The organism is Micromonospora sp. NPDC051543 (assembly GCF_044454415.1).
Classification (GTDB): Bacteria; Actinomycetota; Actinomycetes; order Mycobacteriales; family Micromonosporaceae; genus Micromonospora.
This window is the reverse complement of sequence record NZ_JBITDT010000023.1, coordinates 1-57,031: the sequence shown is the minus strand read 5'-3', so window position 1 is coordinate 57,031 and position 57,031 is coordinate 1. Positions and strand designations below refer to the sequence as shown.

Below are 57,031 nucleotides of genomic sequence, written 5' to 3'. Positions count from 1 at the left end.
CTTCTTGCCGCGCAGGCCGCTCACGTCGCTGACCCCGGAACCCTTGCGGGCGACAAGTGCCTCGTTGTCGCCGGCGACATCGAGCACGAAGGCGACCTGGTACGGGATGTTCAGGGGTGCGGACAGCCCGCGAGCGACCGGGCTGGATCCGATCGCCGCGATGTCGACGCTACCGGCCACGAACGCGGTGTTGATGCTGGCGCCGGAGTCGAACTTGGTCCAGGTGATCTGATAGTCGGGCAGGGCCTTCTCCAGCAGACCCTGGTTCTTGACGATGAGGTCGCCGCTCGGGAATGCCTGGTAGGCGATCCGGATGCTCTTGCGGTCCGGGTCGCCGCCGCCGCTGGCGGCACCGTTTCCGCAGGCGGTGGGCAGCAGTAGGGTGGCGGCGGCCATGAGGCTTAGCACCTTGCGCATGGGTTGTTCTCCTATATCTGGCCGCGCCACGGGATCAGCCGGCTCTCGGCGGTCCGCAGCAGGGCGTCGATGAGCAGGCCCGACAGGCCGATGGCGAAGAGACCGAGGACGACGACGTCGGTCTGTGAGTAGCGTTGGGCGTCACGGATCATGCCGCCGATGCCGGGTACGCCGTTGATCGTCTCCGCGGCGACCACCGAGGAGTACGCGACCCCGACGGCGATCCGAATCCCGGTGAAGATCTCCGGTAGCGCGTTGGGCAGCACCACGTCGCGGATCACCCGTGCGCGGCTGGCGCCCAGCGCCTGCGCGGCCTCCACCAGACCGGTCGGCGCGGAGTAGACGGCTGCCGCGGTGGCGACCGCGACCGGAGGCAGCGCGGCGATCGAGAGCAGCCAGAGCTTGGGTGTCTCGTCGATGCCGAACCAGATGATGAAGAGGCTGAAGTAGGCCAGGGGTGGGAGCGCCCGGATGAAGGTGACCACCGGTTCGACGACCACCCGGATCCAGCCGATGGTTCCCATGACGACACCGAGGAACACTCCGCCGGCGACACCGATGACGGATCCGATCAGGATGCGGCGCAGGCTCACCCCGAGGTGCTCGATGAGCAGGTGCCCGCTGTAACCACGGATGCCGTCGTGGGTGGTCGAGGTCTGGACGAGTTGGTGCCACACCGCACCGGGCGAGGGGATGAAGGTGGGGTTGCTGGTGGCGCGGGCGGCGATCTCCCACAGCGCGTAGAGCACGACGAGGGCGAGCAGCCGGAACAGGATCCGGCGGCGGCGTCCGCCGTGCGATGTCGGTACGGCAGGGGTCACCGTTGGCGCGCCGATCGAGGTTTGCGCGGCAGGTGGCGCGGGGACCGTGGTAGTCACCTACTTTTCCTATCGTGTAGATAGGAAATGAGCAAGAGGGAGATCGAAGGGTGGGAGTGTGGAGGCATGCCCAGCGGGGACTGAGTGCGTCGGCGTCGTCGCGGCTCAACCGATATCCCAGGACGCGAGGTGGATTCCGCAGTGCAGGCACTGGAACAGGTACGCGGTGGGCTCACCATCGAAGCATGTTCAGGGCGTCCGGATGAGGTTCGCCCTGACGACAGCCGGCCGGGCGGAGAAAGGCCACGCCATCGTTGCAGTGGTAGAGCCATGATCCCTGCTGCCAACCGGCGAAGCCGGGGGTACGACGAGTAGTTTCCTCGACGACGTGAGGCGACACGCCGTCGTCATCCTCTTCGTGGCAGCCGTCGGGTGGCGTTCGAGCCGGTCAATTCCCTACGTAGCCGATGATGCCGGGCACCCCAACCGGTCATTCACTCGGTCCCGCCTTCGAGCGGAGCTGGAGTACGTCCATGGCGTGGGGCAGCAGGATCGGGGGATCTGCTTCCCGCATCGCGATTAGACCGGCCATCGCTCCACGAGCGATGGCGTCGTCGATCGCTCGCCGCGCCTCTGGCGAAAGTGAATCCCAGGTGACCTCGGCGGCGCAGCGGGAGCAGCGCTTGTCGGCATGTTCCGGCAGATAGGACGCATAGCGCTGGCCGCAGCCCGAGCAACGAATATCGATCACGGCGCGATTATCGTCCTACGTCGCTGCCGCCAGTCTTGTCCACCTCGCGCCTGCCGAGGAGTTCCCCAGGCACGGCGGGTTCTCGCCGCTGCTCCTCGGCTGTCCACCGATCGGTGGACAGCCGCTGACGGTCGAGCGGTCGTTCCGCGGGAAGGGCCGTGACCGGCACCGTCGACGGTATGACAGCCATTGAGGCCATCGGCCTCCGCAAGGCCTATCAGGGCCATGAGGTGGTGCGCGGCATCGATCTCACAGTCGCTCGGGGCGAGGCCTTCGCGCTGCTCGGCCCCAACGGCGCGGGCAAGACCACCACTGTGGAGATACTTGAGGGACACCGCCGTCGCGACGCCGGTGATGTCCGTGTCCTCGGCGAGGACCCGGGCACCGCGGGGCGGGCCTGGCGGGCGCGGATCGGGATCGTCCTGCAGAACGCCGACGACGCGGCCGACCTCACGGTCCGCGAATTGGTACGGCACGTCGCCGGACTGTATTCCGACCCGAGACCGGCCGACGAGGTGATTGAGCTGGTCGGTCTCGCCCGGAAGCGCGACAGCAGGATCCGTACGCTCTCCGGCGGGCAGCGTCGCCGCGTCGACGTGGCGCTCGGCATCGTGGGACGCCCGGATCTGCTCTTTCTCGACGAGCCCACGACCGGCTTCGACCCGCAGGCGCGCCGGCAGGTCTGGGAGCTGATGCGCTCGCTCGTCGTAGAGGGCACCACGATCCTGCTCACCACCCACAATCTCGAGGAGGCCGAGGCACTGGCCGACCGGCTCGCGGTGCTCGCGGGCGGTCGCATCGTCGCCGAGGGCACTCCCGCCACGCTCGGCGGTCGCGGCACGGTCGGCGCCGCGACGGTGAGCTGGCGGGAGAACGGCGAGCGGCGCGTGGAGAAGGTGACCGATCCGACCCAGCTGGTCCGCAGGCTGGTCGCCGAGGACGCCGACCTGCGCAGCCTCACGGTCACCCGTCCGACCCTCGAAGACGTCTACCTGACCCTGATCGGAGCGGTGGAATGACCGCCGTACTGCCGTCGGCCACCCTTCCGTCCGCCCTGGCAGGTGGTCTGAGTCGGGGCCGTGTCGAGCTGCTCATGTTCTTGCGCGACCGCACCGCCGTGGTGTTCACATTCGCGTTTCCGGCCATGATTCTGCTGCTGTTCGGGACCATCTTCGACGGCGGCGACGACCGGAGCGGCGTCAGCGCGAGTCAGGTCTATTCCGCCAGCATGATCGCGTACGGCGCGTTGTCGACCGCGTTCGTGACGATGGGTTCGGGGCTGGCGATGGACCGCGAGGACGGCACGCTCAAGCGCCTGCGCGGCACGCCGCTCCCGGCGGCCGCCTATCTGATCGGCAAGCTTGTGCTGGTCCTGGTGCTCAGCATCGCCGAGGTGGTCGTGTTGGTCGGCGTAGGTGCGCTCGTCTTCGGCATACCGCTGCCCGACGCGTCGCACTGGCTCACGTTCGGCTGGCTCTTCCTGCTGTCGACCGCGTCGTGCGGGCTGCTCGGCGTGGCGGTCAGCGCGATGGTCACGCACGCGCGTACGGCGGGCACGATCCTCAACGTGCCGGTGGTCGCGCTGCAATTCATCTCCGGCGTCTTCATCCACCCCATCACGCAGTTGCCGCACTGGCTGATCGTGGTGGCCTCGATCTTTCCCGTGAAATGGATGAGTCAAGGCTTCCGCTACGTCTTTCTGCCCGACAGCATGAGGGCACTGGAGGCCAACGGCCAGTGGGAGCTTGGCCGCACGGCGTTGGTGCTCGGCGCGTGGACCATGATCGGATTGGTGCTATGCCTGGTGACCTTCCGGTGGAACCAGAAAGATCGCTGAGGCAGGGGGAGTCGCACGCCGGATACCTGTTCTGGTGGGACGCCTACTTCGGCCTGGTCGCGGCGGCGGTGGCCGCCGCGACCGTCGTGATCGACGATCATCTGCTGTGGCGTCGCTGGCTGGCGGTGGGCGCCATCGCCGCCATGGCGATGCTGCACGTGGCGGTCGGTCGGCGGCAGATCCGGCGCAGCGCCGCAGACGGCGCGGCCCGGGCAGTCCTGCTGACGTACCTCATGTTCTACGTCGTCGCGGTGGCGGCCGCACCCTTCGCGACCTGGCTGTTGTTCGCGGTCATCCCGCTCATCTTCCAGCTCACCGACGTGCGCGCCGGGATCGTCCTGGCGATCCTCGCGAACCTGGTCACCCCGGCGGTCAACCTCGTCGAGGAGCCGCAAGCGGTGCCCACCGACCTGCTGATCGCGGTCATCACGGGGACGGCGAGCATCTGGGTCAGCTTCTGGATCATGCGCGTGATCCGGCAGAACGTGGAACGCGGCATCCTCATCGGCGAGCTCGAGGCGAGCCGCGCCGAAGTGGCCCGCCTCTCGCACGACGCGGGGATCTCCGCCGAACGGTCCCGTCTCGCCAGCGAGATCCACGACACGCTCGCGCAGGGCTTCACGAGCATCGTCACGCTGCTCCAGGCGTACGACCCGGAGCTGCGCGACGAGCGTCTGGCGTTGGCGGTGCGTACCGCGAAGGAGAACCTGGCCGAGGCGAGGGCCCTGGTGGCGGCACTCTCGCCCGCCGCGCTCGCGTCGGGGTCGCTGCCCGACGCAGTACGCCGTCGAGCCGCCTACTTCAGCGAAGAAACCGGGGTGACCGCCACCGTCCGGGTGATCGGGGCGCCACGGGAACTGCCCACACCGGTCGAGGTGGTACTGCTGCGGGCCGCGCAGGAAGCACTGACCAACGTACGCCGGCACGCGCACGCCACCGAGGCGCAGGTCGTGCTGGCGTACGGCGATCGGGGCGTACGCCTGGTCGTGCGGGATGACGGACGCGGGTTCGCGCCCGACGGCCTCGATGGGTTCGGGCTCGCCGGCATGCGCTCGCGCGCCGAGCAGGTCGACGGCATCCTCACCGTCCATGGTGGACCTACGGGCGGCACCGTCGTCGAGCTGGAGGTGCCCGCGTGATCCGCATCGTGCTCGTCGACGATCACCCGGTCGTACGGATGGGGTTGCGCGGCATGCTCGACGCCGAGGATGACCTGACGGTGGTGGGCGAGGCGTCGTCGGGGCCGGAGGGCGTGCGGCTCACCGCCGAACAGCACCCCGATATCGTGCTCATGGACCTGCGCATGCCGGGCGGTGATGGAGTCGAGGCGACCGGGCGGATCCGCACGCACGTTCCGGGCGTCCGCGTGGTGGTGCTCACGACGTACGAGTCGGACCGGGACATCCTGCGGGCGATCGAGGCCGGCGCCAGCGGTTATCTCCTCAAGGACGCCACACCGGCGGAGCTGGCGGAGGCGGTCCGGGCCGCCGCCCGGGGCGAGACCGTGCTCGCGCCGAGCGTCGCCTCCACGCTCGTGCGGCAGGTGCGGCACCCCGCGCCGCCGGCCCTCTCGGCCCGCGAGACCGAGGTTCTGCGCCTGGTCGCGCGCGGGCTCACGAACGCCGACATCGGACGGGAGCTCTACATCAGCGAGGCCACCGTGAAGACCTACCTGCTACGCGTCTTCGGCAAGCTGGACGTCGCCGACCGCACGGCCGCCGTCACCAGAGCGCTGCGTCATGGCCTGATCTGACCCCACAGGTACGCCTCGGCGACGCCGCGGGGCGGCGGGCAATGGTGTTGTAGGGCGAGTCAGCTTCTTCGTACCGTGGTCCCGGCGCGAATCGCGCGCGGTATCTCGGCGACATCGTCGACACGATCCAACAGCATGGCAAGTTCGTCGCCGGACGCGGGTGAGCTCAACTCGACCCGGTAGGTGATGCCGCTCGATATCCACGTCTGCGTGTCGAAACCTCCCTCGGCCGAGACACGTACCCCGTCGATCCGGATGCCGAGTCCGCCTGCCTCCCGATATACGTCGTTCAGGACGCAGCCAGCCGCAGCGAGGTGAAACAGGTGCGCCCCGGTGAAGTCCGCCTCGACCGTCACGCCCTCGGATGTCCAGCGATGGGGGAACCGGATCGCATCGCCGTCATCTGATCTGAACGAGCCGGCACCGACCACGACCGCGAAGTGCTCCACCGGTTGCTCCTGTTCGCTGTGCCTGAACCGATCGGGTCATTGTTGCCCGCTACCAGCAGCACCACCAGACGCCACGACATCCGCCTCTGCCGCTGACGGTCGGCTACCCGTCAGCACCGTCAGGGGGACGACGAGGCAACTCGCTCTCGCATCACCTGCACGGACAGCGACGGGTTCGCCGCCGCCGACTCGGCTAGCTCGTCGTGGTCGAGCAGCTCGATGATCCGCTCTGCCGGAAGTCGGAGACATGCCGCCATCGGGTGGCGCACCGTGGCGTCGGGGTCGTGAGCGAGCCGGTCGATGAGCGTCGGATCTGCCTGTGGGTCGCGGGCGACGAGCCGTCGGACCGCAGGATCCTGGTCGTCGGCGAACCGGGCCAACGCTGCCGTCGGGAAGTTTGGCAAAGCCAGCAGTCGACCACGGTCGCATCGGCGGTGCTCGTGCTCGCGGTACACCCGCAACAGCAGGTCGGGTGGTGCGGCCGGATGGTGGTGGGCGAGGAGGGCGCGTACGCCGGAATCGGAGTCCTCTGCGAGCGCGGCGACGACGTCGGTGGGCAGTCGCGGATCGACCGCGGCCCGCCGGCGCAGCAGCGGGTTGACCGACGCGGCGAGGCGCACCGACTCCGCCAGTGGTGGCAGTGGCGGAGACGGCAGCGCCGCCCGGTTGTGCCAGGGCAGGTCGGTCCGGCGGTCGTACGGTGCGGTGGTCACGTCGATGTCGATCGCCGCCCGGTCCATCTCGCTGAGCGCCCGATGGAGGGAGACGGCGGTACGTACGGACACGTCCGGATCGGCGGCGAGCCGATCCAGCTGCGAGCGGGTCAGGTCGTCGCGCTGGGCGAGGCCGCACCGGACGTCTGCCGACGGGTGGTCGAACAACGTCTCGACCACCTCCGGTGGCAGGTTCGGGTTGGTCGCCATCGACTCGGCGCCGTGCCGGCCGTCCCGGTCGGCGAGCACGTACTCGACCAGCGCGGGCGAGAGCCGCAGGTCGCTCAGCAGGCTTCGGTACGCGTACCCGTTGCCGGGCAGGTCCGCAGGCTCCTGCACCCGTTCCCGCTCGGCGTAGAAGTGGGCGATCGCCGCCTGGATCTCCGGCACGTCGTCGTGCCGCAGGGTTTCGCGCAACTGCTCCCGGGACGTCTCGGGCACGTTGCCGAGCAGGTCGACCGCGGCGGCACGGACAAGGGGTTCCGGGTGGGTGGCGACGACAGGCACCGCACGCCGGTCGCGAATCCCGAACTCGAATGCCTCGCCGCGCAGGTCGTCTGACGTCATGAGGCCCCGCCGGAAGTACTCGACGAATCGGTCAAGGGACCGCAGGAAGGCGCGATCCGGCAACGCGAGGTCCGGATCCTCACGGACGAGTTCGAAGACGCGACGCTCGGGGTCGTCCAGGAGTCGGAGCCGGAGCTCTGGGTCGACGTGGGGGTTGGCCGCGATCGCGCCGCGTACTCGGGCTAAGGGGTGCCGGATGGCCGCTGCGACGACCGCGGGCGGTAGGTCGGCCCGTCGCCGGAATGCTGCCGGCACGGCCTCGGCGTGGTTGTCGAGCAGCCGCAGGAGCACGTCGACCGGTGCCGCCGGATTACCCGCCAGGCCCCGCGCGACCGGGTCTCCAGCCGGCCCGTCCAACCAGAGGTCGCCACGGACGTAGACAACCCTGGGGGTACGAAGGTGGTCGTCGCCCGTGGAGGAGTCGGTGGCCGTCCGGACTGTCGTCCAACAGCTGTCGTTGATCACGACGAGTGAGGGTATAGCCGCGAAACCACAGCTCAACAGGCCTTTTCGCCCGACTGACAACAGTCCGGGCCCGATATATGCTGGGCATGGCATCACTCCTTGCAGGACGCTGTCCAGCGCCGCGGTCCACTCCTGCGGCTGGCCGAGATCCGTGCCACGCGTGCTCCCGCTGACTACGAGGGGACGGCGGCGAGTTCCGCGGCGCCGAACGAGACAGCGAATCGCTTGCACCAGATGCTGACGCTGCGGAAGGCCGCCGGGTCGACTCCCGCAGCCAGTCGGTACACCTGATCACCGTGATTACCTTTGAGCTTGCCCAGTTCCGCGTACCGGCCGTCGTCGAACACCCGCCAGCCGGCGGTGCCGGTGCGAACCCGTTGGTCGGACAACCACACCCGTAGGTCGGGGCCGTCGCTGGTGTCCAGCCCGTCGATCTCCAGCTGGTGACTGCCGTCCGGGTTGCGGACCATCCGGACCGTGCCGCTGGTGTCGTGCTCGTGTGTGACGAAGGTGCCCTCTGCGAGGACGATCGGCGAGGCCGGAACATCCGCAACTTCGGATGAGGATTGAGACGGCTGCGGGATGGTGGTGGAAAGGGGCTCCGCCACGACCGTGTCGGTGAACAACCGCCAAGGCTGGAACCAGTAGAGCGCTCCTGCGACACCGATGCCGAACATGGCAACGACGATCCAGGTGACAGGAGTGCGAAGAAGACGGCGGGTCACGGTTCGAGTCAAGCCGCCGGGCGTCATTGTGGCCAGACCGGGCCGGATTACCGATTGCTTACGACGCCTGACGGGCGATCCGGCCGAAGGCGTGGGCCGTTGCGAGGCTACGGAGACAGCCGGGGGCCGGCTCCACCGGAAGCCGGCCCCGCGTCGGACGTACGCCCTTTGAGCCGGCCGTCCATTTCGGACGGCCCGCCGCTGGCAGAGTCACGCAAAGAGGTTGCCGGCGAGGTCGGCGTAGAAGAGGGCGGGGTCGCGGGAGAGGGAGGCCTTGACGTTGGCGGTGGGCTTGTCGGCGATGACTTCGATCTTGCCCGCCTCCAGCCCGTCGAGGGCCTGGCTGACCACCTCGTGGGGCGCGAGCTTGGGGATGTCGACGCCGGCCATCATGTCCGTGTCGGCGATCGCCAGCGCCAGGGCGGTGACCAGAGTCTTCTGGTCGGCCAACTCGAGCCGGATGCCGTTCGTCAGGGACCATTCCGCGGCCTTCGAGGCGGCGTATCCGTTGCTGCCGGGGGAGAAGGTGTACCAGCTCAACGCCGAGATGACGTTGAGGATGGCGCCACCGGCCAGCCTGGGCGCGAACGCGCGGGTGACATTGAGGGTCCCCCAGAAGTTGGTGTCGAAGTCTTTGCGGATGTTGTCCGTGGAGGGGCCGAGCAGCGGGGCGTTCGTGGAGGTGCCGGCGTTGTTGATGAGGATGTTGAGATCACCCACCTGGGCCGCCGCGGCCTCGATGGACGCGGGATCCGTGATGTCCATCTGGAGGGCGACGGCACCGGGGATGTCGATGCTTTCCACGCGTCGGGCGGTCGCATAGACGGTGGCGCCGCGGGCGAGGAGCGCCTCGGCGAAGGCCTTGCCGAGGCCCCGGTTGGCACCGGTCACGAGAGCTGTTGAGCCGTTGATTCGCATACCAACACGCTAGAACCTCACGTTGACGTCAGAGGCAAATGTTGCGAGGTTAATCACGGCCGCCCGGTTGGGCCGGCTGCTCGTCGGGGGTGCCTCCGTGGGTTGTCAAGAGGCCGCTGATGCGGGTGCCGGAGGCCGCCTGACATGCGAATCGGCGGCGACCCCCGGGTGAGGGGTCACCGCCGATTGCGTGGTCGAACCGGTCAGGCGGCGGAGCAGACGGTGTCCAACTCCTTGGTGGCTGCTTCCAGTGCCTTCTTGCTGGGCTTGGCGTCGGCGGACTTGTTGTACGCGTCGCTCAGGCTCATCATCTCGTCCTGGATCTTCTCGGAGGCGGTGGTGACCGCGTCGTTGGCGCCTATCGTGTGCGCCAGGATCGCCACCGAGCCGGCGGCCCACTGTGCACTGACCGCGAAGTGCCCGGCTGGCGGGCCGATCTTCTCGGCCTTGGCGATCTTAGTGGCGTTGTCCTTGATGTCCTTCTTGATGTCGGCGCAGGCCTTCACCGTGGCCGCGTCGTTGGCCGGAGTGCTGGCTGCGGTGGTCGCCGGACTGCCGGTCGGGGCGGCACTTGAGGCCGCCGGGGATGGCGCGGTCGCGGTGCTCTCCGATTCGGGCTGCGGATCGCAGCCCGACATCGCGATCGCCGCCACGACGGCCAGGCCAGTCAGGACGAGTCGAGTTCGGTTCATCGATGGTTCCCCCGTGATCTTCATGTTCGGCGCACGCTACCAGTCGCAATCGATCCGGTGGGACCAGTTATCGGGCCAACGGCGGCTGTGGCCGGTGCTTCGTCGATCGGCAGCAGGACCGGCTCGTCAACCCTCGGTGGGCGTTCGACGGGCACCGACGGGCCAGAGGATCGTGGTCGGGACGCCGTGGCGCCGCGCCCAGTCGATGGTCCGGTCCGTCGACGCGGGGTGCAGGCCAGGTTTGCCGTCCCACACCGCCACGAGTCGCTGCGCCCGTCGGACCAGCTCCCGGTTGGCGACCACGTACGCATCGGTGTCCGAGCGGTCGTATCCGGTGTGGACGACCGCCACCGCCCGGTCGAGCAGCTCATCGAAGGTCAGCCGGTTCTCCGGCCTGATGACCGCGATCCGGTAGTCCAGGGCCGGCAGGATCACCTCGTAGGTGCCGCCCAGGTCGAGGATCGTTCGCGCGAAGACCTGGTCCGCGCCGGCCGCCAGGCAGGTCACCCCGTGTACGGGCCGGTCGCTGATCCGGCCCAGTTCGACGCGGAGCGCGTCGGCGACGAGCAGTTCGGTGTCCCGGGTCAGGTTGATGTGCCCGGTCACGCCGACGCGGACCGGGTCGAGGTCAGGCGGCATCCGGCGGGCCTGTCCGCTGCGTGGGCACCGGGGGTGCCAGCCGGATCAGCTCGAACCCGCTGTCGGACAGCACGTCGGGCAGTGCCCGGACCCCCTCGCGATTCTGCTCCCGCACGTCGGACGGCAGTTCCTCCCACGGCCGCAGGGCGGGGTGCCGCCGCTGGGCGTCATCGCGCGGGTCGCCGTACGTCCAGCCGTCCCCGCGCCGTTCCCGGCACCACCGCTCGTGCTCCAGGCGCGCGAGTTCCTCGATCCCGTCGTCGATGGCCTGCCCGGCGGCCGAGGCGTCAACGGTGTCACCGTGCCGGGGCGCCACGACGCACCCGAGATCCAACAGCTTGGCGGCGATGTCCTGGACGTGGGCCCGGTTGGCCCGCCGCAACGACTCGGGTAGTCGTGACCAGTCCACCATCGCCGGGGCGTCGCCGAGTCGTACGCCGGCGCGCTGCTGGGCCTGGACGTACCGTTCGTGGATCAGCCGGGCCAGCCGCTCGGTGAGATCTTCGGCGATCAGTCGGGCGTCGCAAGCGTGGGCGAGCACCGGATAGAGACGGAGCTTGCCGTGCACCTCGTCGAGCAGGTCGTGCCGGGAGTCGCCGTGAAAGGCCGCGGCGAGCGCCGCCTGCCGGTAGACCGGCACGAACACGGCACTTTCGGCGCCCTGCCACAGCGCGGGCGTGTCCAGCACGAACTGCACGCCGTTCGTCTCGTCCGGCGCGCACACGTAGATGCGGTCGTAGCGGTCGCGGCCGAGACCGACGACGCCGTCGAGATCCAGGTCGTACGCGGTCAACTGGCAGACGGTCGCCAGGAACGGGTAACGCGAGGAGGCCAGCGCGATCTCGGTACCGGCATCCGGTGCCACGACGTCCACCCGCAGGGGCGGCACGGCGTGGCCCCCGGGGGTGTCGGCGCGGAACGCGCGCCAGTGCCGGGCGGTCTCCACCAGGAGAGCCCGGCGGAAGGTGCCGGTGCCCGCGATGAGGATCCTCGTCGGTCGGACTCCCGCGCTGGGCAGCGGGTGGTGCCGGTGCAGCGCGCGTGCGGCGACGTCGTCGACGTGGAAGTAGTCCAGCCGCAGCCGGCTGGACCCGGCGGCGCCGAGCCGTCGGGCCTGCAGGGACAGACACATCTCCGAGTCGTGGACCAGGATGTAGACCCGCGGTGGTTGCCGTCGGTCCTGGATGAGCCGGTTGGCGGTGTTGGCGATCGCGTGGTTGCGGTCGTCGTCCTCGCTACAGGCGTAGATGGTGTGGGCTCGGGGCAGTCCGGCGCCACGCAGCACCTCGGGGCTGGTCGGGTCGCCGACCACGCCGAGGTACCGGCGCCGCCGGTACTCCAGCGGCCCGAACGGTTCGGAGCGCACCACCACCACACGTTCACCGTCGGCGAAGAGCCGGTCGGCGAGCATGTGGGCGAACTGGGAGTCGCCGCAGACCAGGACGTGACCACGTGCCCGTCGGGCGCGCAGGCGGCGACTCTCGGCGGCCAACAGCAGCCGGCTGGCCTCGGCCACGGCGAGGAGCGTGAACAGCGGGGCGGCGAACCGGGCGACCTGCAGCTGCCACGGGTAGGGGCCGGCGTTCTGGAAGGGTTCGGCGCCGAAGACGAAGAGTTGCAGGTCGTAGTAGAGCACGTCGTACGGATCGTGGGCGACGTCCGGGCGGGCTTGGAGCAGGCGCTCGAAGCCGACGTAGCCGAGGACGAGGGCAGCCAGCCCGATCAAGCCGAAGAGGACTCGCAGACTCCAGCCGGTCGGGCGGGACGAGCCGGCGACCGGATCCGTCATGGGCTCATGGTATTTGACGAGGTCGATCGGGCTGTCGCTCGACGCGCACGCGGTATGTGCCGACGGCTCCGGTTCGGTTACGGAAAGTCGTCGGGTCGGGTGTCGGGCAGCGTGGCCAGCAGCTGCCCGGCCAGCCGCCGCACCGCGCCGTCATCCTCCTGATGCGCGAGCCGCACGAGCACCTCGCGGGTCCGGGTGTCCCCGTCGTAGTGACGGGTCAACGCGAGCAGCGCGGTCCGGCGGATCTCCCAGTCATCGTCGTCGGCCAGCCGCAGCAGCAGGTCCCGTACCCCCGTGCGACCGGCGAGGCTGGCACCCAACTGCTCCACGGCGCGGCGGCGAACCTCCAGGGCCGGATCGTCGCGGACCAGCCCGACCAGCAGCACCTGGACCTCCGGGTCGGTGCCGAAGTGCTCGCCGAGGGCGGCGGCGATGCGGGCGCGGATCGCGGGGTCCTGGTCCGACAGGCGGCGCATGAGCCGCAGCGTCACCGCCATGGATGCCGTGCCCTGCTGGGTCAGACAGCGTACGGCCGCGTCGAACACGGTGGGGTCGGTGTCGGACTCGACGCATTCCAGGAGCACGTCGGTCACCAGTTCCGGGCTTCCATGCGCACAGAGGGTTTGTACGGCGGCCAACCGGATGCCGACGTAGCTGTCTCGGCGGGCCCGCCGGCACAGTGTCTCGATGAGGCCCGGGGCGTCGCCGTGGCGGGCGAGCGCCTGGGCGGCGGCGCACAGCACGTTCGGGTCGGGGTCCCGACTGACCTGCTCGGCAAGGCACTCCCGCACCTCGAGGTCGGGTGGGTCGGCGAGGCGGGCCAGGCTACGGGTGACCCGTAGCCGGACGATCGGGTCCCGCTCCTGGGAGGCGCGGCTGATGAGCAGATCCCGGGTCGCGTGGCCGAACAACGGTCGCCCGGTGAGCAGTTCGACCGCGGCGAGCCGGACGCTCGCGGTCGGATCGCGTCGAGCGCTCTCCAGCAGCAGCTCCCCGGTGCGGTGGTCGGGGAAGGCCTCGGCCAGCGCGCGCACCGCGGCGAGGCGTACCGTCGCGTCCTCGTCGACGTGAGCCGAGCGGGCCACCACGGTCCACCCGGTGTCGTCGGCGCGGTCCCGGTCGATCAGAGCGGAGACCGCGGCGGCCCGTACGGAGGACTCCTCGTCCTGCTCGATCTGGTCGATCAGCCGGGCCCTGCAGCGCCCCTCCGGATCGGGTACGAGCGCCAACCGCTGTACGGCGACCGCACGGACCCGGGCGGACGTGTCCGAGCAGGCCAGCTTCAGCAACAGCTCGGTGTCCTCCGGACTGGGTCGCTCCGGCAGCAGCCCGGTCAGCAGGCAGCGTCGGACCTCGTCCGGGGAGTCGCCGGTGATCCGCCGCAACGCCGTCGTTCGCGCGGCCTCGGCGTGCTCGGGCAGAGCCAGCAGACGCCTCAGCACGCACTGCACCACACCGGGATCGGTGTCGGTGGCCAGCAGGCGCCGCATCGTCTCGGGTGCGTCCGGCAGGTCGGCGTAGCGCGTGCTGAGCACTCCGGCGGCGGCTCGCCGTACCGCGACGGCGGTGTCCCCGGTGGCCCTGGCCAACACCTGACGGACGTCGTCGGAGAGTTCGGACCGGGTGCCGAGGGACTGCACGGCCAGCGCCCGCACCGCGAGATCGGGAGAGTTGGCGAGGTCGCACAGCACGTCCACGAAATCGGGGCCGGCACCGAGGTGGGCGACCAGTGCGCGTACGGCGGCCTGCCGTACCGCGGTGGAGACCTCGGCCTGCGCCTGGGCGAGCAGGATGTCCCGGCATCGGCCACTGTTGCCGCCGTTGGCCTCGATGCGGCCAGCGGCCTCGGCCAGCCCGGCGACCAACGTGAGGCGGGCCTGCCGCTCACGGCCCTGCCCCAGCTCCCGGACGAGCAGGTCCTCCATCTGCTCCTCGGCGGTGGACAGCACCGCCGCGATCCTGGTGGCGAAGGGAGAGCCGGATCGCCAGCTGGTCCGGACCCCACGGCGGCGGTACCAGTGCAGGAAGACCTCCCGGCCGGGCCAGCCCGGGCCGAGGGTCCGGATGGAGGACAGCAGTTCCTGCTCGGTGAGATCCACCAGGTTCGGGTCGTCGGCGGAGATGCCATGCTCGATGAGGCGCACGACCTGGCGCAGCAGGGCGTCGCCCGCACCGGCCAGTTCGGCGGGCTGCGGCGCCTCGGCCACGCACTGCGCCGCCAGCACCAGGTTCCACGGCGGCCCGGTCAGGTTCAGCGGCGGCCACAGCTGGGTGGCCTCGGTGGCGAGCAGGGTGACCAGCTCGTTGGCGACCCGGGCGGGCAGGGCGCCGGCGACCAGTCGAAGCACCTCCCGCCACGACGGTTCGGCCCAGCGCCCGCGAAAAAGCGAACGCAGATGATCGAGGCCCGCGGCGGACGGATCGCGCTCGTATCTGTCCACGATCTCTTCGGCGCAGAAGAATTCCAGGAACGCGCGGTGCACGAACCCGAACAGTCGTAGGCCGTAACGCTCCAGGATGAAGCTGCGCTGCCGCAATTTGTCGATCATCGAGTAGGCCATGGCGAGCGCCCGCTCATTTTCGAAACCGTACAACTCGACGAGGTTGTCGCGGAAGATGCGCGCCAATTCGTCGGACTCAATGTAGTTGCCGGCGGGGCCGGACTCGCGGAACTGCATCCAGTACGCCAGGCGACGCAGCAGCCGGCGCTTCGCCTGCAGGTCGAGCGACGGCACGTCGCCGTGGCTCTCGCGCAGTTGCTTGGTCACATCCCACTCGGAGATCAGCACGTCGGTCACGTGCGCGTAGAGCCGGCGTCGGTTGCGCGGCAGCGGGTGACCCCGCCCGACGATCGCCATGAGCATCAGCAGCAGGGGGTTACCAGCGATCTCGCGCATCGCGCGGGAACTGCTCACCACGTCGAGGATCTGCCGCCGCTGCCGCTCCGCCTCCGCAGCCGACGTGGGCATCACGTAGCGGTACCAGTTGTCGAGAAACCTCGCGATCTGCTCGTCGTCGAGATCCTCCAGAGTGAAGTGGTCGAAGCCCGCGTTGGCGAACGTGTGCCGCTGGTAGCCGGCTGCCCGCGACGTGACCACGGTCAGCACGCCGGGGTATTCGTTGGCGAACGTGGCGATCTGCGCGGCCACCTCTTCCCGCTGCGCCGGGTCGAACACCTCGTCCAGGCCGTCGAAGAGGAACAGCGCCTGGCCGCCCTGGCGCAGGTACGCCTCCAGCACGTCCTGGTCGATACCGGCCAGCCCCTGCTGGTGGCGGTGGCCGACGTAGTCGAGCAAACCGTCGCACCGGCCGTCCCCGTGATGGGTGGCGTAGGAGCGCAGCTCGATCAGGACGGGTAGGTACCGGTCCAGCGCGCTCAGTCGAGGCTCGACGCAGATCTCGGCCAGCGTCAGCGCCAGGTACCGCGCCGCCGCCGACTTGCCGGAGCCGGGGTCGCCCAGCAGCACGATCGTGCGCCGCCCTGGATCGGACACCACGTCGAACAACGACAGCTCGTCCTTCGCCGCGTACTCCTCCCAGAGCCGCTCCACCTCCTCCGGGTTCACCACCCCGGGCAGCCCGCCGACGTCGCCGCCCGGCGTGGACCCGGCCCAACGCCACCACGCCAGCGGCATCTCGGGTCGCGCGTCCTCGTGGACGCGGGGCTCCACGAACACGTTGGGCAGCCCGACGGTGAGGTAGCCGATGGTGGGACGCGGTGAGACGGCGTCCACCGAGACGGCGTGGTATCGCAGCGACAACTGCTTGTAGTACTGGTTGCGCACCACCGTCGGCAGATGAGTGTCCGGGTCGGCCGGCTCGCGCGCCGGGGATCTGCCACTGCGTACGTCGGCCAGTGCGGCGGTCACCTTGGCGGTGAGGTCGTCCACGCCCGAGAAGAAGGCGCAGAGGTGGCGCTCCTTGAGCTCATCGCGCAACGCGACGATCTGCTGCCAGTCGGCATCCCGGTCGACCATGTCGACCGGCCAGAGTGTGTCCTCCGCGAGCAGGAAGACCAGGCAGGGCTTTCCCGCCGCGAGCGCCTCCCGGTACTCCAACTCGGTGATGGAGGACTCCTGACCGGGCGGCCGGAACCCGTAGCGCCAGGCGAACAGCCCCACATAGAGGTCGCACCGGCGCACGTCGGCGAGGCAGCGCTCCAGCGGCGGCTGGGTGTCGGCGCCGTACGCCTCCATGGCCACGTCGTCGATCTCCAGACGGCGAGCCACGGCGTGCACGGCAGCGCGGTATTCCAGCAAGTCCTTTTGGGTGGCCGAAATGTAGACCTTCATGAACGGCAAACTCCAGGGGGTGGCTGGCGACCGCATCATTGAAAATATCAGTCGTTGTCACGTCCGTCCGACCCGCGAACACTCCGAACGCCCGTCGTGCATGGGATTCCCGCCGACCCCGGGCCTATGATGGCCACCAACGGAAACGGATCCGAGCGGTCGAATCGCGTACTCGTGGAGTTGTGGTTGTCCGATGCGGATCCGTGTCAGTGCCGCTCGCGAGGGGTGTACGTCAATCAGCATGAGCCGCGTACGGGGGACGAACGCGGGTCGGTGGCAGCGTCGCGGAGGAAGCCATGCTCACGGTCGGTGAGGTGCACACCAGTCTTCTCCAGCACAGCACGGCGTTGGCCCAGGAGCAGAGCGCCGACGTGCTCAGCCTGATCGAGGGCGAGGCCGTGCTGACCTCCCGGCGTCCATCGCTGTACGCGGTGTCACCCGATGTCCGCACCGGTGTCGACTGCTGGCTCCCGAGCGCCAGAAAGCGCCAGTTACGTGGGGTGGGAGCGGTCCTCACCCGGGCCATCATCACCGGCGGCCGGATCGTGCAGGCCTCCTCGGTCATCCACGTCGTCGCCGGACAACGCCGTCGGCCGTGGTCGCACTACCTGGCCAACCCCGGCGTCCTCGAGACGGTCGGCAAGCTGGACGTCGCCGACCTGAGCGCGGGCTTCCTGCACGGCAACAACGCCGACGTGCTGAACCTGGAGGCGATCACCGGCAGGGTGCTCGACGGTGTCCAGATGTCCGACCTGCTGGACCGGCGCCCGCCCCTGCGCACCGCCCGCACCCGGCTGCGCTGGACCGCGCAGACGGACGAGCGTCCCAACCGGGACGTCTCGGCGGTGGTCACCGTCGACTCGCCCACCCTGCGTACGGTCGAACTCGTGCTCGCCCCGCAGGACGTGCCGGCGGCCGTGGCGGGGCTCTGCGAAGACCTCGCGTTGCACGACTGGCTGCTGACCATCCTGTCCTCGCTGGTGGAGTCCGCGGTCACCCGATCGGCCTCCGGGCAGGAGCACGTCGAGCGGCTGCGGCCGGTGTTGGAGCACCTGCTGCACCTGTGGCTGCCGGGCGCGCGGGTGCACCCGCGGCTGCGGCCGATCTGGGACCAGTTGGAGCAGGTACCCGGCTTCAGCCGTCAGTGGAACTCGTCGGTCAACTGGATCCGGGACCAGATCAGCGTGAGCAACATGGCGCTGCTTCGCGACCTGGCCGGTCGGATGGCCGTCGACGAGCCGTGCGGACGCTGAGCGGCACTCAGTCGCTGATGAACACGTAGCTCAGCCGGTCGACCAGCTCACTGGGTAGCTGCAGGCCCTCGCCGCCGGCCCGTTTGGCGACCTGCTGCGCGACCGCCGGCGGCACCGCCACCTGGCCGAGGATGGTCCGTACGGCCAGCTCCACCGGCAGGTACTCGGTGCCCATCAGGGTCAGCGTGCGATACGCGCAGAACGGCGCGGCCGCCGGGTTGAGCTGGACGATCGCCGGCAGTTGGTCCCAGTCCGTCGGCAGCTCGCCGACGAGCTGGCGCGGTTGGGTCATCGTCTCGCCCCGATGCCGTAGCACGCCGAGCCGGGTCATCTGCCAGACCGAGGCGAGCAGGGCGCAGGCCCACACCCGGGCGTCCGGCTCGTCGGACCAGAGTTCGATGTCGACGAAGATGGAGTGCCGGGGATCGCCGGACTGCAACGGCGGAGACCACGGACGCGGCAGGGTCATCGCCGGCGCGTCGACGTGACCGGGGGACCGCTTCCCGTTCGACAGCCAGCCCGACTCGCTCAACGGGGGACGACTCCCGGTGGTGCCCCGAGGTGGTTCCACCACCAGTGTGTCGACCACCAACCGGGCCAGCTCGGCGCCGTCGTGCCGGGCAAAACTGGACTCCCGGGCCACGTAGTCCAAGGTCAGGCCGTGCTCCGCCGCAGCGCTCTGCACCTGCGGGATCACCTCGCGGGGGGTGCCGAAGCGGTGGAAGTAGTCGTCCAACATGAAGCAGGTGCTGATTCGCGGCTCCCGGGATGCCGGCAGCCCGCGTCGGGCCAACGCGGGGATCGCGGCCGACCAGTCCGCGATCCGCTCGAACTTGCGCCTCAGCTCCTCACACCCGTCGCCGAAGTCCTCCGCGTAGAAGTGCCCCAGTTCCACCGACAGATGCGAGTACGCCACGCTCTCTGTACGACGCACCGCAGCTGCCTCCTGGAACCTGACATCCATACCGATCACGCGGTGTCCCATGCCGTCTCGTCGAAAAGCTTCTCAGTCAGGTCAACGAAGGCGTCCACCGTCTTGACGTTGGCAATCTTGGATTGCACGTCGTGGTCGGAGATCAGCTGCTCCCGCCACTGCAGCAGAGGATCCAGCGGCACCACGCCGAGCAGTGTCGTACGTCCGACACCCCGTCGTCGGGCCAGCTCCGACAGCTCCGCGTCGCACTTGCGCAGGAAGGCCTGCTGGGCGAGGCCGAGATGGCCGACCTCGGGGCCACGTGAGTCGATCACCGCCGTACGGATGAAGCGCAGCGACTCCCGTAGCCGCTCCGGCTCGTGGCCGTACTCCTTGCCCATGGCCACGATCCCACCCGCCTCGAAGGCCAGGTCCGCCGCCGCGGTGACGTGCTGGGGAGTCCACCGGTGGAAGACCAGCCAGCGTACGGCGACCTTGCGCAGGGTCGAGGTCGCGGTGGCGGCCAGCGCGATCTGACTGGCGTACGACCGGCCGGCGCTGAGGTCCACCAGGGTCAGGTCGAACTCCTCCTCCAGTCGGAGGAAGAGTTCGGCGCAGCGCTTGGCGATGTCGTTGGTGAAACCGAACTCGCTACCGTTGCGTTGCCCCGGCAGGAGCACCAGCGGACCGGACCCGATGGGCCGCTGCCGCAGGCTGGCACGTTCGGAAGTGCCCCACACGTCCAACTGCTCCGGAGACGGGATCTCCCCGCGCAGATATCGGTGCAGGCCGCCGCCGTTGGGCCCGGCGCCCTCCACACCGTTGACGGCCTGCGGGATCTGGAACGTGATGCCGGCGGTCGGCGAGCCGAAGTCGTAATCCAGGTAGCAGGTGGGGTGACCGGACAACGCGCTGCGATAGGCGATGTTCGCCGCGGTCACCGACCGGCCGGTGCCGCCCTTGTGCGACGTGACGAAGACCAGCATTCAGATCCCCTCGCTGGCCTTCTGCTGCCCGGTGGCGACGTCGTTGAGGAGCAACAGAAGCGTGTTCACCAGCGCGGCTGCCGTGCCGGGACGCTCGTCGACCAGCAACTGCGCCTGGCCGAGGCTGGCTCGGATGCTGCGCATGCTGCGCTGCATCGCCTCACCGTCGAAGGTGCCGCGCATCAACTCCCGGTCGAACAGGTACTCGGCCTCGTCGATGAGATCCTGTGCGTAGTCGGCCAGCCGGCCGGCTCGTGGGAACGGTCGCTCCCACAGCAGCTGACCGGAGGTGACCAGCGCCTGCGCCACCCGCACGGTCAGATACCAGGAGGGCGCGTCCGGCTTCGGCGCCAGGCCGGGGAAGGCGCCACTGGCGTGGTCCCACAGCCCCTGGTGCCGGCCGTCCGGGATGCGCCGCAGCAGCAGGTGATCCCACACCTCGTCGGCCAGCTCGAGCAGTTCACTGCGCCGACGGGCGTTGCTCAGCAGACCGGCGACGGCGGCCGCCCGCTGTAGCAGCACCACGGAGAACTCGTTGACGTTCCACGTCATGATCGGCTTCGACGTGTCGTCGTTCAGGGTCACCTGCTTGCCCGGCGCGTGCACGAACAGGGCCGACTCGCCGGGTGACGCCCGCCGGGTGATCCGCGCGCGCTGCGCCAGCTCCACCAGTACCGAGGCGATCCGCCCGAGCTCCTCGTCACCGCCGCGCCCGACGGCGAGCAGACCCTTCACGGCGAGCGACGTCGTCTGGAGCGTGTAGTAGTCGGTCCGGTCACCATCGGTCGTCCGCCACGGAATGTCCTCGATGGGCCACCGTCGTCGGTTGCCGAAGGTCGCCACCGTCGCCCAGTACGTCCGGGTGAGCTCCCACCGAAGTTGCAGCGCCCGGGACAGCCGCTGCTGCTCCTCGTTGAGCAATCCGAGCAGCCGGGTGCGTTCGGAGTTCAAGTCCTCGATGGCGTCCATCGCGATCACGGTGAAGTAGAGGTAGGGGGCGTTCTCCGCGAAGCCCGCACGCTGTCGGCCGATCGGCTCGGTGGTCGGGACCTCGTCGGTCCCGGAGATGAGCCCCCAGGACCAGCCGCACTCGAACAGCATCTCGCTGTTGTCCAGGTCCTCGGTCACCCGACCCGAACCGATGACCACGCTACGCAGGCTCGCCATGGTGTCCCGCAACTGCTCGCGTAGCGCCGCCACCAGCTCGCGGCGAGGTAGCTCGTCCTGATTGACCATGTCGCACAGGCGAATGCCGTACTCGTCGGTGGAGGTGAAGACGAAGGTGCTGAAGCTGCGGAGCAGGCCGACCATCGCCGCCGTGAGGCGCGCGCTCGCCATGGCCTCCAGTTCGTCCAGTTGCGCCAACAGGTCACGCCGCTGGGTGGACCCCCGGTAGACCTTGACGAAACCGATCGTCGCCAACGTGAGGGTGACCGACACCGCGAACGAGTCGACGATGTCCTGGGAACGCTGCTCCTCGGTGAGCTCGGGACCACCCTCCAGTGGGGTGAGGTAACTGCCGCCGCCGAAGATCGGCGTGCCGGCGTCGTCGGTGTACCGCCGGAAATAGTCGATCATCACGCTGACCAGCCGGCGGGGAATCTCGATCGCGCCGCCGAGCGGGCTGAGCGCCTCGATCACCTCTTCGTCGGCGCGGTCCGGGTCGTCAAGTGACAGCACGGGGACCTTGGCCGCGGGGAGCAACAGGGTCAGCAGTTGCTCCGCGTCGCTGATCGAGTTGGTACCACTTCGGCCACCCCAGTGCCATTCACCGTTCGTCCAGCAACTGCGAACCGTAGCCCGCCAGATGTCGAGGATCTCCTGGCGAGGCTGCATCCGCATGATCCACCGCCGTCTGTTGTAGTCGTCGACTTGAAACCGCTGATATGGCCGTGCCCACGATGATCCACGGTGCCGTACAACGTCATGGTAGCGGGCCAGTCGAGTGGCACTTGAATGGCTTCGATGGCCGCGTGTCGGCAATCCGGCCAATCGGACGCGGGGGGAATGCCCCGCCGCCACGCTGCGCCGACAGCACGAGGTCGGCGCATTCCGCCGGCACGCATGGGCGCTATCCGCGGGTACGGCCGGTGGCCAGCAGCATGCCCACATATCCGTCCCGCAGCGGCGGCTTGGGCCGTACCTCGTGGACGTCCAGGTCGTACGCGCCCGCCGCGATGGTGGCCACCACGTCGGCGCGTTGCAGGGCCACGGCCGGGAACCTCCGCCGACCGACGTCGTAGCCGACGGATCCGAGCATGACCGTCACGGCGAAGGGCGACCTGGGCCGCAGCGCGTCCAGAAACCGACCGATCGCGTGCTCGGCCTCGGCCTGGTCCGCCGAGATGGAGCAGGCCACGAAGAACATCGTCCCGGCGCTCCAGGCGTGCCTCGGCAGGGTGAAGACGCTGGCCCGCACCACCCGGCCCACCTGTGCCAGTCGTCGACGCGGATCCGCCAGTGCCGCGTACGCCGGGTGCTCCGTGCACACCTGCCAGTACGGGTCCCAGAGCTCGTCGTAGCTGTCGACCTGCGTGCGCAGCCAGTTCACGTTCGACGTCGACCATTCACACAGGTCCACGGCCTTCGCGAACGGGAGGAGCGACAGCGCCGGATACAGATTCGCCCCGGACCCCACGTCGACGCACCGCGCGTCGGAGAGCTTCGCCTCGCCGAAGAAGTCTCGGATGTGGCAGAGGATCTCCCGATCGTCAGGCCGCAGATCCGCGTAGTTGTGTCGGACATACGCCTGCGGGTCGAAGCTGTCCCACTCGACGTCGGAATTGACCGGCCTCGGCGACTGAATCGGCGAGCGTGGCATCGACTCGCCGCTACCGCCCCCAGTCGCCGGGGTCAACGCCATGGACGGGCCTCCATCGGGTCGGCGGATCACATTGGTCGCTGAAACGGCGCTCAGTACACAGCCCATTATGTATCGACGATGGTGTGTGCTCACAAGTGTCGGCTCGCGGACCTGCGTCTGCCCACGTGGGTACGGAAAGTCAGCTCCGGCCTTGTAGGTGCGCCGCGACCTCGGGCGGGAGTTCGTCGAGCTGGTCCATGGACTGGCCCGGACGCAGAAAATCGAACAGCAGCACGGTGCGGGAATCGCCGGTGCGGTTCCATGCTTCGTGCTCGACCGTGTCGTCGAACACGAAGATGCTGCCCTCGCGCCAGTGCCGGGTCTGGTTGCCCACCCGCAGTGCGCAGTCACCGTCGGGTACGACCAGGCCGAGGTGAGCACGGTAGACGGTGGTCACCCAGCCTTCGTGGGGCTTGATCCTGGTGCCCGGGGTCATGCGGGAGAACCCGGCGGTGGTCAGGCCGGGTATCTGTCGCAGCGCGTCGGCGGTGCGTGGGCAGGCGGACAGGGCGGCTTCGATGCGAGTGCCGAACGCGACCAGCCCATACACGCTCCAGCCTGCGCCGTACATGTGCCGCTGCACCCACGGCTCGAAGGAGTCCTCGGCCAGGGCGAGGCACTCGTCGCGGATGTCGCGCCAGTTGCGGCGTAGATCCTCCAAGAAGGAGAACCGTTCCTGGTCGATGAACACGTCGCCTCCGTGGCGTGGCCTGACGAAGAGGTGATCCCATCGGCGAGGGCCCCTGTGCCTGCCCAGGCATGCTACTTTCACCTTCCCGCGAAGCGGAGTCTACGGAAGCACCGAGACAACCAGCGCGGCCCCGAATTCTTCTTCATCGACCCAGCGCGCCCTCATGCGCACTCGGGAGGAGTCGTCATGCCCAGAAGAGTGATCGCCTTCGTGCCCCAACACACCACCACCAAGTCGCGCGTCATGGCGATTGTGGACAAAGGCAACGGCAACGAACTGGACGCCATCGCGACCGTCGACTGGCCGCACCACGCCGTCGCCATCTGCAACCTGTTGAATTCCCCGCAGCGGGGACAGGAAGCTCTTTCCGGCCTCTGGCTCAGCTTGCCCGCAAGCGTTCGGGCCGGGCTCGAGCAGGCGGCCCGGCAGCGTGTCGACGACACCGACGAACGGAATTTCCTCGCCACCTGGTTCGTCGCCGAACTCGACGTCCCCGACCTGCCGGCGGACGGTGGCCGGATCGACTGGGCGCGACTGTTTCCCGTCGCGCCGTGCCCCACCGATGGGTGCGACTACTGCGACGGCTGTCCGGCGCACGCCGAACGCCGAAACGATGACGCCGGCAGCAACCAGTGCGGTCCCGGCGGATCGTGTCGATGTGTGACGGAGAGCCTGGACGAGGAGGACGACCCTTGCCCCTGTGGGGTCTGGGACGTGGGCCCCCGCTGGGCCGCCGCGCTCTACCAGTCGCTGAGCGGAACGGCGGAGGTGCTCATCGATCAGGCGGAGGGCCTCATGTGGGGCTACGAAGGCCCGGCGGTCGGCTTTCCGCCCTCGCTGATCGCGCAGTCGCCGGAATTCTTCGTTCGGCTCGCGCAGACCTGCATCGACCTGTGCGCTCTGCTGGCCCGGGGAGTGACACCGGTGCCGCACACCATAGCTGAGCTGCTCATGCTCGACGAGGCCGCGCGCTCTCACCTCGCTGGCAACATGACGGGCTCCGGCCTCGACGTCGAGGGCATGAGGCAGGAGTTCGCGCACCTTCCCGAGGGGCATGGTGACTTCGAGTTGGACGCCCTGTGGATGTTCCAGTTCACCGACTCCGACTGGGACAAGATCGCCGAGTCCGAGTCGAGGTACGAGCCGTACACCATGGACCGCATCTTCGACACGCTTCCGGAGGCCACCGAGTGGCCCCGGAAAGCGGACGGCAGGTGAGGCAAGCCTGGACCCGGAATCGTCCAGCCGCGTCAGAGGAGCCGGCCGTCGTGGGCGAGCAGGGCTATCTGGGTACGGTTGTCAAGATCCAGCTTGGTCAGGATGTGCGAGACGTGGGCCTTCACCGTCGTCACGCTCATCAGCAGCTCGGTGGCGATCTCGGCGTTGGAACGGCCTCGCGCGATGGCCAGCACGACGTCCCGCTCCCTCGGTGTGAGCAGGGCCAGTTGGTCGTTCGCCCGCTCGTAGGACTCGGCGCCGGAGGCGACCCGCTGCATGAGGCGGCGCGTCACGCGCGGAGACAGCATCGGGTTGCCGGCGGCCACCGCGCGCACCGCCTGGCTGATCTGCTCGGGCGGGGTGTCCTTGAGGAGGAAGCCGCTCGCGCCGGCACGCAGGGCTCGTAGCACGTGCTCGTCGGTGTCGAACGTGGTGAGCACGATGATCTCGGGTGGTCGGTGGCGGCGGCGCAGCCGCTCGGTGGCGGTGATGCCGTTGACGCCGGGCATCCTGATGTCCATCAGCACCACGTCGGGCAGGTGCCGGTCCACCGCCGTGATCGCCGTGGCGCCGTCCGAGGCCTCGCCCACGACGGCGATCCCGTCGGCGCCGTCGAGCATCAGCGTGAGCATTCCCCGTACGAGAGGATCGTCGTCGACGATGATGACCCGGATCGGCGTGGTCACGTCGGCCATGGCAGCCACGCGGTGAGGTGGAACCGGCCTGCGGCGTCAACGTGGTGGGCGACGCGACCGCCGGTGAGCGCGGCCCGTTCGGCGAGACCGATCAGGCCGGTGCCGGCGCTGTCGGTGGCACCGCTGTCCGGTGTGGTCGGGTTGCTCACGGCGATGCTCAGTCCGGAGCCGGGTGCCCCACCGAGCACCAGCCGGACCGGCTGACCGGCGGCGTGCTTGCGGGCGTTCGTCAGTGCCTCCTGCGCGATGCGGTAGGCGGTGCGGCCCACCGGCGGCGGAATCTCGTCCGGTGGGCCGAGCGGGTCGTGGACCTCGATCTGTTGCCCGGCGGCCCGCGCCTCGTCGACCAGGCGGGGCAGGTCGGCGAGGGTCTGTCCAGGTGGCGCGTCGGTCGGTGCCTCGGCGTCGTCGCTGCGCAGCAGGGTGATGACCTCGCGTAGCTCGTCCAGGGCGTGGTGCGCGCTCGCTCGGATCACCCCCGCGGCGGCGCTGAGCCGCTCGGGCGGCGCGTCCGGCCGGTACTCCATCGCACCGGCGGCCGCCGCCAGCAGGGACAACCGGTGGGCCAGCACATCGTGCATCTCCCGCGCGATCCGGCTGCGCTCCGCCGCGCGTGCCTCGCCAACCCGCCGATCCTGCTCCTGCTCGGCCCGCCGGGCCCGCTCCCGTAGCGCCGCCAGCAACGCGTGCCGGGCCTGCGCCCAGGTGCCCCAGCCGAGCAGGGCCGCGTACGCGACCGACATCAGCACCAGCCGCCAGCCGTACGGCAGGCTGGGCACCGGCCGCCAGGACGCCTGCACCGCCTCGCCCGCCACGCCGACCGCCGCGACCACCGCCGCCTGCCGAAACGGCCGGTTGCGGGCGGTGAAGAGCACCGCGAAGCTGGCCACCGGCGTGGCTACCGCGGACAGCGCGACGAGCAGACCGGCCAGCACCCCACCGACCCGCGGGTGGCGCAGGACCACCGGAACGAGCACCAGAGCGGTCACCGCCAGCGCGACATCGAGGACGGCCAGACCGTCCGAGCCGGATCGGGTGGCGGACCAGAGCATGGTCGCGACGAGGACGCCGACCGCCAGGGTCGTCACGCCGGCCGGGACGCAACGCCACGTCCTCGGCCGCCTGACCTCGTACGCCGCGGCATCCACATCGCGCAGGCTACTGGGCCCGCCGCGCGCCGGACCACCTCCTTTGGTAGTACGCGGGGTCGCCGGAGGACGTACGCGTCGTGGCGTCTGGACCGACGTGTCCGACCCGGCCCGGTCCGCAGACTCAGGCCATGACGAACAACCCTCTCCTTCGACGAGCCGCGGTGGCGGCCGGTGCGGTCGTGGTGGCCGTGGCCGAGTTCGCGCTCCTGCGCTCGGTGGCCGGCGTCGACCTGGCGGTCCGCTCCGGAGGCTCGACCCGGCCGGTCACGATGGGCGCGGTCATCGCGGCGACCACGGTCGCGGCACTGGCCGGGTGGGCGCTGCTCGCGGCGCTGCACCGCTTCACCAACCGCGCCCACGTCTGGTGGACCTCGGTCGCGGTCGTGGTCCTGCTGCTCTCGCTCGTGGTCGGCCCACCCAGTGGTGTCGGCGGGGGAGCGAAGGCGACCCTCGCGCTGCTGCACCTGAGCGTCGGCCTCATCCTCATCCTCGGCCTGGCCCGGCCGCGCCCGGAAGGGGCGACGCGATGACCGAGTTGACCGTACGCAAACAGGACGGGGCCTTCGTCCTCGACTCCGGCGCGACCGGGCCGCGCGCGTCGCTGCGTACCGGCTGGACCTGGCGGTGCGGCGAGATCCGCACCGGCGCCGGCCGCTGGACGGTCGAGCCGACCGGCCGCCGACGCATCGGTTTCACGGCCCAGGGTCAGTACGGCGTGGCGGTGCGGCTCGACCCGGGCCGGTCGCACGTGCCGGGGCCCGGCGGGGTGACCCGCTGGAAGGCCGGTCATGGCGGAGGTGAGCTGGTCGGCGACGGCAACCGCCTCGCCGTACGCCTCCCCGGCCCACTGGGCGGGCCGATCCGCGTCGACGTCACGGGTGAGTGGGCCGAGGTGGAGCTGGTGGTGCTCACCGCGTGTTTCGCACTGATGAGTCGACGGCGGCGGCGCACCCTGATCATGATGGCCGCCGTCAGCGGGGGGAGCGGGTGACGGGGAAGCGCCGTCGGACGGCTGCCACAGGCGTGGTTGTTCGCCGATGTTGGCTGCCTGCCACTGCCCGGAATGCGACGCTGGCACGTGGACCGGGCAGCGAGTCGGGGGAGGGTGGCATCGGGATCACGGTGAACGGCCTCTGATGCGTACCGCGTTGATCGTAGTAGCCGCGCTGGCGGCGGCGGTGGTCGTGGACCTGATCTCCGGCGTGCTGATTCGCCAGGTGGCCCGCGGCCGTTACCGGTGGTTGCTGGAGCCCTTGCGGCGATCCTGCCGGCGGCCGGCGGCAGCGGTGCTGCTGGTGGCGGCGCTGTACTACACGCTGCCGTTGGATGCGGTCGGGTGGCAGCGTCACCTGCGGCACGCCGTGCTGGTGACCCTGGTTCTGTCCGGGGCCTGGTTGGTGATCAGGGCGTTGCACGTCGCCGAGGCGGTCGCGTTCAGTCGGCTGCCGGGTGACCCGGTCGCCAGCCGGCGGGTCCGGCGGGCTCGGACGCAGATTCGCCCCGTACGGCGGCTCACCGTCGCCGTGGTCACGATCGTCGCGATCGGCCTGATCCTGATCACCTTCCGGCCGGTACGCCTCTTCGGTGTCTCGGTGTTGACGTCGGCGGGGGTGGTCGGGGCGTTGATCGGTCTGTCCGCCCGTACCGCCCTGGGCAACGCGTTCGCCGGTGTCCAGGTCGCTTTCGCCGACGGGCTGCACGTCGGCGACGTGCTGGTCGTGGACGGTGAGTGGGGCCGGGTCGAGGAGGTGAAGCTGACCAATGTGGTGATCCGGCTCTGGGACGAGCGAATGCTCATCCTGCCGACGACGTACTTCACCGAGCGGCCGTTCCAGAACTGGACGCGCAACGAGTCCCGGGTGATCGGCAAGATCCAGATTCACGTCGACTACACCACCGACCTGGACGACCTGCGACGGGAGACGCGCCGGCTGGTCGAGTCCTCCCCGCTGTGGGATCGCGACCAGTGGGTGCTCCAGATGGTCGACTCCACGCCGCAGACGGTGGTCGTTCAGGTGCAGGCCTCGGCCGCCGACGGCGCCAGCGCCTGGGACCTGCGGTGCGACCTGCGCGAGGGACTGCTCTGCTACCTGCGCGACCAGCACCCGCAGTGGCTTCCCCGCACCCGTGGTCAGTACCAGCCCTGACCGGCAGGTCCGATGGGCGGCGCCCGGCGTTGAAACCGGGAAACAGCGCCGAACGCCGATCGAGGTCGGACGGGCCGACCCGCTCGCGATCAGGCAGAGTGCGGAGAAAGGTCGCCTACGGGACTGCTTCCTTCCGAAGCGGGTAACGCACACAACCACTGGCGCCGAGGCCCGGAAAGGCCGAGATGACCCTCCCTACCGCATCCATCGAACTGCCCTCCGGTCGGACCATGCCCGTGCTCGGCCAGGGCACGTGGTACCTGGGTGAGCGCCCGGCGCGGCGACGGGATGAGATATCCGCCCTGCACACTGGCCTGGACCTGGGCATGACCTTGATCGACACTGCGGAGATGTACGGCGACGGCGCTTCCGAGGAGCTTGTCGGCGAGGCCATTGCCGGACGACGCGATGACGTGTTCCTCGTCGACAAGGTGCTGCCGTCAAACGCCAGCCGCAAGGGAACCGTGCAGGCCTGCCGTCGCAGCCTGCAACGACTCGGCGTCGACCACATCGACCTCTATCTGCTGCACTGGCGCGGCACACATCCACTCACGGAGACGATCGAGGCGTTCGCCGAACTCGTCGACGCCGGCGACATCGGGCAGTGGGGCGTGAGCAACTTCGACCTCTCCGACATGACCGAGCTACTCGACGCGGGCGGGAACGACTGCGCGACCAACCAGATCCTCTACAACCTGACCCGGCGAGGTCCTGAGTACGACCTGCTTCCGTGGCTACGTGAACACCGGATCCCGGTGATGGCGTACTCCCCGATCGAGCAGGGACGGGTACTCGGCCACGACCAGGTCGCGGAGGTCGCCGCCCGGCACGGGGCGACGCCCGCTCAGGTCGCGCTGGCCTGGGTGCTGAGGCAGGAGATGGTCGCGGCCATTCCCCGATCGTCCAACTCGGAACACACCCGGGAGAACGCGGAAGCGCGCGACCTGCACCTGACCGAGGACGACATCAGGGCACTCGACGTGGCGTTCCCGCCACCTACCGGCCCGCAGCCGCTGGAGATGTTGTAGGGCCTATCGGCTGATACTGCCGTCGCGACTATCTTCCGGTGTGGGACTGCCCCCCGCCTTTCTCGTCCCGCCAGCCGCTTGGTTGGGGGTGGTAGCCGTAAGCGGCGGCTCGGACTGTTTCCTCGTTCTCCAGCCCTGAACCGATCGCGCCGCCGACGGTGGCCAGTGAGCTGGTGATCCAGGCCAGCGCCAGATAGTCGCCGGCATTCACCGGCCTCTGCAGAACCTGTTCGAGCACGGCGGTGTCGATCAGCAGCGCCGCGACGAGCACCGTTCCCACGAACAGCACCACGTAGGACACCGCCGTGGCCAGAGTGAGAGTAAGGATCGTACCCAGGTTGAACAGCCGTGCCAGCTCACCCGGCGTCTCGCGGCTGGGCTTCTCCCACAGGTCGTGCGCAATGATCAACCAGGCCACCAACGCGGTCAACCCGAGCACCATGATCACCGTGAGCCGGAGTCCGCCGAGGGCATCGCCCATCTGCCAGATGGTGTCCGTGGTAAGCGCGAACGCAGCCGTGCCGAAGGCGCCGACCAGCAGCTTGGAGAGGCCCAGCAGCGCGCGGCCAGGGCGGTTGGCTCGGACCATTCCGGTCAACAGACGTGCCCGGCCGATCAGCCCCGACGCAAGATAACGCCGCTCACCGGTCTCCGCCCCGCCGATCACTCGACGGACGGCGGGAACGTGCCGTGTCGCCTCGTCTGGTGCCCCGTCGGCCGGTCGCACCCGGTGGTCGGAGGCGTCGGCCAGTAGTCGACCCACCAGATCCGGAACGGCTGCGCGGACCGAGCGCATCTGACGCAGTCCGAGCGCGGGCAGGGAAATCATGCCGACCTGCCGTCGAGCTGAGGTCTGCGCGACCAGGGGTGCCCGCTCGGCATGCAGTGGCAGGTCGGTCAGGCAGATGGCGACGTCCCACTGGTCGTCCGTGCGCCGCCTAGCAAGATCATCGAGCAGCGCCTCCGCGCCGCCGTCGCGGCGCGGCACCACCTTCCCCCAGCCCTCCCGGACGGTCCACCGCACGTCCGCGCTCACCCGCTTGCTGAGCCCGCTCGCCAGCTCCGCAGCGAGCCTCGCAGCCACTCGGGCCGGCTGGTCCGGTGGGGTTGCCACCAGTCCCACGACAATCTCCGGGCGTTGCCGTTCGCTCTGGGTCACCGCTGCTCCTCACCGGTAGCCGGGCTCAGAAGCCGAGGGCGGAACTGGGGGTGTCACGGGCCGACGCGGCAGCTCTCCTGCCGATTGGCGGGATGGTGGAGGCAGGTCGCCGAGGGGAGCGGCCCAACCGATCCGTAGAGCGCCAACGCGACGCCTGCGTCGAACGGCGCGGCCCGTCCACGCAGCCTAGAAGACCGTTTCCAAGGGTGCGGCGGATTCGGTGGAAGGCGTCCACTCTGCCGCGCGTCGGCTTCGGGCGCTGAGCGCCACACCAGGCCTCGGCCGATGAGCCGGTCCACCCGCTCGGTGTAGGTCGGCCACCCCTGGACATCTTCAGTTAACAAACCTAATAATTAGTCTCCCGTCGATATCCCTCGGTCGGGCACCCCTCGGGAGGACCGGATGGCGCGCAGACTACGAACACCGTTGCTGGCTGCCCTGGCGGCCCTGGTCTCCGCCGCCGCGGCGACCCTGACCTTCGCCTATCCGGCCCTGGCCGCCGGCCCGACGGCCGTCTTCACCAAGACGTCCGACTGGGGTACCGGCTGGGAGGGTCGCTACACCATCACCAACGGCGGGTCGAGCACGATGACCGGCTGGCAGGTGGCCTTCACCCTGCCGAGCGGCACCACCCTCGGCTCGTACTGGGACGCCACCGTCAGCAGCGTCGGGCAGCGGCACACCTTCACCAACCGCTCGTGGAACGGCACCCTGGCCCCCGGCGCGTCGGCGTCGTTCGGCTTCCTGGCCACCGGCTCCGGCTCGCCCGTCGACTGCACACTCAACGGCGCGGCGTGCGTTGGTGGCGCACCCCCCACGACGGCGCCGCCGACCACCGCGCCACCCACGACAGCGCCGACCACCGCGCCACCCACGACAGCGCCGCCGACCACCGCACCGCCCACGAGCCCGCCGCCGAACACGGGATTGCCGAAGCACGCGTTGATCGGCTACCTGCACGCCAGCTTCGCCAACGGCGCCGGATACCTGCGGATGGCCGACGTGCCCGACGACTGGGACATCGTCAACCTCGCCTTTGGCGAACCCACCTCCGTCACCTCCGGCGACATCCGCTTCCAGCTCTGCCCGGTCGCCGAGTGCCCCAATGTGGAGACCGAGGCCCAGTTCACGGCGGCGATCCGCGCCAAGCAGCAGCAGGGCAAGAAGGTGCTGCTGTCCATCGGTGGTCAGAACGGGCAGGTGCAACTCACCACGACCGCCGCCCGTGACACGTTCGTCCGCTCGGTGTCGGCGATCATCGACCGGTACGGCCTCAACGGCCTGGACATCGACTTCGAGGGCCACTCCCTCTACCTCAACACCGGCGACACCGACTTCCGCAACCCGACCACCCCGGTCGTGGTGAACCTGATCTCGGCGATCCGCGAGCTCAGACAGCGCTACGGAAGCGGCTTCGTGCTCACGATGGCCCCGGAGACGTTCTTCGTGCAGCTCGGCTACCAGTTCTACGGCTCAGGCCCCTGGGGCGGCCAGGATCCCAGGGCCGGGTCGTACCTGCCGGTGATCTACGCGCTGCGTGACATCCTCACCGTCCTGCACGTCCAGGACTACAACTCCGGCCCCATCGTCGGGCTCGATGGTCAGTACCACACCACGGGCAGCGCCGACTTCCACATCGCGATGACCGACATGCTGCTGGCCGGCTTCCCCGTGGCCGGGAACGCCAACGCGGTCTTCCCCGCACTGCGCGAGGACCAGGTCGCGTTCGGCACGCCCTCCTCCACCAGCGCCGGCAACGGCTACCTCGCCCCGGCCGGCGTGCAGCAGGCGGTCAACTGCCTGGTCCGAGGCCAGAACTGCGGCGCGTACAACCCGCGCAGCGGAACCAATCCCAACTTCCGGGGCCTCATGACCTGGTCGATCAACTGGGACCGCTACTACTCCTGGGAATTCCGGCTGAACCACGGTCCGTACCTCAAGGCGCTGCCCTGACCGCGAGACTGGCGCAACCAGCCGGGATCACCATCGCGGCCCGGTCGATCCGGACCGGGCCGCGACCTGGCACAGCAACCCCGACCCGGCGGCCTGCACAGCTACCGGCGGAGGACTTCCGGTGGCGACGTCGGCGTGCTTTGGTGTGAGCACATCACCACCGCGCGTCACTGGAGGCAGAGATGACCCGGTTTGTTGGTAAAGGTTTCCTGGCCGGTCTGACCGCTGGCGTCCTCATCGCAACGCTGGGCCTGCCCGGCGTCGCGACGGCCGGGCCGCAGGCGCGAACCGTGTCGGCCTGCACGCTACGGCCACTGCCCCTGCCCGGGGACCTGAATGGCGACGCTCGGGCGGTCGACCCGACGGGTCGGTTCATCGTCGGTACCGGCTACCGAGTCGATGGCGAGGATCGACAGCCGCTGCTGCTGCTCTGGGCCACGCGGCCCGGGGTGTGGAACCAACCCCGCCTCACCGTCGTGGAATTCCAGACGGAGCCGCAGGTCTACAGCATCAACAGGTATGGCGTTGCCATCGGCACTGCCTATGTCGGCGACGTCTACCGCCCCTGGCGCTATGTGCAGGGGCGGCTGGAGTGGCTATCCGTCCCGCCAGTGGTCGCCAACGTCTCGGTGCACAGCATCAACTCGCGCGGTGACATCGTCGGCACCGGCGCCGTCGAGGAGACCGAGACGGCTCTGCCGCTGCTCTGGCCCGCCGACCGACCGGGCACCGTCGAGGTGATCGACGCCCCGTCCAACTCTGGCGCGGCGGAGATCTTCGACGACGGCACCATCGTCGGCGGCACCCCCGTATTCGCTTGGGTACGCCATCTCGACGGGACGACCGATCGACTCACCGTGCCCGGTGCCCGGTGGGCGCGGGTCCAAGCGGCCCGAGGCAACTGGGCGGTTGGCGGCTTCGGCACCGGCAGCGAGGACGAGGAGAGCACCCTGGTGCGCTGGGATCTGCGCACTGGCGTGGCCACCGCCGTGCACCCAGCGCTGGGCTCGCCGAACGACGTCAACAGTCAGGGCGCGGTGCTCGGCACCCGAGCCGTCGATCACGGCGACCGGCTCGTCACCCTGCCCGGCGCCATCCCGGACGTACAGATCACCAGTGCCTGGCAAATCGCCGACGACGGCCTCGTCGTCGGCTCCGTCAACGGCTCCCGACTGCTCCCGGTGCGCTGGACCGACTGTTGACGTGGTCGCCGCCACGACCTGTGTGTCGACCGGAGGCCGGCCCTCCCGAGAGGGCCGGCCTCCGAAAGCGTCACGCCGCAGCTGCCCGGTTCCGCGCGGCGCTTGCCAGTCCGTTCAATGTGGTCAGGTCAGCCGCCCCCAGGTACGAGTCCGACATCATGACCACCACCACGTAATGGCCGACCGCTACGGCGACATAGCCGACGTAGCGGTCGCCCTCGTCGTAGGTGCCGAGGAACAGCACCGAGTCCGGCCCGAGGTGGTCCTCGGCGACCGGGTCGAAGCCCTCCTCGTCGCCACCCACCCCGCACCGGGCGAGCTGCGCCTTCAGTTCGGTGATGTACGCGCGTGCCCCATCGCCGCGGTAGCGGGCGACGTTCTCGTAGATCCGGAACCGGGTGCCCAGATCGGCCGCCTGGGTGCGGCTCACGACAGGCCCCGGCACGGGCGTGTCCGCGCACGGCTGGGGTAGCAGCGACCACACCAGCCCGTCCTCCACCGGCCCTGGCACGGCTCCGCCGAGATCGTCCGGCTGCAACATGACCCGGTCCGGGATCCCCCGTGGCCGCTGCTGCGCCACCGCCGGCCCGCTCGCCGACACCAGCCCCAGGATCACGGCCGTCACCATCATCAGTGTCCTTCGCATGCAAGCCATCCTCTGTGTCGTCGGCGACCGATGGATCGGCAGGCATACTCAGGCTCTCCTGGGTACGCGTACCCCCAGGCCTATCCGAGCAGCGCCACCGTCGCGGCCAGGGTGCCCAGCGACAGCGTCGTGGTCACGACCACCGCCCGGTTGGCGATGGTCTCGCCGACGCCGTACTCCTGGCCGAAGATGAACGTGTTCTGCGCCGTCGGCAGGCCCGCGCACACCACCACGGCGAGCATCTGCGGCGCGGACAGGTGCAGGGCCAGCCCGGCCACGTACGCGATCACCGGCTGCGCGACGAGCTTCAGCGTGGCGATCACGGCCAGCTCGGCCAGGTCGCCCGACTCTGCCCGCGACTCCGCCGGGCGGTGTAGCGACGCGCCGAGCGCGACCAGGGCGGTCGGAACCGCGGCGCCCGCCAGCAGGGTGAGCGACGCGTCGGCTGTCGACGGCAGGCGCAGGTCGGCAGCCGAGCACGCCACACCGAGCAGCGACGCCAGGATCACCGGGTTGCGTACCGGTAGAGAGGCGATGCGGCGGAACCGTATCCGCCCGGCCGGGTCGCTGTGCCGGTCCAGGGCGATCAGGACCACGGGCGTCACCACCAGCACCTGTAGCAGTACCACCTCCGCCAGGAACGACACGTCGCCGAGCACCTGTGTCGCGATCGGAATGCCGAGGTTCGCCGAGTTCACGTAACCGGCGGCCATGCCCCAGATCGGCCGTTCGCCGGGCGTGCGACCGAACAGCCAACTCGCGCCGACCCAGCCGAACCCGACGACCGTGGCAGTGCTCATCCCGAAGGCGAGCAGCGAGCGGCCGGCGAAGCCGGAGAGTGGCATTCGGGACAGGGCCAGGAACAGGGCGCACGGCATCGCGAGGTGGAACACGAACCGGCCGAGCACCGTCGCCACCGCCTCGCCCAGCAGGCCCCGGCGACAGGCCGCGTAACCGACCGCGGTGAGGACCCAGATCGGTACGAACGCCGACACCAGGCTCATCCGAGCGTCAATCGCGGCGAAGTGACAGGAGCAGACCGACGCCGGCCAGGGCGACTCCCGCAGCGGCTGCATATGCCGGGAGTTGGGTGGGGATGCCGAGGTAGACGGTGATGCCGAGGATGCGGGACAGGCCCCAGGGCAGCAGCGCGAGTTGGTCGTTCCACACCGTCAGCGCGCGTTCCAGGCCCACCGCCGAGACCAGGATGGACAGTGCGCCCAGGGGTACGCCCACGGCGGTGAGGGTCAGCCCGACCGCGCTTGCGCGGCGCAGGCCGTAGCGGTCCCGCAGGACCACCGCCGTGACCACGAACAGCCAGCAGAACGCCGCGAACGCGACCGTGACGTACGCCGCGCGCAGCCCTGGCGAGGTCCAGAAGGCGAACCAGTAGCCGCCGGGTCCGCGCGGGGCGAGCGCCGCCAGGAGAAGTACGCTGCGCAGCAGCGCGACGCCGCCGAGCGCGGCCCACAGGTGGAACGGATCCCGGCGGCCGACGACGAGGCGTACGACGAGAGCGAACAGCGCCCATCCACCGAGGGTGACCAGCAGGTGTGCCGGCGCGGCGAACCAGGTCAACACGAGCCGGCTCGCCACCAGGACCACGGCCGGGACCAGCCACACCATCAGCCGATCCGCCCGGGTGCGGGGTGTCGGCAGCGCGGCGACCCGCCACGGCCGGAGCGCGCCGAGCAGCAGCCCGCGCGCGGCGGCCGCGCCGAACCCGCGACCGCGCAGGCCGAGCAGCAGCACCAGCAGGATCGACGCGAGCAGCGCCCGGGCGGCCCAGGCCATCGCCGGGTCCCGGTCGGCACGCTGCGCCCCGAGGTCGGCGGCGGTGAAGTTGTACGCCGGCAGGTCCAGGTCGGCGCCGTAGCGCTGCCGGTGCGCGTCGCGCGCATCCTGGTACGCCGCCGCTGCCCGCCGCCACTCGTGACGGGCGGCCGGTGCGCCCGTGTCCAGCCACTGAGCGTGCCGCAGCACCATGGTCCGGTACGCGCTCAGCGTCTCGAACAGGTCGACCTGGTAGTCGAGCGTGGCGGTGAAGCGCCCGCGCAGTTCGGCGTCCCGCCAGGTCGCCGGGTCGGTCGCGGCCACCAGGTCGCGCATGCGCCGGGCCAGCACGACGGCCTGCGTACCCTCCTGGATCGCCTCGTCGACGCGGCCGCCGGTCACCGCGTAGATGCTGTCCAGAGCTGCGGAGTCGCCGGTCGGGATGTCCCACTCGAAGATCCACATCATGGGCGGTGGTTCGAGCCCGAGCGCCCGTACCGACCGGTCGGCGTACGGACCGATGTAGAGGCCCTTGGTGACCGCCTGGCGGGACAGCGCCATGGCCTGCCCGATCGCGGCGACGGTGCCGGGGTCGCCGGAGAACGTGCGGTATGCCCAGTCCGCCGTCACCTGCGCCGGATCGACCTGCGGGTCCCACGCCAGGCGGCCGACGGCGTACGTGTTGAGGTCGTAGAGCTGCCAGAAGCCGGCGCGCAGGTACAGCGACATGGGTCCGGCGCGCAGCGGTCCGCCGTCCTGGGTCCAGTTCCAGACACCCTCGACGTTTGCGTTGGCGGCGAGGAACGCTTGCAGCGCCTGGCGGTGCAACGGGCCGAGGTCGTTGGGCAGCGAGCCGAACGCCTCGAACTCGCGCCGCGCCTGGAACTCCACGATGCGGCGGTGCCTGCCACCCAGCAGGGTGGTGTTCAGCGGCAGGTGGCTGTAGAAGTCGCCGAGGGTGTACTTCGTGGACACGATCAGGTGCGGGTCGTCGAGCCCGCCGAGGACCTGCGCGTACGACTCCGGGTTGGTGTGCAGGTCGCCGACCGCGCCGACGCCCACCGTCCAGGTCCGGAAGATGATCTCCTTTCCGGCGGAGCCCGCCGTGTCCAGCAACGCCCGCAGCATCGCGCGTACGGACGCCTCCGTGGTGACCGCGAGCCGGGACGAGAAGTCCCAGCCGGTTTCGGCGTACACCTCGCCGCCCTCGCCGATGCGGACCATCAGGCCGTCGACGAACGGCATGCTCTCGAACAGTTCGGCCAGGCCGGCCTGGTAGACCGCCCACAGCCGGGGGTCGGCCACGTCGAGGCCGCCGACGGTCCGCGTCAGGTACGCCTCCAGCGGCGGCGACACCGCGAGCATGTCGGTCAGCAGGAAGACCTTCATCCCCATGTCCTCGGCGTACCGGAAGACGGGCCCGAATGCCGTGACCATCGCCCGCGCCCGGTCGACGTGCGGGTCGCCGGGCGGATAGACGGCGCGTCCGTCGCCGACCTTGGCGAACGTGACGTACTCCAGGAAGCCGGGCACGACGATCCCGTTGTATCCCTGCGCCAGCGAGTGGTCGACGAGCTGCCGAAACTGCGCGTCGATGCGCGCCACCGCGTCGGCGTCCACCCACGGCGCGCGGGGCAGCACCGCCGAGGCGACCACGTCGGTGTTCAGGCTGTAGTCGTCGCCGGCGGCGAAGGCGTCCGGGTCGGGCTCGCGGCCCACCGAACCGGCGTCGGTCAGTCGCAGGCCGAGCCGGGGTGCGACCAACCGACCCGTGTCCGCCGGGGAGAGCGCCTCGACGCCGGAGCGGATCCGGTCGGCCAGCTGGTACATCCCGGCTGCCACGCCCGCGACATCACCGCCCTGGACCGTCAACTCGGTGCCGCGCACGTCGAGCCGGTACGACTCGGGCGTCCCACGGAGAGCGGCCAGCACGCCCGCCCGCAGCGTGCGTACCGCCGACGGGTCGGGGGGCCCGCCGCTCGCCGTACCGCTGCCCGAGGAGGTGGTCGCGGCTGGGGCGAGCACCGGCCGGGGCCGACCGCGGAAGACGACCGCGTCGGCGACGGCGGTCGCTGCCCTGGTGAGCCGGGGATCGTCGGGTACGACGAGGGACGCCAACGGCGGCACCGGCGCGGGCGTCCGCGTCGGCGCCGCGACGGCCTCCTCGCCCGGCACGGCGGCGGGGGAGTGGCTCAGCCCCAGGGTGTCGCCGACCGTCCAGGCGGTGGCCGCGCCGAGCGCCACCACGATCGCCACGGCGACGAGCAGCGGGTACGGCCTGCGGGCCGGGGCAACGCGAGCCACGCTCGCATGGTAGTGGTCGCACCGGCCTTCGTCCTCGACGCGCGGAAGCCGGCGGCGAGCGTCGTCGGCTACCCGTTACCGGCACCATCTCCGCTCGGAGTCAGGACGTGTCGGGTCCGGTCTCCGGTCCAGGCCGCGTCGAGGATCGCGGTCAGGCTGGCGGTGTCGGTCGGACCCGGGTGGTTCTGGATGAGGCGGGTGACGCCACTGGCCATCTCCGCGAAACGTGGCAGGTCGGCGCGGGCCACGCCGATGTCCGCCAGGGTGCGGGGGATGCCGATGTCGGCGAGGAGACCGTCGAGCCAGGTGAGGAACGTGTCCGCCGCCTCGGCATCGGAGGCGTCGGCCACGTCGAGCCCGCACACCCCGGCGAGGATCGCCAACCGGTCTTCGATGGCATCCCGGGCCGCGTCCAACGCGTAGGGCAGGAGCAGTCCGACGCCCAGGCCGTGCGGGGTGTGCGTGGCCGCGCCGATGGGGTACTGGAGGGCGTGCGGGGCCGCGTTGCCCGCGTGCGAGAAGGCGAGCCCGGCGAGCATCGACCCGTACGACATGTCCGCGCGCGCGTCCCGGTCGCCGCCGTCCCGGACCGCACGACGCAGGCTCCGGGCGATCCGCTCCGCGGCCCGGAGCGCGTAGTGGTCGGTGATCGGGTTACGGCCGAGGAACACCTGCTCCACCGGGTCGCGTGGTCCGTGGGCCCGAGGTCGCGCGGTGTAGCTCTCCACGGCGTGGCAGAACGCGTCGATGCCGGAGTGGGCGGTGACGGTCGCCGGGCAGGAATAGGTGAGTTCGGGGTCCACGATGGCGAAGTCGGGCACGATGTGGACGCTGGAGACCCCCACCTTCAGCTCGCGGTCCGGGTCGGTCAACACCGATACGGGGGTGAGCTCGGAGCCGGTACCGGACGTGGTCGGGACCGCGATGAGGGGGAGGGTCGGCCCCGGCACCCTCGACTCGCCGTAGAAGTCGCGCGGCGTCCCCCCGTGGCGTCGGATGACGCCGACGATCTTGGCGAGGTCGATCACCGTGCCACCCCCGATGGCGAGGATCACGTCGGCCTCCACCTCGTTGGCGACCCTGACGGCCACGGCGACGTCGGCGAGTGGCACGTCCGATGTCGCGTCCGAGAACACCTCGACGACGTCGACCCGCTCCCGCACGGCGGCCACGATCTCGGCGACGCCCGGCTGGCCCAGGAGGACCTGGTCGGTCACCACGAGGACCCGCGATCCACTCTCGGCCACCACCCGGGGGATGTTCTGCGCGACCCCTTCGCCGACGATGAGCTGGCGTGGTCCGCGGACGGTCTCAAGCATGTCGGTGCCTCTTTCGAACGTCGGCGGCGATGTGCGGGGCGCAAGCTCGGGGCGGCGGGCCGGTCACGGCAGGTCGATCGCCGCGTAGGTGAGGTCGAGGTACTCGAGGATGCCCTCGTGCGACCCCTCCTTGCCGATGCCGGACTGCTTCACGCCCCCGAACGGAGCTGACGGGTCCGAGATCAGACCACGGTTGATGCCGACCATCCCCGTCTCCAGCCCCTCGGTGAACCTCAGCGCCCGCCGCAGGTCACGGGTGAAGACGTACCCGACCAGGCCGTGCTCGGTGTCGTTGGCCTTCGCCAGCACCTCGTCGTCGGACGTGAACGAGATGATCGGCGCCACCGGACCGAAGATCTCCGCCTTCAGCATCCGCGCGTCGTCCGGCACGTCGGCGACGACGGTGGGCGGGTAGAAGTGGCCCGGCCCATCCGGACGCTCGCCGCCCACCAGCACCCGGGCGCCCCGATCCACCGCGTCGGCGACGAGCTCGTCGATCGCGGTGACCGACGCCTCGTCGATCAACGCCCCGACGTCCACGCCGTCGTTGAGGCCATGACCCATCGACAGCGCGCCCATCCGCTCGACGAAGCGCGCCGTGAACTCCTCGCGCACCGGTTCCTCGACGTAGATCCGGTTGGCCGCGATGCAGGACTCCCCGATGTTGCGCATCTTGGCCACCATGGCGCCGCCGACGGCGACGTCCAGGTCGGCGTCCGCACACACGATCAGGGCCGCGTTGCCGCCAAGTTCCATCGAGGTACGCAGCACGTTGTCCGCAGCCTGCCGGAGCAGTACGCGCCCGACCTCGGTCGACCCGGTGAACGACAGCTTGCGGGTCCGGTTGTCGGCCAGCAGCGCCGAGACCACCGCGCCGGAACGCTTGGTGGTCACCACGTTGACGACGCCCGGCGGCACGCCCACCTCCTCCATGAGGCGGGCCAGGAACAGCATGGTGAGCGGCGTCTGGCCCGCGGGTTTGGTGATCGTCGTACAGCCCGCGGCCAGCGCAGGAGCGATCTTGCGGGCGCCCATGGCCAACGGGAAGTTCCAGGGCGTCACGAAGACACACGGTCCGACCGGCTTCGGAACGGTGAGGATGCGGTATCCGCCTGCGGGGGCGGCGCTGTAGCGACCCTCGACGCGGACCGCCTCCTCGGCGAACCACCGGAAGAACTCCGCGCCGTAGGACACCTCCGCCCGAGCCTCGGCCAGTGGCTTGCCCATCTCCAGCGTGATCAGCCGGGCGACCTCCTCGGACCGCTCCACCAGTGCCCGGTACGTCGCGGTCAACAACTCCGACCGTTTCCGCGGTGGAGTCGCCGCCCACCCCGGCATCGCCGTGCTCGCCGCGTCCAGGGCGGCGAGCCCGTCGACGACGTCGGCGTCCGCCACCTCGGCGATGGTCTTGCCGGTGGCGGGGTCCTCGACGGCGAAGGTGGCCCCGCTCGTGGCGTCGCGCCAGGCGTCGCCGATGCGGAGCCGCCGGTGCTCGGGGGCCAGGACGGTCATCGGGTCACTCATTGCGTCGCCTCCTGTGATCTTCGTGGTGCTGTGTGGAGTGCCCCAGCGATCGCGCGTGGACGGACGGGTCACCCGCCCTCGTCGGGGCGGGGGCGGAGGTGTCTCGGTCTGGTCGGCGCGGTTACCGCCCCGCCTCGGACAGCGACAGCCCGGTGTCCGCGTCGAACAGGTGCGCACGGTCCAGGTCGACCGTGACCGACAGTCGTTCGCCCGGCGTACCGGTGATGGTGGGGCGTGCCTTGACCTTGAGGATCTCGGTCCCCACCCGGACGTCGACCACCGTGCGGTCGCCGAGCGGCTCGAGCCCGTAGAGCTCTCCCGACAACGACGCGTCCCCGCGCTGTTCGACGGACAGGTCCTCCGCGCGTACGCCCAGCAGCAGCGCACGGCCGTCCTCGGCGGTGGTCCAGCGGGGGCGCGGCAGCGTCCAGCCGTCCGCGCCGACCAGACGATCCCCCTCGGCGCGGCAGGCGAGCAGACTGATCGGCGGACTCCCGACGAACCCCGCCACCCACTGGTTGGCGGGACGCTCGTACACCTCGGTCGGCGTCCCGACCTGCTGCACCTTGCCCTCCTTGAGGACCGCGACCGCATCGGCCATGGACAGGGCCTCGACCTGGTCGTTGGTCACGTAGACGAAGGTCGCGCCGAGGCTCCGGTGGATGCGGGTGAGCTCGGTGCGCATCTCGACGCGGAGCTTGAGGTCGAGGTTCGTCAGCGGCTCGTCCATCAGGAACGCCCGTGGGCTGCGGACCAGCGCCCGAGCCAGCGCGACCCGCTGCATCTCACCGCCGGACAACTGGGCGGGACGGCGCTTCAGCAGACGTTCGATGTGTAGCAGCTTCGACATCTGCTCGACGGCGGCGGCGATCTCGCTCGACGAACGACGGCGTGCCCGCAGCGGTGAGGCGATGTTCTCGTACGCCGTGTGTCGCGGGTAGAGGGCGTAGTTCTGAAAGACCATGGCCAGGTCGCGCTCGGCCGGCGCGTCACCGGTCGCGTCTCTCCCGTCCAGGTGCACCGACCCCGCGTCGAGCTTCTCCAGGCCGGCGATCGCCCGCAGGGTCGTCGTCTTACCCGCCCCGGAGGGCCCGAGCACGACGAAGAACGAGCCGTCCGGCACGTCGAGGGTCACCCCGTCCAGGGCCTGGACCTTGCCGAAGGACTTGCGCAGCCCGTTCGCTGCCACGGTTCCCATCAGGCCACCAGCTCTTCCGTGCGCACGTCGTAGACCGCCGGGGTTCCGCCGGTGTGCCGCAGCCCGACCTTCGCGTCCGGGGCGAAACGGATGGTCGGTGGCATCCGAACCCGTACGTCGCGCTCGCCGCCGTGGTCGACCACGTAGATGATCTCGTCGCCCAGCCACTCCGTCGAGACCACTCGGGCTGGGATCGTGCCGTCCGTCCCCGGCGCGGTGACTTCCAGCGCCTCCGGCCGTACGCCGGCGACCAGCCGACGGTCGCGGGGCAGGCCGGACGGGGGTGCGAGGACCAGCCCGCCCTGACTGTGCAGCATGCCGTCGACCACCTCCACGTCGATCAGGTTCATCGGTGGGGAACCGATGAACGCGGCGCAGAAGAGACTCGCCGGGCGGTCGTAGACCTCCAGCGGCGTGCCGATCTGCTCCACGCGGCCCTTGTTGAGGATGGCGATCCGGTGACCGAGTGACATCGCCTCGACCTGGTCGTGGGTGACGTAGACCATCGTCGCCCCCAGTTCCCCCTGCAGGTGCTTGATCTCCGTGCGCATGTCCGCCCTCAGTTCGGCGTCCAGATTGGTGAGAGGCTCGTCCATGAGGAATGCGCGCGGTCGTCGCACCAGGGCGCGCGCGAGCGCGACGCGTTGCTGCTCCCCGCCGGACAGTTGGCGCGGTCGCCGGTCCAGCAGGGCACCGAGCCGCATCAGCCGGGCGGCCTCCTCGACCCGCGCGTGTACCTCCTGCTTGGGCAGTCCCTCGGCACGTAGGGGGAACGCCAGGTTGTCGCGGGTGCGCAGATGCGGGTAGAGGGCGTAGAACTGGAACACCATGGCGATGTCGCGCTCGGCGGGCGGCAGGTCGTTGACGAGCGTGTCACCGATGCGGATGTCGCCGGACGTCTGCCTCTCCAGGCCGGCGATGGCCCGCAGCGTGGTCGTCTTGCCGCAGCCCGAGGGGCCGAGCATCACGAACAGCTCGCCGTGGCCGATGGACAGGTCCACCTGTTCGACCGCGACCGTGCCGTCCGGGTAGCGCTTGTGCAGCGCGGTTACCTCGATACCCGCCATCAGCGTCGCACCGCCCCGAGCGTCACACCGGCGATGAGGTGCCTGCGCACCAGGTAGGCGAAGATGAGCACCGGCAGGGCGAACACCACGGAGGCGGCCGCCACGAGACCCCAGTCGGTGGTGGTGCCGCCGATGAGGCCGGCGATGGCGGGTGGGGCCGTCCGGACGCTGTCGCTGGACGTGAGGAAGATGGCGAACACGAACTCGTTCCACGAGAAGATGAGCGCGAAGACCGCCGTCGCGGCGATGCCGGGTAGGAGCTGGGGAAGCGTGTATCGCCAGAACGCCTGTAGCCGGGTGTAGCCGTCGAGCATGGCGGCGTCCTCGTACTCAGCGGGCACCTCGTCGACGAACCCCTTCATCATCCAGATCGTGAACGGCACGTTGAACGCGGCGTAGATGAGGATCAGGCCGATCTTGTTGTCGATGAGTCCGACCTGGCGGTACATGAGAAAGATCGGGATCACCACCACCACGGGCGGCATGAAGCGGGTGGACAGGATGAAGAACAGTTGGTCCTTCTTGGCCTTCACGGCGAAGCGTGAGTAGGCCCAGGCCGCCGGGACTCCCAGCACGGTGGCAAGCACCGTGGAGGCGCCGGCGACGACGAAGGAGTTGAGGAAGCTGACGGACACCGGCGTACGACCGTCGCCCTGGGCGACGAACACGTCCTTGTAGTGCTGCAACGTGACGGCGAAGTCGAAGAACTTGGCCGGAATGGCGTAGACGTCGCGGTTCTCCTTGATCGACGTCTCGATCATCCACAGCACCGGAAAGAGCATCACGGCGGCCAGCACGGTCAGCAGCACGACCTCCACCGCGGAGCGGCCCCGGCCGCCGGGGCGGCGCGCGGGAGGTGTGTGGTCCCCGGCCGGACCGGTGGACACGGCCTCGTCGACGGAGACGGCCATCAGTCCTCCTTGAGCTTGTTCAGATAACGCAGGTAGAGCTGCGTGAGGACGATGACGACGAGGACCATGAGGATTCCGTACGCCGACGCGGTTCCGGTGTTGAAGCCCAGGAACGCGACCTTGTAGATGTGGAACGACAACGTCTCGGTGGAGACCCCCGGGCCTCCGTTGGTGAGGATGTAGACGAGGTCGAACAGCCGGAACGCCTCGATGGCCCGGAACATCACGGCGATGAGCAGCAGTGGCCACACCAGCGGCAGGGTGATGGTGCGGAACTTGAACCACTCGGACGCGCGGTCGATCGAGGCGGCCTCGTAGAGGTACTTGGGCACCGCGCTGAGGCCTGCGAGCGCGATGAGCATGATGAAGGGCGTCCACTGCCAGGTGTCGACCACGATCAGCGAGATCAGGGCCGTCCGCTGCCGGGTGAGCCACTCCACCTGCCCGAGGCCGACCGAGCCGAGCATGCTGTTGACCACGCCGAACTGCGCGTCGAGCATGAAGCGCCAGAACAACCCGACCACGACCGGTGACAGCATCATCGGGACCAGGAACAGGGTGGTCAGCGCTCCGCGCCCGCGCGTGCGTCGGGAGATCAGGTAGGCGATGCCGAAACCGAGCACGGTCTGCAGGGAGACCGCGCCGATCACGTAGACCAGAGTCGTCAGGGCCCTCGTGTGGACCTGGGCCGACGTCAGGATCGCGGTGTAGTTCCCGAACCCGACGAACTCGGCGGGACCCCCGCGCGTGGCCGAGTAGTCGGTGAAGGACAGGTACAACGACCACAGCAGCGGGAAGACCGACATGGCGAGCAACAGCAGGAGCGAGGGGGAGATGAAGGCCACGGCGAGCCCACGGTCGCTCAGCCGGCGGGACCGACCCGGCGCAGGTGGCGTCGCGGACGCCACCTGCCCGGGGTGTTCGGTCGTCGAAGGGGCGTCGCTCACAGCCCGCCGCCGCCCTTGCGGTTGCTCGAGTCGAGCACGCTCTGCTGCTCCTTGGCGATGTCGTCGAGCGCGTCCTTCGGGCTCTTCGCGCCGTTGAGGGCCGCGTTCACGTTGGTGTTCTCGATGTCGACGAGGCGCGCGTACTCGGGCACGTTCCACATGTCCCGCATGCGCGGGACCGAGTCGGCGTACACCTTGTTGAACGGCCCGGCGTTGAGGAACTCGGGTGACTGGATGGCGTCGGTACGCGATGGCACGCCACCGGCGGCGGCCCACTTCTTCTGGATGTCGGCCCGCTCGAACCACTTCATGAAGTTCAGGGCTTCCGCCTGGTTCGCCGCGCCGGAGTAGGCCGATATGTGCATGCCCATCCCGCCGAGCGGGACCAGGTTCGTCTTCTGGGTCGGCAGGGTGGCGAAGCCCAGCTTGTCGAGGATCTTCTCCCGCGTGGGGCCGAGCGTCGACTGCTTGGGGTCGAGCAGGCCGCCGCTCGCCGCGATCCAGTTGAACGCGATGCACGCCTTGCCCTGGGCGACCGCCGCGTTCGTCTCGTCGATGAACCAGTTGCCGGAGCCCTTGGCGGTCAGCGGCTTCATCTTGTTGACCAGGACGTCCATCGCCTCCTGGCCCGCCGCGTCGTTGAGGACGCCCTGGATCTTGCGTGCCTTCGGGTCCCAGAGGTTGCCGCCGTAGACGCCGTTGACCGTGTTGTAGGTGACGGCTGCGGCGTCGGAGCCGTTGGCCTGGTGGAAGGCCAGCCCGCTCACGCCGGGGTTGTCCGCCTGGCACTTCGCGGCAACCGAGATCATCTCGTCCCAGGTCTGCGGCGGCTTGTCGCCGATCAGGTCCTTGCGGTAGATCATCGTCCAGGTGTCGCCGAGCAGCGGTAGCCCGTACAGGCTGGCGTTCTCGTCGCGTTTGCCGGTCTCCGCCTGAGGGAACTGACCGTAGGCCGCCAGGAGGTACGGGTCGTAGGCCTGCACCTCGATGTTGTTCTTGACGAAGTCCGTGAGGTCGAGGATGTTGCCGTTCGTCACGGCCTCGCCGATGTGCTGCGAGTCCAGGATCGCGATGTCGAAGTCGGTCTTGCGCGCGGCGAACTGGGTGAACATCGCGTCGTGCCAGTTCGCGTTCGGCACGGTGTTGACCTTGATGGTCGCGTTCGGCCGCTCTTTCTTGTACTCCGCGTTGGCGAAGGCTTCCAGTGCTTGGGCGGGCGGCCAGTCGAACCAGATGAAGCTGAGGGTCAGCGGGTCCTTGCTCAGCTCCGGGACGGCCGCCGGCGCCTTGGGGGCGCTCGCCTTCGCGTCGTCGTCCTTGTCGCCGCCGCACGCCGCCAGGGTCGTGGCCACCAGCAGCATGGCCGCCGTCGCCAGCCGTGCCTTGCGGCCGGGAGCGGGCATCCGTCCTATTCGCTTCTGAGCGCGCATGTTATGCCTGCTTTCTGGATGGGGACTTCTAGGGCCTCGCTATGTGCTTCGCCGAGCGGTTGCTGGGTTTTCTGGGCGTGGCGCCGGGCCGTCGTGAGGGCCGGCGTCAGAACTGCGCCGCGAGGTGGAGAATGAAGATCATCCGCCACTTTTCCTATACGATCTGGTGGGGGCGTCAGCATGCCGCAGCGCTGTGACTGATGTCAACAGGTCGCAACGGCGCAAGAAGGGACCTCACGTCACGATGGACGACGGAGCGATGATCGCGCGGGGCCGCAAGGCCGTGACGGGAGGAATGCCGGTGGGAAGATCGGGCGGCCGGCTCGCCGACGAGGTGTACGACACGCTGCTCGGGCAGCTGATGTCGCTACGGATCGAGCCCGGCTCGCGCGTCACGATCGACGTCCTGGCGCGAGAGCTGGGAGTCTCCCAGACACCGATCCGGGACGCCCTGAACCGCATGGAGGCCGAGGGGCTGGTCGTGCGGGTGCCGCACGCCGGCTACCGCATCCCTCCCCAGATCACCCGTCACCGGTTCGAGGACATGCTCGAGGTCCGCCTGCTGCTCGAGCCCGCGGCGGCGCGCCGGTCGGCCGAGCGCGCCTCGGTGGACCAGGTGGCCGGCCTGCGACGGATGCTGGAGGAGATGGCCGAGCTGGAGGGGGGCAAGGGGCCCGCGGCGTACGGCGCCTTCGGGCTCCGCGACGCCGCGTTTCACGACCTGGTCGCCCTCAGCGCGGAGAACCAGGTGATCCGGGAGGCGCTCGCCCGTCTGCACAGCCACGTGCACCTCTTCCGGCTGCACCACGACGCCCAGGTCACCCACCTGGCCATGGCCGAACACGAGGACGTCGTGGCCGCGATCGCCGCGCGTGACCCCGACGCCGCCGCCTACGCGATGCGTCGGCACATCCTGCGCTCCGGCGACCGCTTTCGACGATTGTTCGACGAGGTCACGGACGCGGAATCGATGGCGGTAGAGGCTTGACGGGTGGGCCGGGTCGAGGAATGCTATCGCCACCGGATCGGATCGGATTGGATCTCCACCACCCGCCACCAGACGCGAGGAGAAGCAGGTGCCCAGAGCGCTGCTCCTGACCGGCGACGCCGCCGAGGAACTCGACACCATGTATCCCTACTACCGCGTGCAGGAGGGCGGCTGGGACGTCGACGTCTCGTCCCGGACGCTGCGTGACGTGCAGTTGGTCATCCACGAGTTCGACCCCAACTCCGACGCCTACGTGGAGAAGAACGGGCGGAAGCTGCCGGTCGACGTGCCCTGGGCCGAGGTCGACGTCGAGCGCTACGACGCCCTCATCATCCCCGGCGGACGCGCCCCCGAGTGGATCCGCGTCGACGCCGACGTCAGGCGCATCACCGAGCACTTCTTCGCGCGCAACCTGCCCATCGCTCTGGTGTGCCACGGCGCGCAGGTGCCAGCGGTGTACGGGCTCCTGAAGGGCCGGAAGACGGCGTGCTTCCCGCCCATCACCGGTGACATGGAGAACGCGGGCGCGACGGTCATCGACGCACCCGACGTCGTGGACGGCAACCTCGTCTCCTGCCGGGGATGGCCCGACATGCCGCAGTTCGGCAGGGCGATGATGGAGGTCTTCTCGAAGTCCGTCAGCTCCGCCTCGGCGTGAGCACACCCGGCCTGCCCCGGTGACAGCACTTCGGACCGTCGCGGTCGACGGTTCACCCGTCCACGTTCTGGAGAGCGGCGCCGGGCCCGCGGTGTTGATGCTGCACGGCTCCGGACCCGGCACGACCGGGTCCGGCGCCTGGGCATCGACGGCGCAGGCGCTGGGTACGTCCTGGCACCTGGTGGCTCCCGACCAGGCGGGGTTCGGCCGTACGCCCGTGCCGGCCGGCTCGCCGAGCGGACTCCGGCTCTGGACCGAGCAGGCCGCGGGCCTGATGGATGCTCTCGGTATCGAGTCCTACGCCGTGGTGGGTCACTCCATGGGTGGCGCGGTGGCGCTGGCGCTGGCGGCGGCACGCCCTGAGCGGGTGACCCATGTCGTGGCGGTCTCCACGATGGGCGCTCCGGGGGCGCCGCTGTCCGCCGATCTCGACGCGGTCTGGGCCGCCCCCGCCGGCCCGCTCGGGGCACGGGACATGCTGAGCCGCCTCCTCCTCGACCAGGCTCTCGTGACCGCCGCGGCCGTCGAGGCCCGGGCGGCGGCGATGCGGGACGGGGCGTCCGCGTACGCCTCGTTGTTCCCTCCACCGAGGGCACGATGGGTCGACGACCTCACCCTCACCGCGCAGACGCTGGCGGCGATCCACGTCCCCGTGCTGCTCGTGCACGGCGCCCAGGACCGCGTCACTCCGATCGAGGCAGCCACCCGGCCCCTGCTCGAACATCTGGCCGACGTGCGTCTGCACGTGTTCGGCCGATGCGGGCACGTGCCGGCGGTCGAACACCCGCACGAGTTCCGGCAACTGCTGTCGTGCTTTCTCGGCCAGGACCGGGGTCGCTGACACACGCCCCTGCCACCGCTACGGTCCGCGGTCCGTACAGGAAACTGCACCCTGCCGCGAGCGATCCGCTGCGAGCACGGCTGTGCGTACGGACGCGGATCGGTCTTCATGGCGATCATCGAGGTGTCTCGCTACGATCCGACATTGAAACGTCACGATGCGTAGGGGTGTGTTGATCCATGCCCTGGGCGTAGGCGATCCGAAGCCGCTGCGAATGTGGCACCGGCCTGCGGATCATGCCGTCTCGACGAAGGGAAGCCGGATGACCGAGAGCGCGCAGAGCACCGAGAGCCGAACCGTTCCGCCCGCGCGGTCGTACCCGTTCGGTGTGCCCGACCGCCTCGTCGTCGATCCGACCTACGGGGAACTGCGCGAGCACGAGCCGATGACCCGGGTGCAGCTCCCGTACGGGGAGGAGGCGTGGCTCGCCACCCGGTACGAGGACGTCCGTACGGTCCTCGGCGACGTGCGGTTCGGTCGCGCGCCAGCCGTCGATCGGGACGAGCCCCGGCTCACCGCGCGCCAGCAGTACAGCGGCATGCTGACCATGGATCCGCCCGATCACACCCGGCTGCGTCGGCTGGTGGCCAAGGCGTTCACGGCACGTCGGGTGGAAGCGCTGCGACCCCGAACCCAGGAGATCGCCGACTCGCTGGTCGACGACATGCTCCGGCTCGGTCCGCCGGCCGACCTGGTGGAGCACGTCGCCACGCCGCTGCCGATCCAGGTGATCTGTGAGCTGCTCGGCGTCCCGTACGCGGACCGCGACCGTTTCCACATCTGGTCCGAGGCGATCGTCTCGACCACCTCACTGCCTCTGGAGACGATCCAGGAGTACCTGAACAATCTCTGGGGCTACATCGGTGGCCTGGTCGCCGAGCGCCGCCGCGACCCGGGGATCGACGACCTGCTCGGCGCGCTGGTGCGGGCCCGCGACGAGAACCAGGATCGGCTCAGCGAGACCGAACTGGTGGAGCTGGCCGCAGGGCTGCTCGCGGCCGGTCACGAGACGACGGTGACCCAGATCCCCAACTTCGTCTACGTCCTGCTGCACAATCCGGACCAGCTCGCGCGGCTGCGGTCCGATCCGTCGCTGGTGCCGGCCGCGGTCGAGGAACTGCTGCGGTACGTGCCGCTCGGCGTCGGTTCCTCCTTCGCCCGGTACGCCAAGGAGGACGTCGAGGTCGGCGGGGTGCTGGTCCGGGCCGGGGAACCGGTTCTCGGGTCACTGTCGTCGGCGAATCGGGACGGTACGCTCTTCGCCGACCCGGACCGGCTGGACTTCGATCGCGAGCAGAAACCGCACCTGGGCTTCGGGCACGGCGTACACCACTGCGTCGGCGCGCAGTTGGCCCGCATGGAGTTGCAGGTAGCCGTCAGCACCTTCGTCACCCGTCTGCCCGGCCTGCGGCTCGCCATACCGGAGGCAGAGCTGAAGTGGAAGCGCGGCATGTTGGTACGGGGCCTGCTCAGCATGCCGGTGGCCTGGTGAGCACCGCCTGGCGGGTCGGGGTGGACCCGGGTCGTTGCATCGGCACGAGCATCTGCGCCGGCACCGCGCCCGAGCACTTTCGCCTTGTCGACGGCGTGTCCGCGCCGCTGGCCGACGTCGTCTCCCCGGCCGAGGTCGTCCTCGACGCCGCCAACTCGTGCCCGGTGGAGGCGATCATCGTCCGGGACGTCACGGACGACCGGCTGATCGCGCCGGAGGAGTGACCCGTCACCCACAGCGCGCGTGAGGACGGCCGTTCGTCCGGCGTTGGCATCGCCGCGGGCGCCGCCTATGGTGGAGACATGTCCTCGGTTACGTTCCGCTCTCCTGCCGTCACCGGTGTGGCGGCGATCGGGGCTGCCCACGTGGCGATGGCGGCGTGCCGGATGGTCGACATGCGGGTGCCGGTTGTCCGCGTGCCGCGCATCGCGCCCATGTCGTGGCTGACGAGCCCGGCGCGAACCGGCCGAGGCCCCCCGCGGAATCGTTGCATCACGGGACGACCGCCAGGGCGAAGCTATCCAGCTTCGGCCTTTTTCTTTTACCCTTCGAAAGCAGAGGTAGGACCATGAGCGTCGATCAACGAGGTGTCGACAAGCGTTGGCTGGCTGATCTGCGAGCCTCGCTGGCGGAAGACTTCGCCACGCAGACGGCTCGGCTTCGGGAACTGACCGAGCTCAACGCGGACACCGGCGACCCGAGTGAGGCCCACAACCGGGCCGCGCTGCTGGTGGCCACCCGACGCAACATCGAGCAGATCACCGGTGCGCTGAGCCGCATCAGCGCCGGCACCTACGGGACCTGCGCGAAGTGCCGACAGAACATCCCGGCCGAGCGGCTCGAAATCCTTCCGCACGCGCAGTTCTGCGTGTCCTGCCAGGCGAAGCAGAACCGCTGACCGGCGGTGTGGGTGCCGTGCCGCGGCGGGTACGGCAGCCACCGGCCGGGGGCGACCCTCGGACCTCGGTGTGCTCGGTACGGAACTGGCGTACGTACCGGATCTCATTGCCGCCAAACGGGAGGCCGAGCACGGCCCGCTCCCCGCGGACGCCGCCGCGCGGCTCGCCATCGACGTGCCGCGACTGCGCGCCGAACTGGAGACGGCCCGGGATTCCTCGATGCTGCCCGAGCGCGCGGACCCGGTGGCCGTGGAGGCCCTGCACGAGCTGGTGGTGCGTACCCGACTGCACGGGATCCCCGGCCATGAACGCGTCGTCCTCCCGGGCCCGAGAGCGGGCAGTCAACCAGGGCCAGTTGCGCGCTGATCGGACGTGGTTCTCCGAGTGCGGCGGGGGGGGGGGGGGGGGGGGGGGGGGGGGGCCCGCCCCGGGGGGGGGGGGCCCCGCGGGGGGGGGCGGGGGGCCCCCCCGCCGGGGGGGGGGGGGGGCCCCCCCACCCCCCGCGCCCGGCCCCCGGTTGGCGAGATTCTACCCGGTGTTTTGGGCGCTTGTTGTGTTGGTTTTTTTGGTGGGGGGGTTGCCCCGCCCCGGGGGGCGGCCCCCCCCCACAGCGGTGTCGCCGATGCCGGGTTCTAGCCGACGCGGACACCGGCGGTCGGGGTGGGCTGGACCCGCTCGAACCGCACCTTGCTCAGCCAGCCCGGGAGGTCGCTGAGCACGTACAGCTCACCGTTCACGTCCGCGCCGAACGCCGTCGGCTGGGTGGGGAAGGTGCCGATCTCGGCGGACTCGTAGCCACCCGTGGACCTGGGACGCACGGCGAACGCGCGGGTCGAGCAGTAGTCGCTCGCGATGTAGGTCCCCCGCGCCTCCGGTGTGACGGACCCCCGGTACACCAGGCCGCCGATGATGGAGCAGTTCTCGGTCAGGTAGTGCTCGTACTCGACGACCGGGTCGGTGAGCCGTACGCCCGGCCGACACTGCGTCTGGTCGAAGACCGGCGTGCCCTCCTTGCAGGACCAGCCGAGGTTCGCGCCACGCTGCGACGGGCGGATGTGGTTGATCTCCTCGATCAGGCCCTGGCCGACGTCGCCGATCCAGAGTGAGTTGTCGACCGGGTCGATGGAGAACTTCCACGGGTTGCGCAGCCCGTAGACCCAGATCTCCGGCCGCGCGCCCGCCGTGCGGACGAAGGGGTTGTCCACGGGTACGCAGTAGGGCTTGCCCCCGCAGCTGCGGTTGACGTCGATCCGTACGATCTTGCCGAGCAGGGTGCCGAGGTTCTGGCCGCTCTTGAACGGGTCGTTCGCGTTTCCGCCGTCGCCGGTGGACCAGTAGAGGTAGCCGTCGCGGCCGAAGGCCACCTGCCCGCCGTTGTGGTTGCCGAACTCGGCGTGCTCCTGGGTGAGCAGCACCTGCAGCCGATCGGGGGCGCCGAGCGGCACCCGCGCCAGGGTCAGCGCTCCGGCCGGCAGGCTCGTGTAGGCCACGTAGAGGATCCCGGTGCGCGCGAAGTTCGGTGCGGGCGTGATGCCGAGAAGGCCGCGCTCGTTGTCGGACGTGTCGATCCGGGCGGTCAGGTCGAGCACCGGATCGGCCGCCAGGCCGGTGGCGGGGTGGTACGCCCGGACGGTGCCGTTCTTCTCCGCGATCAACATTCGACCGTCCGGCAGGCCGGTGATCGCGATCGGGCGCTGCAGTCCGAACGCCACCCGCTCGGACACCACGGTCAGCTCGCTGAGTGGCGTCGCGGGGGCGTGGGATGTGCCGGCCACCGACGGGGGTGGTGACAGAAGCACGGACAGGGTCAGGATGAGCAGGCCGGCCAGCATGGTGGCCGGACGATGTCGCCGTCGCTGCATGTTCGGCTCCTCGATCAGGTGGGTGGAGGTGGTGTGGGAGCGTTTCCACACTACATCGACCCGGGTCGATGCCAAACCCGCTGGTCCTTGGTCGCGCGCGCCACCGTCGTCGGTCGCCGGCTGTCCAGATCGAACTGATTCGATATAGCATCGCGGCAGGGCAGTGTTACTCCGCAGGGCGTGCGGCGCGGAGTTTTCGCCATCCACCGGGCGGGCCGGGCAGCCGGCGGTGGCCACCGATTTCGGGCGCGGCGGGGTTTACGCCGGCTCGGCGTCACCTGCGGCGTGCTGGTCCAGTGGCGAGCGCGGTGCTCCGGTCGTCGGCCGAGCGGTGCTCCTCGGTTCCGTGCCCCGAGTCGGCAACGGACCAGACGAAACACCGAGGAGAAGTGCACAGATGAACGACGTACCCGCTCGACCGAAGCACCGGACCAGGGGCCCCGCCAGACTGCTCCTGGGTGGTGCCTGCGCCCTGGCGATCACCGTGTCCTCGATGGCCGTGGCGACCTTCGCCCGCGCCGACCTCCCCGGATCGCCCGGGACCACCCTGAAGGCCGCCGCCGAGCGCAGCGGCCGGTACTTCGGCGCCGCCATGGGGGCGGACCGTCTCAACGACTCGGGCTTCCTGAACATCGCGAGCCGTGAGTTCGACATGATGACGGCCGTCAACGAGATGAAGCCCGACGCGACCGAGCCCAACCCGGGCCAGTTCAACTTCGATCGTGGTGACGCGATCTACAACTGGGCCACCCAGCGCGGCATGCGGTTCCGTGGTCACACCCTGGCGTGGCACGCCCAGCAGCCGAGGTTCTGGGGGAGCCTGAGCGGCAGCGCCCTGCGGAACGCGATGATCAGCCACATCAACGGGGTCATGGCCCACTACAAGGGCAAGTTCGCGTACTGGGACGTGGTGAACGAGGCCTTCGCCGAGAACGGCAGTCGGCGGTCGTCGAACCTGCAGTCCACCGGGAACGACTGGATCGAGGTCGCGTTCCGGACCGCGCGCGCCGCCGACCCGAGCGTGAAGCTGTGCTACAACGACTACAACATCGAGAACTGGACGTACGCCAAGACCCAGGGCGTCTACAACATGATCAGGGACTTCAAGTCCCGGGGCGTACCGGTCGACTGTGTGGGCCTGCAGACCCACTTCACCGGCGGCAGTTCGTTGCCCGGCAACTTCCAGCAGACCCTGTCCAGCTTCGCCGCCCTCGGGGTCGACGTGGCGTTGACCGAGGCCGACGTCACCAACGCCTCGACCAGCCAGTACCAGGGCCTCACCCAGGCCTGCATGAACGTCCCCCGCTGCGTCGGCATCACGACGTGGGGCATCCGGGACAGCGACTCCTGGCGCGGTAGCGAGAACCCGCTGCTCTTCGACCGCAACAGCAACCCCAAGGCGGCGTACACCGCCGTCCTCAACGCGCTCAACGCCGCCTCCACCACCGTGCCGGGCACGCCGCCGACGACGCCTCCGCCGACGACGCCTCCGCCGACGACGCCTCCGCCGACGACGCCTCCGCCGACGACGCCTCCGCCGACGACGCCTCCGCCGACGACGCCTCCGCCGGGTGCCTGTAGCGCGACGTACCGGATGGTCAACAGCTGGAACGGTGGCTTCCAGGGCGAGGTCACGGTGGCCAACAACGGCTCCGCCACCCTCAGCGGCTGGACCGTACGGCTGACGCTGGCCAGCGGGCAGAGCATCGCCAATGTCTGGAATGGCATCAACACCGGCACCAGCGGAACGGTCAGCGTCCGTAACGTCGACTACAACGGGTCTCTCGGCGCGAACGCCTCGACCACCTTCGGTTTCCTGGTCAACGGCAGCAGCAACACCGCACCCAGCGGTCTCTCCTGCGCCAGTTGATGACCGACGACGCGTACCGATCCCTCCGCGTCGGGACGCTGACCGGGCCCGGAGCCACCCGCTCCGGGCCCGGGCGCCGTCGTGGTCGGACCGGTACGCGACCGAAGTGACAGTCCTCGCGTACCGCACCTCGTCGATAGGGAGAACGACCATGCGCAGACTTCTCGCGGTGTTCAGCGCCGCCCTGATCCTCGGCACCACAGTCGGCAGCGCTCCGGCCGGGGCGTCGGGTGCGTCCCGGCCCTCATGCCCCCGTGGCCTGCTCTTCTGTGAGGACTTCGAGCGACTGCCCGCTGGCGGGGCCAGCACGGTGAACTGGGGCGTCGACACCCGCCACGGCACGCTCACCGTCGAACGTGCTCGCCGCGGCAACCAGGTGCTGCACGTCCACACGGTCGACAACGGACGTGCCTTCCTGCGCGTCGACGACTTCGCCGCGCCGGGCAACCGCTTCTACGGCCGGATGCGCCTACGCGTCGACGCCTTCCCCACCGCCCCGGACTGGGCGCACTTCACTCTGGTCGAGGCGACCGGTAGCGGTAGCGCGGAGGTCGTGCGGCCGATCGGTGGCCAGTACGCCCCCACCGTGCCCGGAACGTTCTGGGGCATCGGCGCCGACGGCGGTCCCACCGGCGACTGGACCAACTGGCGGGAGTCCGCCCCGGTCGTCGAGGACACCTGGCAGTGTTTCGAATGGAAGATCGACGCGGCGGACAACCGCGTCGCCGTGTGGATCGACGGCGTGGCGAACCCGGAGCTGTCCGCCTCCACGAATGACCACGGCGGTAACGACGTTCCCTTCGTCCTGCCGACCGTCGACACGGTGAAGATCGGTTGGCAGCTCTACCAGGGCGGCACGACGCCGGGTGAGTTCGACCTCTGGATCGACGACATCGCCCTGTCGACCAAGCGGCTCGGCTGCTGAGCTGACGCCCCCGGAGGTGCGCGGGGACTCTCGACGCCGGTGGTCGCGGCCGGCCACCGGCGTTCGACAACAGCTCTACGAACGGCGCACCGTCGTCGAACGCTGCTTCCACCGGCCGAAGCAGTGCGGCGCCGTGCGTCTTCGCGACCGCCGCGCCAAGCGACCGACGGCGACAACACCCTGATCAGCCTGATGCCGGTGAGTCATCTAGATGCAACGCCGTTCAGTTAGGCGTTTGGTGTGGTCGTCAAGGGTCGGGGCTGATGATGTTGATGTTGGTGGTGGCTTGGTAG

51 protein-coding genes and 1 pseudogene (1 of these 52 cut by a window edge) are annotated in these 57,031 nt (G+C 69.9%); 21 read left to right on the top strand and 31 right to left on the bottom strand.

What is annotated here, in order from left to right:
- The 4 genes from ACIA3K_RS29455 to ACIA3K_RS29440 form a co-directional block, all read right to left on the bottom strand.
- Nucleotides 1-417: the start of an ABC transporter substrate-binding protein gene (locus ACIA3K_RS29455; RefSeq protein ID WP_396804851.1), read on the bottom strand. The gene continues 612 nt to the left of window position 1, outside the view; 417 of the gene's 1,029 nt are visible here — the first part of the coding sequence; the start codon lies at nt 415-417; its stop codon lies beyond the left edge, outside the window.
- A gap of 11 nt (nt 418-428) precedes the next feature.
- Entirely contained in the window at nt 429-1,295 is an 867-nt protein-coding gene (locus ACIA3K_RS29450; protein ID WP_396804850.1) for an ABC transporter permease, read from the bottom strand.
- A gap of 172 nt (nt 1,296-1,467) precedes the next feature.
- Nucleotides 1,468-1,635, bottom strand: coding sequence for a CbrC family protein (locus ACIA3K_RS29445; RefSeq protein WP_396804849.1), 168 nt, complete (start codon nt 1,633-1,635; stop codon nt 1,468-1,470).
- Between the two features lie 90 nt (nt 1,636-1,725).
- Complete coding sequence (locus tag ACIA3K_RS29440) at nt 1,726-1,986, bottom strand: hypothetical protein (RefSeq protein ID WP_396804848.1); 261 nt, start codon at nt 1,984-1,986, stop codon at nt 1,726-1,728.
- A 179-nt stretch (nt 1,987-2,165) separates the two neighbouring features.
- Here ACIA3K_RS29440 and ACIA3K_RS29435 point away from each other — a divergent pair, with 179 nt between their 5' ends.
- Genes ACIA3K_RS29435 through ACIA3K_RS29420 form a run of 4 tightly spaced genes read left to right on the top strand, consistent with a single transcriptional unit; the run spans nt 2,166 to nt 5,576 of the window.
- Entirely contained in the window at nt 2,166-3,005 is an 840-nt protein-coding gene (locus tag ACIA3K_RS29435) for an ABC transporter ATP-binding protein (RefSeq protein ID WP_396804847.1), read from the top strand.
- Nucleotides 3,002-3,823, top strand: a complete 822-nt coding sequence (locus tag ACIA3K_RS29430) for an ABC transporter permease (RefSeq protein WP_396804846.1) — start codon at nt 3,002-3,004, stop codon at nt 3,821-3,823. The genes ACIA3K_RS29435 and ACIA3K_RS29430 overlap by 4 nt, the downstream gene beginning before the upstream one ends.
- Nucleotides 3,802-4,962, top strand: coding sequence for a sensor histidine kinase (locus ACIA3K_RS29425; RefSeq protein ID WP_396804845.1), 1,161 nt, complete (start codon nt 3,802-3,804; stop codon nt 4,960-4,962). The genes ACIA3K_RS29430 and ACIA3K_RS29425 overlap by 22 nt, the downstream gene beginning before the upstream one ends.
- Nucleotides 4,959-5,576 carry a response regulator gene (locus ACIA3K_RS29420; protein ID WP_396804844.1) on the top strand — a complete coding sequence of 206 codons (618 nt, stop codon included), beginning with the start codon at nt 4,959-4,961 and terminating at the stop codon, nt 5,574-5,576. The genes ACIA3K_RS29425 and ACIA3K_RS29420 overlap by 4 nt, the downstream gene beginning before the upstream one ends.
- Nucleotides 5,577-5,635: 59 nt before the next feature.
- On the opposite strand, the gene ACIA3K_RS29415 is transcribed toward ACIA3K_RS29420, so the two are convergent.
- The 8 genes from ACIA3K_RS29415 to ACIA3K_RS29380 form a co-directional block, all read right to left on the bottom strand.
- The gene (locus tag ACIA3K_RS29415) at nt 5,636-6,025 is read right to left on the bottom strand and encodes an OsmC family protein (protein WP_396804843.1); all 390 of its coding nucleotides are present in this window, start codon (nt 6,023-6,025) and stop codon (nt 5,636-5,638) included.
- 119 nt (nt 6,026-6,144) lie between these two features.
- Nucleotides 6,145-7,770 (bottom strand): hypothetical protein, encoded by a 1,626-nt coding sequence (locus ACIA3K_RS29410; RefSeq protein ID WP_396804842.1) that lies wholly within the window; start codon nt 7,768-7,770, stop codon nt 6,145-6,147.
- 173 nt (nt 7,771-7,943) lie between these two features.
- Nucleotides 7,944-8,495, bottom strand: coding sequence for a DM13 domain-containing protein (locus ACIA3K_RS29405; RefSeq protein WP_396804874.1), 552 nt, complete (start codon nt 8,493-8,495; stop codon nt 7,944-7,946).
- Between the two features lie 210 nt (nt 8,496-8,705).
- A complete protein-coding gene (locus tag ACIA3K_RS29400; protein WP_396804841.1) occupies nt 8,706-9,413 on the bottom strand; it encodes an SDR family oxidoreductase in 708 nt (235 codons plus the stop codon).
- Nucleotides 9,414-9,616: 203 nt separating this feature from the next.
- Entirely contained in the window at nt 9,617-10,105 is a 489-nt protein-coding gene (locus tag ACIA3K_RS29395; protein ID WP_396804840.1) for a hypothetical protein, read from the bottom strand.
- A gap of 126 nt (nt 10,106-10,231) precedes the next feature.
- The gene (locus ACIA3K_RS29390) at nt 10,232-10,744 is read right to left on the bottom strand and encodes a hypothetical protein (RefSeq protein ID WP_396804839.1); all 513 of its coding nucleotides are present in this window, start codon (nt 10,742-10,744) and stop codon (nt 10,232-10,234) included.
- On the bottom strand, nt 10,734-12,533 hold the full coding sequence (locus ACIA3K_RS29385; protein ID WP_396804838.1) for a RyR domain-containing protein: 1,800 nt from the start codon (nt 12,531-12,533) through the stop codon (nt 10,734-10,736). Before ACIA3K_RS29385 ends, ACIA3K_RS29390 begins: the two co-directional genes overlap by 11 nt.
- Before the next feature lie 77 nt (nt 12,534-12,610).
- Complete coding sequence (locus ACIA3K_RS29380) at nt 12,611-16,825, bottom strand: HEAT repeat domain-containing protein (protein WP_396804837.1); 4,215 nt, start codon at nt 16,823-16,825, stop codon at nt 12,611-12,613.
- 296 nt (nt 16,826-17,121) lie between these two features.
- Between ACIA3K_RS29380 and ACIA3K_RS29375 the strand changes: the two genes are divergently transcribed.
- Complete coding sequence (locus tag ACIA3K_RS29375) at nt 17,122-18,078, top strand: SCO2521 family protein (RefSeq protein ID WP_355047830.1); 957 nt, start codon at nt 17,122-17,124, stop codon at nt 18,076-18,078.
- A 7-nt stretch (nt 18,079-18,085) separates the two neighbouring features.
- On the opposite strand, the gene ACIA3K_RS29370 is transcribed toward ACIA3K_RS29375, so the two are convergent.
- The 5 genes from ACIA3K_RS29370 to ACIA3K_RS29350 all read right to left on the bottom strand — a co-directional run bounded on the left by ACIA3K_RS29370 (nt 18,086) and on the right by ACIA3K_RS29350 (nt 23,531).
- Complete coding sequence (locus ACIA3K_RS29370; RefSeq protein WP_396804836.1) at nt 18,086-19,042, bottom strand: SCO2522 family protein; 957 nt, start codon at nt 19,040-19,042, stop codon at nt 18,086-18,088.
- Nucleotides 19,043-19,047: 5 nt separating this feature from the next.
- Nucleotides 19,048-19,977, bottom strand: a complete 930-nt coding sequence (locus ACIA3K_RS29365; protein ID WP_355047832.1) for an SCO2523 family variant P-loop protein — start codon at nt 19,975-19,977, stop codon at nt 19,048-19,050.
- Nucleotides 19,978-21,813 carry an SCO2524 family protein gene (locus ACIA3K_RS29360; RefSeq protein WP_396804835.1) on the bottom strand — a complete coding sequence of 612 codons (1,836 nt, stop codon included), beginning with the start codon at nt 21,811-21,813 and terminating at the stop codon, nt 19,978-19,980.
- A gap of 235 nt (nt 21,814-22,048) precedes the next feature.
- Nucleotides 22,049-22,798 carry an SCO2525 family SAM-dependent methyltransferase gene (locus ACIA3K_RS29355; protein WP_396804834.1) on the bottom strand — a complete coding sequence of 250 codons (750 nt, stop codon included), beginning with the start codon at nt 22,796-22,798 and terminating at the stop codon, nt 22,049-22,051.
- Nucleotides 22,799-22,979: 181 nt separating this feature from the next.
- Nucleotides 22,980-23,531, bottom strand: a complete 552-nt coding sequence (locus ACIA3K_RS29350) for an aspartyl/asparaginyl beta-hydroxylase domain-containing protein (protein ID WP_396804833.1) — start codon at nt 23,529-23,531, stop codon at nt 22,980-22,982.
- A gap of 198 nt (nt 23,532-23,729) precedes the next feature.
- Here ACIA3K_RS29350 and ACIA3K_RS29345 point away from each other — a divergent pair, with 198 nt between their 5' ends.
- Nucleotides 23,730-24,749 (top strand): hypothetical protein, encoded by a 1,020-nt coding sequence (locus tag ACIA3K_RS29345; protein ID WP_396804832.1) that lies wholly within the window; start codon nt 23,730-23,732, stop codon nt 24,747-24,749.
- 32 nt (nt 24,750-24,781) lie between these two features.
- Here the strand turns inward: ACIA3K_RS29345 and ACIA3K_RS29340 are convergent, their stop codons facing one another.
- Nucleotides 24,782-25,444 (bottom strand): response regulator, encoded by a 663-nt coding sequence (locus tag ACIA3K_RS29340; RefSeq protein ID WP_396804831.1) that lies wholly within the window; start codon nt 25,442-25,444, stop codon nt 24,782-24,784.
- Nucleotides 25,432-26,532 carry a sensor histidine kinase gene (locus tag ACIA3K_RS29335; protein WP_396804830.1) on the bottom strand — a complete coding sequence of 367 codons (1,101 nt, stop codon included), beginning with the start codon at nt 26,530-26,532 and terminating at the stop codon, nt 25,432-25,434. The genes ACIA3K_RS29340 and ACIA3K_RS29335 overlap by 13 nt, the downstream gene beginning before the upstream one ends.
- A 191-nt stretch (nt 26,533-26,723) precedes the next feature.
- On the opposite strand from ACIA3K_RS29335, the gene ACIA3K_RS29330 reads away from it, so the two are divergent.
- From ACIA3K_RS29330 to ACIA3K_RS29315, 4 genes are all read left to right on the top strand, one after another.
- Nucleotides 26,724-27,125 (top strand): DUF6069 family protein, encoded by a 402-nt coding sequence (locus ACIA3K_RS29330; RefSeq protein ID WP_396804829.1) that lies wholly within the window; start codon nt 26,724-26,726, stop codon nt 27,123-27,125.
- Complete coding sequence (locus ACIA3K_RS29325; RefSeq protein ID WP_396804828.1) at nt 27,122-27,586, top strand: hypothetical protein; 465 nt, start codon at nt 27,122-27,124, stop codon at nt 27,584-27,586. The genes ACIA3K_RS29330 and ACIA3K_RS29325 overlap by 4 nt, the downstream gene beginning before the upstream one ends.
- A 145-nt stretch (nt 27,587-27,731) precedes the next feature.
- Nucleotides 27,732-28,742 carry a mechanosensitive ion channel family protein gene (locus tag ACIA3K_RS29320; RefSeq protein WP_396804827.1) on the top strand — a complete coding sequence of 337 codons (1,011 nt, stop codon included), beginning with the start codon at nt 27,732-27,734 and terminating at the stop codon, nt 28,740-28,742.
- A 185-nt stretch (nt 28,743-28,927) separates the two neighbouring features.
- Entirely contained in the window at nt 28,928-29,770 is an 843-nt protein-coding gene (locus ACIA3K_RS29315; RefSeq protein ID WP_396804826.1) for an aldo/keto reductase, read from the top strand.
- Nucleotides 29,771-29,798: 28 nt separating this feature from the next.
- Here ACIA3K_RS29315 and ACIA3K_RS29310 read toward each other — a convergent pair whose 3' ends face one another.
- Entirely contained in the window at nt 29,799-30,929 is a 1,131-nt protein-coding gene (locus tag ACIA3K_RS29310; RefSeq protein ID WP_396804825.1) for a hypothetical protein, read from the bottom strand.
- Between the two features lie 402 nt (nt 30,930-31,331).
- On the opposite strand from ACIA3K_RS29310, the gene ACIA3K_RS29305 reads away from it, so the two are divergent.
- Together ACIA3K_RS29305 and ACIA3K_RS29300 are read left to right on the top strand one after the other, a co-directional pair.
- Entirely contained in the window at nt 31,332-32,882 is a 1,551-nt protein-coding gene (locus ACIA3K_RS29305; RefSeq protein ID WP_396804824.1) for a chitinase, read from the top strand.
- A gap of 182 nt (nt 32,883-33,064) precedes the next feature.
- Nucleotides 33,065-34,084, top strand: a complete 1,020-nt coding sequence (locus ACIA3K_RS29300) for a hypothetical protein (protein WP_396804823.1) — start codon at nt 33,065-33,067, stop codon at nt 34,082-34,084.
- A gap of 70 nt (nt 34,085-34,154) precedes the next feature.
- Here the strand turns inward: ACIA3K_RS29300 and ACIA3K_RS29295 are convergent, their stop codons facing one another.
- The 10 genes from ACIA3K_RS29295 to ACIA3K_RS29250 form a co-directional block, all read right to left on the bottom strand.
- The gene (locus ACIA3K_RS29295; RefSeq protein ID WP_396804822.1) at nt 34,155-34,730 is read right to left on the bottom strand and encodes a hypothetical protein; all 576 of its coding nucleotides are present in this window, start codon (nt 34,728-34,730) and stop codon (nt 34,155-34,157) included.
- Between the two features lie 80 nt (nt 34,731-34,810).
- Nucleotides 34,811-35,734, bottom strand: a complete 924-nt coding sequence (locus ACIA3K_RS29290; RefSeq protein WP_396804821.1) for an AEC family transporter — start codon at nt 35,732-35,734, stop codon at nt 34,811-34,813.
- A 7-nt stretch (nt 35,735-35,741) separates the two neighbouring features.
- Nucleotides 35,742-38,807: a hypothetical protein gene (locus tag ACIA3K_RS29285; protein ID WP_396804820.1), complete on the bottom strand. Its 3,066-nt coding sequence runs from the start codon at nt 38,805-38,807 to the stop codon at nt 35,742-35,744.
- Nucleotides 38,808-38,875: 68 nt separating this feature from the next.
- Complete coding sequence (locus ACIA3K_RS29280) at nt 38,876-40,126, bottom strand: iron-containing alcohol dehydrogenase (RefSeq protein ID WP_396804819.1); 1,251 nt, start codon at nt 40,124-40,126, stop codon at nt 38,876-38,878.
- Nucleotides 40,127-40,189: 63 nt separating this feature from the next.
- Nucleotides 40,190-41,650 carry an NAD-dependent succinate-semialdehyde dehydrogenase gene (locus ACIA3K_RS29275; RefSeq protein WP_396804818.1) on the bottom strand — a complete coding sequence of 487 codons (1,461 nt, stop codon included), beginning with the start codon at nt 41,648-41,650 and terminating at the stop codon, nt 40,190-40,192.
- Between the two features lie 121 nt (nt 41,651-41,771).
- Nucleotides 41,772-42,848, bottom strand: coding sequence for an ABC transporter ATP-binding protein (locus ACIA3K_RS29270; RefSeq protein WP_396804817.1), 1,077 nt, complete (start codon nt 42,846-42,848; stop codon nt 41,772-41,774).
- Nucleotides 42,848-43,915 carry an ABC transporter ATP-binding protein gene (locus ACIA3K_RS29265; RefSeq protein WP_396804816.1) on the bottom strand — a complete coding sequence of 356 codons (1,068 nt, stop codon included), beginning with the start codon at nt 43,913-43,915 and terminating at the stop codon, nt 42,848-42,850. Before ACIA3K_RS29265 ends, ACIA3K_RS29270 begins: the two co-directional genes overlap by 1 nt.
- Complete coding sequence (locus ACIA3K_RS29260) at nt 43,915-44,826, bottom strand: carbohydrate ABC transporter permease (protein WP_396804815.1); 912 nt, start codon at nt 44,824-44,826, stop codon at nt 43,915-43,917. The genes ACIA3K_RS29265 and ACIA3K_RS29260 overlap by 1 nt, the downstream gene beginning before the upstream one ends.
- A complete protein-coding gene (locus ACIA3K_RS29255; protein WP_396804814.1) occupies nt 44,826-45,773 on the bottom strand; it encodes a carbohydrate ABC transporter permease in 948 nt (315 codons plus the stop codon). Before ACIA3K_RS29255 ends, ACIA3K_RS29260 begins: the two co-directional genes overlap by 1 nt.
- Nucleotides 45,770-47,203, bottom strand: coding sequence for an extracellular solute-binding protein (locus tag ACIA3K_RS29250; RefSeq protein WP_396804813.1), 1,434 nt, complete (start codon nt 47,201-47,203; stop codon nt 45,770-45,772). Before ACIA3K_RS29250 ends, ACIA3K_RS29255 begins: the two co-directional genes overlap by 4 nt.
- A 295-nt stretch (nt 47,204-47,498) precedes the next feature.
- Between ACIA3K_RS29250 and ACIA3K_RS29245 the strand changes: the two genes are divergently transcribed.
- From ACIA3K_RS29245 to ACIA3K_RS29215, 7 genes and pseudogenes are all read left to right on the top strand, one after another.
- Nucleotides 47,499-48,191, top strand: a complete 693-nt coding sequence (locus ACIA3K_RS29245) for a GntR family transcriptional regulator (protein ID WP_396804873.1) — start codon at nt 47,499-47,501, stop codon at nt 48,189-48,191.
- 88 nt (nt 48,192-48,279) lie between these two features.
- Nucleotides 48,280-48,849: a DJ-1/PfpI family protein gene (locus tag ACIA3K_RS29240; RefSeq protein ID WP_355047859.1), complete on the top strand. Its 570-nt coding sequence runs from the start codon at nt 48,280-48,282 to the stop codon at nt 48,847-48,849.
- Nucleotides 48,850-48,868: 19 nt separating this feature from the next.
- Entirely contained in the window at nt 48,869-49,690 is an 822-nt protein-coding gene (locus ACIA3K_RS29235; protein WP_396804812.1) for an alpha/beta fold hydrolase, read from the top strand.
- Nucleotides 49,691-49,952: 262 nt separating this feature from the next.
- Nucleotides 49,953-51,182, top strand: coding sequence for a cytochrome P450 (locus ACIA3K_RS29230; RefSeq protein WP_396804811.1), 1,230 nt, complete (start codon nt 49,953-49,955; stop codon nt 51,180-51,182).
- A complete protein-coding gene (locus ACIA3K_RS29225) occupies nt 51,179-51,406 on the top strand; it encodes a ferredoxin (RefSeq protein ID WP_355047863.1) in 228 nt (75 codons plus the stop codon). Before ACIA3K_RS29230 ends, ACIA3K_RS29225 begins: the two co-directional genes overlap by 4 nt.
- Nucleotides 51,407-51,750: 344 nt before the next feature.
- Nucleotides 51,751-52,080, top strand: coding sequence for a TraR/DksA family transcriptional regulator (locus tag ACIA3K_RS29220; protein ID WP_396804810.1), 330 nt, complete (start codon nt 51,751-51,753; stop codon nt 52,078-52,080).
- Between the two features lie 40 nt (nt 52,081-52,120).
- A pseudogene (locus tag ACIA3K_RS29215) lies at nt 52,121-52,447 on the top strand (hypothetical protein); the annotation flags it as partial.
- Nucleotides 52,448-52,713: 266 nt separating this feature from the next.
- Here ACIA3K_RS29215 and ACIA3K_RS29210 read toward each other — a convergent pair.
- Nucleotides 52,714-53,943, bottom strand: coding sequence for a PQQ-dependent sugar dehydrogenase (locus tag ACIA3K_RS29210; RefSeq protein WP_396804809.1), 1,230 nt, complete (start codon nt 53,941-53,943; stop codon nt 52,714-52,716).
- Between the two features lie 397 nt (nt 53,944-54,340).
- Here ACIA3K_RS29210 and ACIA3K_RS29205 point away from each other — a divergent pair, with 397 nt between their 5' ends.
- Both ACIA3K_RS29205 and ACIA3K_RS29200 read left to right on the top strand, forming a co-directional pair.
- Nucleotides 54,341-55,813: an endo-1,4-beta-xylanase gene (locus tag ACIA3K_RS29205; RefSeq protein WP_396804808.1), complete on the top strand. Its 1,473-nt coding sequence runs from the start codon at nt 54,341-54,343 to the stop codon at nt 55,811-55,813.
- Nucleotides 55,814-55,964: 151 nt separating this feature from the next.
- Nucleotides 55,965-56,738, top strand: coding sequence for a hypothetical protein (locus ACIA3K_RS29200; protein ID WP_396804807.1), 774 nt, complete (start codon nt 55,965-55,967; stop codon nt 56,736-56,738).
- Nucleotides 56,739-57,031 lie beyond the last annotated feature (293 nt).

Excerpts from the sequence above, each read along its gene's own strand:
- ACIA3K_RS29385 (WP_396804838.1), bottom strand. The coding sequence starts at position 12,533 with ATGACGGATCCGGTCGCCGGCTCGTCCCGCCCGACCGGCTGGAGTCTG.
- ACIA3K_RS29200 (WP_396804807.1), top strand. The coding sequence starts at position 55,965 with ATGCGCAGACTTCTCGCGGTGTTCAGCGCCGCCCTGATCCTCGGCACC.
- ACIA3K_RS29380 (WP_396804837.1), bottom strand. The coding sequence starts at position 16,825 with ATGAAGGTCTACATTTCGGCCACCCAAAAGGACTTGCTGGAATACCGC.
- ACIA3K_RS29280 (WP_396804819.1), bottom strand. The coding sequence starts at position 40,126 with ATGCTTGAGACCGTCCGCGGACCACGCCAGCTCATCGTCGGCGAAGGG.
- ACIA3K_RS29265 (WP_396804816.1), bottom strand. The coding sequence starts at position 43,915 with ATGGCGGGTATCGAGGTAACCGCGCTGCACAAGCGCTACCCGGACGGC.
- ACIA3K_RS29430 (WP_396804846.1), top strand. The coding sequence starts at position 3,002 with ATGACCGCCGTACTGCCGTCGGCCACCCTTCCGTCCGCCCTGGCAGGT.
- ACIA3K_RS29250 (WP_396804813.1), bottom strand. The coding sequence starts at position 47,203 with ATGCGCGCTCAGAAGCGAATAGGACGGATGCCCGCTCCCGGCCGCAAG.
- ACIA3K_RS29435 (WP_396804847.1), top strand. The coding sequence starts at position 2,166 with ATGACAGCCATTGAGGCCATCGGCCTCCGCAAGGCCTATCAGGGCCAT.
- ACIA3K_RS29315 (WP_396804826.1), top strand. The coding sequence starts at position 28,928 with ATGACCCTCCCTACCGCATCCATCGAACTGCCCTCCGGTCGGACCATG.
- ACIA3K_RS29300 (WP_396804823.1), top strand. The coding sequence starts at position 33,065 with ATGACCCGGTTTGTTGGTAAAGGTTTCCTGGCCGGTCTGACCGCTGGC.
- ACIA3K_RS29365 (WP_355047832.1), bottom strand. The coding sequence starts at position 19,977 with ATGCTGGTCTTCGTCACGTCGCACAAGGGCGGCACCGGCCGGTCGGTG.
- ACIA3K_RS29205 (WP_396804808.1), top strand. The coding sequence starts at position 54,341 with ATGAACGACGTACCCGCTCGACCGAAGCACCGGACCAGGGGCCCCGCC.
- ACIA3K_RS29395 (WP_396804840.1), bottom strand. The coding sequence starts at position 10,105 with ATGAACCGAACTCGACTCGTCCTGACTGGCCTGGCCGTCGTGGCGGCG.
- ACIA3K_RS29260 (WP_396804815.1), bottom strand. The coding sequence starts at position 44,826 with ATGGCCGTCTCCGTCGACGAGGCCGTGTCCACCGGTCCGGCCGGGGAC.
- ACIA3K_RS29275 (WP_396804818.1), bottom strand. The coding sequence starts at position 41,650 with ATGAGTGACCCGATGACCGTCCTGGCCCCCGAGCACCGGCGGCTCCGC.
- ACIA3K_RS29295 (WP_396804822.1), bottom strand. The coding sequence starts at position 34,730 with ATGCGAAGGACACTGATGATGGTGACGGCCGTGATCCTGGGGCTGGTG.
- ACIA3K_RS29320 (WP_396804827.1), top strand. The coding sequence starts at position 27,732 with ATGCGTACCGCGTTGATCGTAGTAGCCGCGCTGGCGGCGGCGGTGGTC.
- ACIA3K_RS29290 (WP_396804821.1), bottom strand. The coding sequence starts at position 35,734 with ATGAGCCTGGTGTCGGCGTTCGTACCGATCTGGGTCCTCACCGCGGTC.
- ACIA3K_RS29220 (WP_396804810.1), top strand. The coding sequence starts at position 51,751 with ATGAGCGTCGATCAACGAGGTGTCGACAAGCGTTGGCTGGCTGATCTG.
- ACIA3K_RS29270 (WP_396804817.1), bottom strand. The coding sequence starts at position 42,848 with ATGGGAACCGTGGCAGCGAACGGGCTGCGCAAGTCCTTCGGCAAGGTC.
- ACIA3K_RS29340 (WP_396804831.1), bottom strand. The coding sequence starts at position 25,444 with ATGGCCGACGTGACCACGCCGATCCGGGTCATCATCGTCGACGACGAT.
- ACIA3K_RS29370 (WP_396804836.1), bottom strand. The coding sequence starts at position 19,042 with ATGGATGTCAGGTTCCAGGAGGCAGCTGCGGTGCGTCGTACAGAGAGC.
- ACIA3K_RS29330 (WP_396804829.1), top strand. The coding sequence starts at position 26,724 with ATGACGAACAACCCTCTCCTTCGACGAGCCGCGGTGGCGGCCGGTGCG.
- ACIA3K_RS29390 (WP_396804839.1), bottom strand. The coding sequence starts at position 10,744 with ATGCCGCCTGACCTCGACCCGGTCCGCGTCGGCGTGACCGGGCACATC.
- ACIA3K_RS29210 (WP_396804809.1), bottom strand. The coding sequence starts at position 53,943 with ATGCAGCGACGGCGACATCGTCCGGCCACCATGCTGGCCGGCCTGCTC.
- ACIA3K_RS29230 (WP_396804811.1), top strand. The coding sequence starts at position 49,953 with ATGACCGAGAGCGCGCAGAGCACCGAGAGCCGAACCGTTCCGCCCGCG.
- ACIA3K_RS29360 (WP_396804835.1), bottom strand. The coding sequence starts at position 21,813 with ATGCAGCCTCGCCAGGAGATCCTCGACATCTGGCGGGCTACGGTTCGC.
- ACIA3K_RS29400 (WP_396804841.1), bottom strand. The coding sequence starts at position 9,413 with ATGCGAATCAACGGCTCAACAGCTCTCGTGACCGGTGCCAACCGGGGC.
- ACIA3K_RS29305 (WP_396804824.1), top strand. The coding sequence starts at position 31,332 with ATGGCGCGCAGACTACGAACACCGTTGCTGGCTGCCCTGGCGGCCCTG.
- ACIA3K_RS29245 (WP_396804873.1), top strand. The coding sequence starts at position 47,499 with ATGCCGGTGGGAAGATCGGGCGGCCGGCTCGCCGACGAGGTGTACGAC.
- ACIA3K_RS29375 (WP_355047830.1), top strand. The coding sequence starts at position 17,122 with ATGCTCACGGTCGGTGAGGTGCACACCAGTCTTCTCCAGCACAGCACG.
- ACIA3K_RS29355 (WP_396804834.1), bottom strand. The coding sequence starts at position 22,798 with ATGCCACGCTCGCCGATTCAGTCGCCGAGGCCGGTCAATTCCGACGTC.
- ACIA3K_RS29325 (WP_396804828.1), top strand. The coding sequence starts at position 27,122 with ATGACCGAGTTGACCGTACGCAAACAGGACGGGGCCTTCGTCCTCGAC.